Source organism: Flavobacterium selenitireducens (assembly GCF_014748335.1).
Lineage (GTDB): Bacteria > Bacteroidota > Bacteroidia > Flavobacteriales > Flavobacteriaceae > Flavobacterium > Flavobacterium selenitireducens.
On sequence record NZ_JAAVIY010000004.1, the window covers coordinates 1 to 57,671 of the forward strand.

The window sequence follows — 57,671 nt, forward strand, 5'->3', positions numbered from 1 at the left end:
GCGGCTCCGCTTCGCTGCGCCGCGATTGTTTTGCCGCGGATTGGCGGATTTTCACAGATTTTATTGCTGGACGTTTGGCGGCTCCGCTTCGCTTCGCCGCACTGTTTTGCCGCGGATTTGCTGATCTTCACGAATTTTACTGCTGGACGTTTTGCGGCTACGCTTCGCTGCGCCGCACTGTTTTGCCGCGAATTGGCGAATTTTCACGGATTTTACTGCTAGACGTTTGGCGGCTCCGCTTCGCTGCGCCGCTTCTTCCCACGAAAATCCTTGGCGCTCCTCGGTAGACTTCTCCGCAAATAAAAACGCTGTCCAAAAGAACAGCGTTGTTTATTTTCAGGAGTGCGACCTCTCAGTTCGACGCGACAGGCATTTCGGTTTTGAGCCGTTCGTCGTAAAGTTGTTTAAGGAGTTTTCCATACTTGGATTGCGCGACTTTCGGTGACATGGCGTCGATGATCTGTTTCATAAAGCCGAGACCGAGATTAGGCGTTTCGGCAATTACAAGATAGGGAGCGATCTCATGGTCTTTGTGCGTCAATGCGAAGTTGGCCGTATAGAGATAGCGTTTTTTAAGAATGTTCTCGTACTTGGCAATTTCGGTTTCAGGCAAGGTTATGTTGCGAATCGAAGCTTCCATATCCTTAACCTTGATTTCGAGTTCCTGGTTTACGTAACGCGATTTGACCTTGTTGTATTCCTCAAGAAATTTGTGGTTTTCAGATCCCGTGATCTTGGCTTTGGCGTAATAAGTTTCGAGGTCGGTATCGATCACCATCTTCCCGGGTTCGGCGAAGAACGGCAGGCTGTTGTCGACCGAAGCTGTTTTGCCTCTGTCAAGAAAAAGATAGAGCATTTCCGGTTCGGCAATATTCACGGCGGTTTTAAAATTGGAATCGCCGTCTATTGCGATGGTATCGATGTCGACCAACAGCGTATCTTGTAATTGCTTGAGGTAAAGCGTCCCTTTTTTAAGACCTTTTATGTTGCCCGATATCTCCAGATTTCCTTTTTTTTCTTCGTTGGCGCACGAGGCCAGCAATACTAAACCGGCCAAAGCCGCGAATGTCTTTTTCATTTTGTGTTTCGTTGGTGGGCAAAAATAAAAAAATCCGCGGAGCAGCGAGCCGTCCGCGGATCTATTTTAAAAGTTGGCGCTTAACCTTTGAGCCAGGCTTCGCGTAATTTGTCTTTGCTTTTGTCGGACGCCGTGTAACCGGTAGCGTCTTCATACGAGAGTTTTACCTTTCCTTTGGCAACCGCGTCTTTGCCGTCGCGCTTGTACTTTATGGTGATATCCTGGTCTTCTTTCCAAGCCTGGCTTCCCATGACGAGGTCGTAGATATTATCCAGGTTATAAGCTTTGCCGTCTACTTCAGTAATGATGTCGCCTCCTTTCAATCCGAGGTTCGTCCAAAACGCACCGAGTTCGATTTCCGGCATAACGATGATTTCCTTTGTATCGGGATTTACCGTTACGTAAGGCGTTTGTCCTTTGATGAAGACATTTCCGGGAACCTTGCGAGTCGTTTTGGTAACGCCTACCTTGGCAAAATATTCGTCGTAATTGATTGGCGTCGTGCCGCGAACGTGTTTGTTTAGGAAATCGCCGACTTCAGGATAGGTAAGCGAGACGATTTTCGGGAAAAGGTCGGCATCCTTGAACGATTTCTCCATTCCGTATTCTTTCGACAATTTTTTCATCAGGTCCAAAATGCCGCGTTGTCCGTTGCTTTTCTCGCGGATGATGATGTCGATGCACATCCCGATTAGCGTTCCCTTTTCATAAACGTTCAGATATTGCGCTTTGTACGGCTCGTTGAGTACGTTGGCGCTCATTTCGGTAAATGACATCGTGTCGTTCATTCGCGCTGCGTTGCTGATTTTTCCGCCGATGCGGTTAAAGAACTCCTCTTCGGTAATCAAACCTTGGTTGACCTGGAAAAGGTTGGCGAAATATTCCGTGACGCCTTCATACATCCAAAGATGTTCGGACATTTTCGGATCCGCATAATCAAAATACTGGATTTGGTCGGCGTGTATCGTAAGCGGCGTCACGATATGGAAAAATTCGTGGGAAACTGTATCCACCAAAGCCGGAATCAGCTGCTCTTTTGGCATTTGCTCGGGGAAAACGACAGTCGTCGATGTATTGTGCTCCAAAGCGCCAAAACCTTGTGCGTCGGGCTTCATCATGTCCGACATGTACAAAAGAATCGCGTATTTTTTCGTCGAATTGACCTCGCCAAGGAAACGCTTTTGCGCCTGCATCATCTTTTCCATTTCAGGCGAAATCTCTTTCGCATCGATAAGGCCGTTTGCGGAATAAACGGCGAAAATGATATCCATGTCGCCTACCTTGAACGTAGTGTAATTTGGTTTGGCGTACATGATAGGATGATCGCTCACTTCAAAATAGCGCTTGTACTCGAAAATGTCTTTCGTATCTGACGCATCGGTATCGGTCAGTGAGCTGGCGCCCCAAAGTTCAGCCGGATGCGTGATCGAAATCTGGTAAGGCAATTGCCCTTTATCGTGAAAATAACCTACGAAACCGTGCATGTTGAGCATAAAATTCTTGCCCGCTTCAATATTGGTTCCCGCAGGCGAAAATACGTCGTGCTGGTCTTCGATATCGTACGTATCGTTGACCCAATAGGTCACTTTCGCCAGCTTTTTCGCTCCGGTTATCTCCCAGGAATTGTCGTCTTTTTTGGCAACGGCAAGTTCTTTTCCTTTAGAATCGAACGCTTTGAAATCGTCTACGTATTTCCCATAGTTGTCGGTAGAATACGTTCCAGGAACCGTTTTTGGAATATGGTAGGTCGTCTTGTCGGACGATATCGACGGCGCCATAACGGTCACCGGGACCTTGTCGTCCTTAACGCCGTTGAGATCGATGGCGACCTTGATGGAAGTTTGTTTAGCCGATTTCTGGGCAGCGGCCTCGAAACTCCACAAAGAAGAGACGAAAGCCAGCGCGAGCGCTATTTTTTTCATTAGTTACGATTTAGTTTCTGCGTTAGTGCGCGAAGGTATAGAAAAGTTACACCCTCAAATGGTTTTTATGAATTGATTAACTGCGGTTGTAAGCGTTTCGGAAACAGGTAAATCCGGGTTGTTGTAAGCCGCGGCGTTTTCGGTTTCATCTCCCGCTATCACCTTTAAAACATGATTCATATTCTCGATGATCACGATTTTGGAATCGGGTTTCGCGGCTTTCAGCAATTGGGCTTCCGAATCGGGAACCTGGAGGTCTTTCGTGCCGTTTACGATCAGCACCGGCACTTTTAGTTTGGCAATCTCGACGACCGGATCGTATTTGATCCAGGAAATGAGATAAGGTTGGGCGCTTTCGCGGAAGAGGGACGACAGCATCGGGTTTTCGAGTTTGAACGTTTTTCCGCTTTTCAACACCGCGAAGTTTTGCTCGATTTCGTCTTTCATCATGGGCGCCTGCCTGACGACCTGATCGGTTATGATTTTGTCGATGGAACGTCCGCCGCCAGAAATCGAAATAAAGCCGTCCGCATTTCCGTTGGCCGCTACCATTCCGATAAGTGAGCCTTCACTATGCCCGCCGACAACGATTTTCGAGTAACTCTTTTTGAGCTTAAAGAAACTGATGGTTTGTTTCGCATCGTCGATGAAATCTTCAAACGACAAATTTTTCTCGTCGAGCGTCCCATTCTTCATTTGCGCGAGGATGCGCTTGTCGTACGAAAAAACCGCAATTCCGGATTTCGCCGCGCTTTCAGCTATCATTTTCAGGCTGTTGTTGTGCACTCCGGGCTGGTTTCCGTTGCGATCGGTTGGGCCGGATCCAGCCAAAAGGATCAGCAGCGGAGGCTTTTTGGCGTTCTGGGGAGAATAGAGTGTTCCTGCGACAAGTTCGTTTACTTTTACTTCCTCGGTTCTGAAATCAGCGTGTTGCGCCATTGCCAACAACGGCAAAAAGAATAGGCAGATAATTTTTTTCATCCCGAAATATAATAAAAAACCCGCTTTTGGCGGGCTGGAGTGGGTAGTTAAAACTTGTTTTTGATGTAATATTTTCCGTCGAGGTCTTCGTCGAAGTCGTCGATCTTGGGTGGCTTGGGTTTAGGTTTGGCCGCTATCGCCTTTTTTTTCCAAAGCTCGAACTTGTCTGGTTTGAGGCGTGATCTCATAATTTCCTGGACCTGCGACTCGCTGAAGCCGAATTCCTTTTTTATGGTTTCGAAAGGATTGCGGTCTTCAAGCGCCAGAGCGGTCAGCCGTTCGAGTTGCTCCCGTGTAAGTTCGGGGCGTTTGTTCTTTTTCATTTCCGGTTCAAAAGAAAGTTGTATTGTTACTCACATTATCAGATCAATATTAGTAAAAAATCCAATCGCTTTGTCAGAATGCAAAAAAATTATTCTCAAGCTTTACCGCTGGCACTTCGCGGTTTGGCGAATGGAATTTTGAGCAGGCTTTTGAGGCGATCGTGATCTTCGGGATCCATGTGGGTATCGACGCCGTACACGATTTTCGCGCGCGAAAGTTTGCGGAACGTTCCGAACATCCTGTCCCAGATCGCGAAAATGTTGCCGTAGTTCGAATCTGTATACGGAAGCACGTAATGATGGTGCACCTTGTGCATATCGGGCGAAACGATAAAGTAGCTGATCAGGTTGTCGAGCTTCGGCGGAAGCGAAACGTTTGCGTGATTGAACTGGCTGAACACCACGGAAAGCGATTGATAGAGAAAAACTAACCACATCGGGCTACCCGCAACAAGAACCGCAAAAGTGGTAAATACAAACCGGATCACACTTTCCCCGGGATGGTGACGATTGGCGGAGGTCGTGTCGATCCAGTTGTCGGTATGGTGGATCAGGTGGAAACGCCACAGCATTTTGGTCTTGTGTTGTACGAAATGCGCGAGCCACGCCCCGATGAAGTCCAAAATCAGCAATCCGACAAGCGCATAAAGCCACGAATTCATCTGCGGAAGCCAATTTAATACGCCGAACCCGCTGCGATGGACGTAATCGGCCGCTGCGAGCAAAACGAACGCAAGCACGAAGTTGACGACAATGGTCGTAAGGGTAAAAAAAATATTGATGCCCGCGTGTCTCCATTTCGGGTAATCGAACCGGAACAGCGGGAATGCGTTCTCGATCAGCCAAAAAAGTGCGATTCCGCCGGCCAGGATCATGGCGCGGTGAGAGGAAGGGATCGTCGCGAAATAGTCGGCAATGATTTCCATAGGATGGGTTGAGGGACTAATTTATCAAAAAATCACCGCTCCATCGGCCAATCAAGAAGTTTTTAACGCACATATTTTCCGAACCGCATCGCATAGCCGGGCCCATCGGGATTTCCGGTTAGCTTTAAATTTCATCGAAAATCGAAATGATGATCGCGATACTACGATTCACAGCGTCGGCTTCGACATCGTCTATGGTCAAAATCCTAAGTCTTATCTGAGAAGTAAAGGTCAATCGTTGAGACCAGTGTAGAGAAAAGCCCAAAGAATAAGTACGATCTGCAAGGGCAGGCGCGCCAATCGCATCCATTTTGGCAAGCCGAATGCCGCCTGCTCATTCGTGTACATGAAAATGTTGGCCGGAAAAACCGCCACGAGCAAGGCCACGATTCCAAATGCCGCGTATTTAGACAGGACGGGAACGCACAAACAGGCACCGAGCACGATTTCCGCTATGCCGCTCAACGCGTTCAACAGGTTTGGATTCGGTAAATACGGCGGAATTATTTTTCTGTAAAGGCGCGGTTTCCGGAAGTGGTTCAGGCCAGCCAGAATGTACAAACCCGCCATTACATACAAGTGCCAGGGCAATTCCATGATGGGACTTTTCCTAAAAGTACACAATTAGCCTTTTCCTTTTCGGAAATTAACGTTCATCATCACGATGGCAAAAAGGATCAACCCGATTCCGAACCATTGGATTGCGCTTACAACTTCGTGCAAAAGCAACCAGGCCATCGTAACCGATACGGGAAGTTCTAGAGCCGATACGATGCTTCCCAACCCGATGCCGGTTTTCGGAAAACCCATATTGAGCAAAATTGGCGGAATGATCGTTCCGAAGATCGCCACGAACAGTCCCCATTTGTAGAATATGTCGTAATTGAACGGCGTGTGCTGCGTCGCCAGCGCAAAGAATAAGATCACGACCGCGCCGCCCAACAACATGTAAAGGCTTCTCAGCGAAGAAGGCAGCCCCAAGGCAATCCGGTTAGACGTAAACATCGTAGTAGTGAACGACGCAGCTGCAAGCAAACCGAGCGCAATGCCTCTCCAGTCGAGCCCGTTTGCATTTTGTATCAGGTTGGTGGCCAGAGCCGTTCCGACGAGCACGATAAAAACGGCTGCCGTCTTAAGTGCCGAAGGGCGTTTTTTATCGAGCACCATTTCCAACAGGACGCCCATCCAAACCGTCTGCATCAGCAAAACGATGCCGATCGAAACCGGGATATACTTTACGGCCATGTAGTAAAATATGCTCGTCAATCCGGTGGATGTTCCGGTTATGAGCAATTGGGTGATGTCTTTGCGCGAGGCCGGTAACGCGTTCGGCTTTTTTTTGCGCAATGCGTTTATGAGCAGCAAAACTGCGATTCCGATTATGAATTGGGACGAGATCACCTCGGCCGGCGTGAACGGCAATCCAGTGATGCCCGTGTCGTGATACGCAAGCTTTACGAACGTGGCGAGCATGCCGTAACTCGTCGCTCCGAATCCGACCAAAATGACGCCTTTGAGCACCTTGTTGTTTGACATATTGAAATTAAAAAAGCGGGCAAAGATACGAAAGACGCGGGCTTGTTGGCGTATCTTCAGGATTTATTTGAGGTTCCAACCCAGAGCGACGAGTTTGCGTTTACAGTTGGGGCAAAACGCTTTTTCTTCGTCTTTCCTGTTTTTTCCTTCGGCATCGCGCATAAAACAAGATTTTTCCGGACAATGCGGCAAACCTTCCGTATGTCCCAATTCGTGGATGGCAACCTTAAATAACTGTTCTGCACGATTTTTCTTATCAAGTCTGTACGTCGAGGCGATACAGGATTTTCCGGGACAAAAACCAAGGCCCATGACGCCCCAATTCTTGAATTTGCCTTTAGTGGTGCTAATATCTTTGTTGGTAAGCCCGATCGTCAACTGGTGTTTCAGCGTGCGTCTGTCGAGAAAGTGAATTAGGGAATCTGCACGATGGCGCGTCCCGGCGGCGTTGAGGCTATTTTTCGGGAAATCGATAGGAGGAAGTATCCTGACATTCTTATAAACTTTCTGAATCTGGAATTGGACTTTTCGGGTATCGTTGTGTGAGAAATCCGGGAACGGCTGGAGGCAAATCGTACGCGGTTGAGTTCGGTCGCACGCCATCATCGCAATCAAAAAGCCGATTCCGGTCAAAAACCGCATTGTGCGGCTCGAGAAGGAGATTTTAAAGTTCGATATCCAATCCATAATTGTACAAAAGTCCGGGAAGGCCCTCGAGCGCAAACTTCGCGCCACGAACGTAATTTTTTTCGGGATCGATAGTGAAATGGCGGGCCGAACGCAAATCGGCTTTTTCGAGAATTGTGTTGTCGAAGATCGCCTGAGAAAGGTCACAATCGTCAAACGTTGCCTGCGCGAGATCGCTCTCCGAAAAATCCACCTCGCGCATGGAGCAGCCGGAAAACGTTTGTTTGCGAATCTTAAGCCTGTAAAAAGACGCCAGGTCAAGTTGGCAATTCGAAAACTGAGCCGAAAACATCACGACATTGCACTGGTCGAACCGAAAGCCCAAAAGTTTGCAACCTGTAAACGTTACGTCCTGAAATGTTGTTTTCGACACGGTCGCCATGCTGAAATTGCAGTCGCGGAAACTACAGTCGACAAAGCCGGAGCCGCTAAGGTCTCTATCGGAAAAATCGCAATTTTCAAATACGCAATTGTCGTATTCGCCCGTTTTAAAAACAAAAGTCCTGTCAAAAGTTTGATCGGCGGTGAAATTCATGTTCCAAAAATACCGATTTCACGCGAGCCCGATCTACAGGTTTGTAATTTTGACGATCCGGCCGCTTATCAATTGTCCACATTAAGCCTGGTTTGGAAAATGTCGGCGAAAAGTTCGTAGGAGCGTTTTCGGTCTTCCCAACTTTCCGCAGGCGTTGCGATAATAATTTCGTCACACTCGTAACGATCGGCGATTTTGAGCAGTTCGGACTTCACAAAATCTGGCGTTCCTGCGACAAAACGACCGCGGTTGTAGGCCATACGCGCTTTTTGCTGAAGCGAAAAATTCATTGTTCTGATCTCGTCGAGCGAAGGCAAATCGCCTTGGCCGCCCATTTCAATGTAAAGCATGCGATATTGGAAATCCGTGATCCAGTCTTCGACCTTTTGCTCGTCTTCTGAGCAGAACGCGAATATGCCGACGTTTACTTTAGGTTTCTGGAGTTCGGCTGATGGCTTGAAATTGTGGCGGTAGAATTCCGCGGTGTCGGGCCCGCCTTCAGGATTTATGAATTGTGCGAACGACAGCGCCATCCCGAAGTGGGCCGCAAACTGGGCGCTTCCTCCGCTAGAGGTCAACATCCAGAGCGCGGGTAATTGCTCGGGTTTTGGATACGATTGGACTTTTTCCTGAACCGACCCAACTTCGCTTTCTCCTCTGAAAAAGGCCTGTAAGTCTATAAGTTGCTGGAAAAAATCTTTTTCGCTGAAATTGTTAGACGGATTCAGCAGATAAGCAGAAACCCTGTCACCTCCTGGCGCACGCCCGATTCCGAGGTCGATGCGGTTCGGATAGAGCGTTTCAAGCAGCCCGAAGTTCTCGGCCACCTTGAGCGTGCTGTGGTTTGGGAGCATAATGCCGCCGGAGCCGACGCGAATCCTCGATGTCCTGGAAGCCAGATGTGGAATCAGGACTTCCGGAGCCGTTCCTGCGACGAGTTTAAAATTGTGGTGTTCGGAAACCCAAAAGCGTTCGTAGCCAAGCGTTTCGGCCAATTGCACGAGATTGGTGGATTCCTCGAGTGCTTCTCCTGCGTTGGAGCCGCGTCGTATTTGGGATTGGTCAAGGACCGAAAGTTTGAGTTTTGACATCCGCCAAAGGTAGCGGGCTATTGGTGCAAATGAGCGTCAATTAACAATGCTTTGCACACAGTTGCTTTCAATGAGATAGCTGCTGTTTGTTGGGAAGTTTCGCGATGTGCTGAATCGCGGCTGTTAAAATACATTCATATCGGATTCTCACGTCTATGATTCGACACCTTCAGATTAAGAAACCCTGGAAACGCATTACGCCGGAACCGAAGAAGTGGATTGAAAATCGTTGGTTTCCGCAACGTGATGATCCTTTTCAGGGCAGTTCCAGAGCAATCCCAGATAAAGCAATCCGGCGCTGGCAACCACTATTCCCAAAAGAAGCATGTTTGGAGTGTTAAAGATTCTTTTCATGATGATCGATTGATGTTGAACTGATAGACGCATCCTTCCTGGAAATGTTACAGAAATCATAAAATTTTTTTCCGACACTTTCAAAATTTGTACCAACTTCCGGAAAGGATGCGACTTTATCTTACTTCAATTCGGCTCTTAACGTTTTCTCAATTCGGAACGCGTGACTGGATCCCATTGTGACAAACACCTTTTTACCATCGTTGACCAGTTCTGAAATTATCGAACACATATGGACGTCGCGAATATCGTTCGAATAGGAAGCGATTTCCGACAGGTAACCGTCCGGCCAACCGTATTCGTCACTTGTGTCGCGCCAATCCTTAAGGGAAGGAAAATCTCGTTTCCAGAGGCTGTCGATCTGGGCGACGGTACGGATTTCGCCTCTCAGCCCATCGATGTCGGTGCGGCTGTCGATGTTAGCTTGCAACGATGCATCTGGATCGCTGGGTTTTCCGAACCGGAAATTGCTTACATAAGGGCGAAGCGAATAAAACGCTGCCACGCGTTTTGCGGGGAATTTCGCGAGCACGATCTTGATTTCCTCTTCTTTTTTGGGTTCCCATGTAAATAGCGGAACACCTCTTTTTTTCGACAACGCCGCCGTCATACCGCCTTCGCCGTGGGAAGCGACGGGATTTTGAAATCCTTCGAACAAAAAGCCCAATCGACCTTCCACGAGCGCCGCATCGGGTTGGAAAGTAGCCCATTTTTGTTCGATGAGCTTGATTTGTGGGTCATCAGGGTTTTTGGTGTGTTCGATCCCCAGGACGCAAACGCTGCCCTTTCGTGTTTTGATCTCGTAGCAATAGGGTCGCGCATGGTCGCCACCTAGCGTGTCGTAAGCCGCCATATCCATTATAGGGACGGCGAAATCTTTTACCTGTTTGACGTCGTAAAATTTGGGTGATCGCCAGATGATCCCCGTGGCCAGCAGTAGGCCGAATGTCGCGGCCAGGGCAAGCACGCCCAAACCGAGAGCCTTGAAAACTCTTTTCATTTTGATTGTTGATTAATGATTGATGATGATGACTTTTCGCGATATTTTAAATTTATTTATCGCATTGATTACCCATTTGTAGGCAAAAAGCCCAAAACGTTACGCCAGGCAAAATAAAATTTCCGGATTCTAAGTTCTAAGGAAAACCTGACTAACATGAAACTGACGTTTTTGCTGGGCATCCTGCCCTTTATTTGCTGTAATTCTGCCGATACCTGGATTGTGGAAAAAAAGTCCGGGAACGACTATTCGTCGAGAAACCTCGAAGCATTGGATTTTTGTCGCAAAAGCGGATTCAACGACAGCTATTATTTCCTCGTCGACCTTAGCGAACACTCCGGGAAAAACCGGTTTTTCATTTACGATTTCACCCAGAAGAAAATTGTCGAGCAAAAGCTGGTCACGCACGGAAGCTGCGACGTCCCCGAACAATATGCCGACCGGTGGCAGAAAGCCCGTTTCAGCAACACCGCGGACAGTCATTGTTCTGCTTTGGGAAAGTACAAAGTGGGCGCGCGCGACAAAAGCGGCTGGGGCATAAAAGTCAAATACTGGCTGCACGGACTCGAACGAACGAATGACAATGCCCAAACGCGCCTGATCGTGCTCCACTCATGGGAAGCCGTGGCGGACAAGGAAATATTTCCGGACTACAGCCCGTTGAGTTGGGGATGTCCGGCAGTGTCCGATGCGTTCATGGAAAGATTGGACGCGCGGCTGCAAACGTCTAAAAAACCGGTGCTGCTTTGGATTATCGCCTAAATCTTGACGTGATCCAGCCCCGATGGGAGCAGACAGCCTTTTAAAAAAAGCGACATCATTTGCCGATAAAACAAAGCGACCAACGGAAGCTCTTGCTTTGAGTCGCAAATGCGGCGATTTTGAGAAAGTTGTTGCGGACAGCGGGATGAGCTGCAACTTTATTCGCGAAGGTCATCATCGGAAAAATCGGTTTTGCGCAACAGGCATTTGTAGATAATGCCGCCTGTCGCTCCTCCTAAAATGGGTGCCAATAGGAACAGCCACAACTGCTCGAGTGCCCAACCCTGGACGAAAACGGCCTGGCTGATGCTGCGCGCCGGGTTGACCGATGTGTTCGTGACCGGAATGCTGATGAGGTGGATCAAGGTCAGCGCCAGTCCGATGGCGATTCCGGCGAAGCCTTCCCGCTGCCGGTCTTTCTCGGTAGCACCAAAAATGATGATGATGAAAAACATGGTCAGGATGAACTCAATCGCAAATGCCGAAATCATGTTATAGCCTCCCGGGGAATGTTCGCCGAACCCATTGGCCGCGAAGTTTCCGATGTCCTGGCCGTTTCCTATCGCGATGGCGAACAGCAGACCGGCCCCGGCTGTCGCGCCGAAGATCTGTGCGATGATGTAGGGCAAGACGGTGGAGGTCTGGACGCGCCCGCCCGCCCAAAGCCCAATTGTCACCGCCGGATTGAGATGGGCGCCCGAAATGCGTCCCAGTGAATATGCGATCGTAAGGACCGTGAGTCCGAAGGCGAGGGAAACGCCTAAAAGCCCGATTCCGATAAAAGGTTCCGATTTGAAATTGGCTGCCAGGACAGCGCTTCCGCAACCGCCGAGAACAAGCCATAGTGTTCCGAGGAACTCTGAAGCAAGTTTTTTCATGTTTAGTGTCGTTTGGTTGGAAATTCAGACAGGGGCGGTGCGTGGTTCCTTAAAGGTAGTCTATCCATGCGAACTTTGAGTTTTATTCCACGAAAAAATATACTGAAAATCAAAAAGTTAGGTGACAGGTCAAGACCTTAGAGGCTTTTTAAACCTTTGAGGTGTGTAAGAAGCAAAAAAAAAGCCCGTGATTTCTCACAAGCTTAATTCGATAATTCGCGGTAAGGTTATTTGATCAACCCGAAACTTCGCTTGACGAAAGCCGTCAATTCCTCGCCTTTGAGCAGGTTTTGCGACAGTTTTGCCAGGTCAAGGGCTTGTTTGACGAGGCTTTCCTGGGCTGTTTTGTCTTCGGTATTCAGGATGGTCGCGGCCAACTCGGAATTCGAATTCACGACGAGATTGTACATATCCGGGAAATTCCCCATGCCAAACATCCCGCCGCCGCCGCTTTGACTCATTTCTTTCATGCGGCGCATAAACTCCGGCTGGGTGATGATGAACGGGGCGGCCTCGCTGTCGAGCGCTTCCAACTGCACGGTATAGGTGGTAGACGGCACGATTTCCTGTACGGTAGTCTTGAGTTTTTCCTGCTCGTCTTCAGATAATTTGGAAATCGCGTTTTCGTCTTTCTTTATCAGGTTGTCGATGTGATCGGAATCCACACGGGTGAACGTGAGGTTTTCGTTGTCGCCTTCCAGTTTTTGGATTAAGTGGGAAACGATAGGGGAATCGAGCAACAAGACTTCGTAGCCCTTTGCCTTTGCCGAATCGATATAACTGTGCTGGGCATCCTTGTTTTGGGCGTACAGCACGACGAGTTTTCCATCTTTGTCGGTTTGGTTGTCCTTGAGCGAATCTTTCAGTTCGTCAAGCGTGAAAAATTTGTCGTCGACTGTCGGATAAAGCGCGAACGCACCCGCTTTTTCGTAAAATTTATCTTCAGACAACATTCCATATTCAAGTACGATCTTAATATCGTTCCATTTCTGTTCGAAATCCTCGCGATTCTCGTTGAAAAGCGATTTTAACTTATCGGCGACTTTGCGCGTGATGTAGTTCGAAATCTTTTTGACGTTGCCGTCGGCTTGCAGGTACGAACGCGACACGTTCAACGGAATGTCCGGCGAATCGATGACGCCTCTCAACATCGTCAGGAATTCCGGCACGATGCCTTCTACGTTATCGGTCACAAAAACCTGGTTTTGGTAAAGCTGGATTTTGTCCTTTTGGATCTGAAGGTCTTTCGAAAGTTTCGGAAAGTATAAGATTCCCGTGAGGTTGAACGGATGGTCGACGTTGAGGTGGATGTTGAACAACGGCTCTTCGAACTGCATCGGATACAACTCGCGATAAAAACTTTGATAGTCCTCTTTGGAAAGGTCCGATGGCTGTTTTGTCCAGGCCGGATTTGGGTTATTGATGATGTTGTCGACTTCGACTTCTTCCATTTTTTCATCTTCGCCGACGCCAAAAGGTTTTTTCTCGGTCCTGGTCCCGAACTTGATCGGAACCGGCATGAATTTGTTGTATTTGGCCAACAGACCGCCAATTCGCGACTCTTCAAGAAATTCGGTTGAGTCTTCTGAGATGTGGAGGATGATTTCTGTTCCTCTTTCCTGTTTGTCCGATGGTTCGAGAGTGAATTCAGGACTCCCGTCGCACGTCCAATGCGCCGCCGGCTCGTCCTTGAACGACTTGGTAGTGATTTCCACTTTGTCGGCCACCATGAACGCGGAATAAAACCCTAAACCGAAATGCCCGATTATTCCGGTGTCTTTAGCGGAATCCTTGTATTTGTCCAAAAATTCTTCGGCTCCGGAAAACGCGACCTGGTTGATGTATTTCTCCACTTCTTCGGCCGTCATACCGATTCCCTGGTCGATGATGTGCAGCTTTTTGCCTTCTTTGTCGATCCTGACCTCAATGACAGGATTGCCATATTCAACGTTTGCTTCGCCAATGCTCGTGAGGTGTTTGAGTTTCAAAGTGGCATCGGTGGCATTCGAGATGAGTTCGCGAAGGAAAATCTCGTGGTCGCTGTAAAGGAATTTCTTGATTAGCGGGAAAATGTTTTCTACCGAAACATTGATTTTTCCTGTTGTCATATCGTTTTGTTTAAAATGGGTTCGTTAATTCGAGGCGGCTTTTTTCAAAAAAAATACCAGTTGGAGATTGGCTGACAAAATGTCCGCCTTTGTTAATCTTTCGATAAAACTAGCTTTTAAATTTAACATTTGCGCACCTACGATTGTATCTTTATGTGTATAAATAACCTAAAAATCTAAATATACCACAAAATGAAACAGTTACTAATGATCGGTCTTTTTGCGCTGCTTGCCGTTAGTTGCAAATCGACATCTGCCACGACTACCAAACTCGATCGCACGTCTCAGTCGGCCATTAAAGGAAATTGGATGATTACCTCCGTGTCCTATCCGGGACAGAGCGCCATTGCGGTAAATTCATTCGGGATTGCCGACTCCCAGTGCTTCGTAAACAGCAACTGGAAATTCGTTTCCAACAATAACAAGGGCAATATGGAACTGACCAAGGCCGGTTGTGCGGCTTTCGCTTCACCCATCACATGGTTCATCAATAAAGACGGTCAATTCGTGCTCAAAGTGTTGAGTGCGGGAGAAAAAGCCAAACGCGTTCGCGATGGTTACGTATTGGGCGTGGCCAACCAATCCGAGACATCGTTCCAACTGATCGACAAAATTGATGTCGGCGGTAAAATGACAGATGTCGTCTACCAATTCCAAAAAGTAAACTAACCTATAAAAACGAAGAAAATGAAAAAGTTGTCTATCATAGCCCTGGCACTTGCCACGACCTTTTCCGTGTCGCTCACAAGCTGCGAGGCCATACAGAATACGAACCAAACGCAAAGAGGTGCAGCCGTTGGTGCTGCCAGCGGTGCGGTTATCGGAGGCGTTCTCGGGAATAACGTCGGGAAAGGCGGCAGGGGCGCGCTCGGAGCCATTGCCGGTGGTATCATCGGAGGTGTTGCCGGAGGCGTCATCGGAAACCGAATGGACAAACAAGCCCGCGAAATCGACAATGCCGTTCCCGGTGCAGAAGTGGAACGCGTAGGGGAGGGAATCAAACTCACGCTGAAAGAAAATGCGGTGCGCTTCAACATCGACAAATCTACGTTGACGCCGACCGCCCAGGCTAATCTCGACAAACTGATTCCGGTTTTTAAAGAATATCCGGATACCAACATCCACATTTTTGGATATACCGACAACACGGGCACCGTCGATCACAACCTGAAACTATCCGAGCAACGTGCCGCTTCCGTGAGAAGTTATCTTTCCGGAAAGGGAATTTCCGCAAGCCGTTTCACCACGACCGGATTCGGTATCGCCGACCCTATCGCGACAAACGAGACCGTAGATGGACGCGCCCAGAACAGAAGGGTCGAATTTGCGATCGTCGCCAACCAAAAGATGATCAACGATGCTCAGAGCGGACAATAATCCGACAAAAACAGTTAACGAAGAGCCGCTACTTGCGGCTTTTTTTGTGGGATCAAGTCAAAGGTTTAATCCCTATTTTTGTCGGATGGCAAACAAAAGCTGCCAAGTCCGTACTTAAAACCAATTGCTTCAACAAAAATGGCGTACTGTTCTTACATCGATGGCATGGAGCCCGAATCGCGAAAATCGCTGCACAAAAACTACCACGATAATTACTATGGTTTCCCGATCCACGACGACAACGAACTTTTTGGGCGTCTGATAATGGAAATCAACCAGGCAGGATTGAGCTGGGAGACCATTCTCAAAAAGGAGGAAACCTTCCGAAAGGCATACGACGGATTCAACATTGCCAAAGTGGCGGGCTATACCGAAGAAGACAGGTTGCGACTATTGTCCGATCCGGGAATCATCCGAAATAAACTGAAGGTCAACGCGGCAATCGAGAACGCGAAAACCATCCTCACGCTTCAAAACGAATTCGGATCGTTTGAAAAGTGGCTCGCGCACCATCATCCGAAAACAAAAGAGGAATGGGTAAAATTGTTCAAGAAGACTTTTCGGTTTACGGGAGGCGAGATCGTCAATGAATTCCTGATGAGCATCGGATACCTGAAAGGCGCTCACATTGAAAGTTGTCCGATATACGCAAAGGCGCTCAAGGCCGATCCGATGTGGGCGAAACAATCATGATTTCCTAGGGCGCGATTCTTTCAAAATTATTGAAAAACAATTAACAACTTTTTGCAAATCAGCCAACTCCCAGCCGGTTATCTTTGAAATATTAAAGATCAATGACATGGCAACCGCTAAGAAAAATCCGCCTCAAAAAGAGTTTGTGACCGAGGACAAGATCATCGAATTGTATATGAACGACGTGCTCACACACAATGGGCAGGCCGCGAACGTCTACTTGTTTTGCAAGCGCAACGCGATCGAAGAGACGCAGTTTTACCAGTTTTTTAATTCGTTTGGCTCGATACGACAGGAAATCTGGGTTAAGTTTTTTGAAAATGCCGAAACGATAATGGCGCAGTCGCCCGATTATCGCAGCTATTCGGAAAAAGATCGCCTGCTTGCACTTTACTACACGATTTTTGAAATCCTGACACTGAACCGGACATATGTCTCCTGGTCGTTGCGCGATAACAGACAAGGCCTCAGGAATCTTGCAGATCTTAAACTCTTCCGCACGAGATTCCGGGATTTTGTCGAGCAACTGTTGAAACAACAGGATCCTGAAAAATTTCGCAAAGTAAGGGATGTGACCGAACCTGTACTGTCGGAAGGGGCGTGGGTGCAATTCCTTTTCATCCTCAAATATTGGCTTGACGACAATTCCAGAGGATTTGAAAAAACCGATCTTATCATAGAAAAATCGGTAAATACCGTAGTTAGCCTGTTGGACACGAAGCCGCTCGAAAATTTGATCGACCTGGGTAAATTCCTTTGGAAAAACTGATGGGGACTGGCGAATTAGCGAATTAGCAAATTAGCGAATTAGCGAATTATCTAATTATCTCCATCATCTCATCATCTAATTATCTCATCATGAAAACCTTAGATACAATCCCCACAACCAAAATTTCGCGCGCCTCTGAACTTGTCAAGACCGGTTTTAAGATTGGCGGAAATTACCTTGCTTATTACGGCGAGAAAATGGTCAATCCAAAACTTACGAAAGACAAACTCAACGAAAACAACGCCGAAGACATTTACGACGGGCTCAAAAACCTCAAAGGCAGCGCCCTTAAAGTCGCCCAGATGTTGAGCATGGACAAAAGCATCATGCCCCAGGCTTACGTTGAGAAGTTTTCGCTTTCGCAGTTTTCGGTTCCGCCTTTGAGCGCGCCGTTGGTAAAAAAGACGTTCAAAAAATATTTCGGGCAATATCCGGAAGCATTTTTCGACACGTTTACGCCCGATTCCGTCAACGCGGCGAGCATCGGTCAGGTTCACAGGGCGACGAAAGGCGGTAAAGAGCTTGCCGTCAAAATACAGTATCCCGGCGTGGCGGACAGCATTTCATCTGACCTCGCAATTGTCAAGCCCGTCGCGATTAGGATGTTCAACATCAAGGGCAAGGATTCCGAAAAATACTTTAAGGAAGTCGAGGACAAACTCATGGAAGAGACCGACTACGTCAACGAACTCAAGCAAGGAAAGGAAATTGCCGACGCGTGCTCCCAAATTCCGAACCTTAGGTTTCCCGAATATTATCCGGAATGGTCTACCGATAAAATCCTGACGATGGATTGGATGCAAGGCGAGCACATATCGGAATTCGCCGCCAAAAACAACGATCAGTCGAAAGCTGACAAGCTCGGCCAGGCGATGTGGGACTTTTATATGTTCCAGATGCACGGCTTGAAAGCGGTCCACGCCGATCCGCATCCCGGGAATTTTCTCGTTGATTCGGATTCCAACCTGATCGCGATCGACTTTGGATGTGTCAAACAAGTTCCTGAAGATTTTTATGATCCCTACTTCGAATTGATCAGTCCTGAGGTTTTCGACGATGCGGCGCGTTTCGAGGAAAAATTGTTCGAACTCGAAATTTTGCGCAAGGATGACAAGCCTCAGGAAAAGGCTTATCTGATAAAATTATTCCGCGAATTGCTTTCCGTCTCGACGATGCCTTACCGATATGATTCGTTCGATTTCGCCAATGAGGATTTTTTCGGGCGATTGTCTGCCATGGGTGAAGAATTTTCGAAAGACACCCAGCTTCGCAAAATGAATGGAAATCGAGGATCGAAGCATTTTTTATATGTGAACCGGACGTTTTTTGGACTGTACAGTTTGTTGCACGACTTGAAGGCGAAGGTGAATACCGTTCAATACAAACGATATATTGAGGAGGGGCGTTAATAACTGATTCGGCATTGGATTGCAATGACCAGGCATGAGATAAATAGGCAGAGGAAATAATAGCTGAAGCTGCGACAATACTGATCGTTCCGAAGTTTTCAATGCTTCAGAAAGAAGAATTAAAAAGTAGAAAATTGACGTGTTTTTGAAAACGTTTGAAATTCGGCAAAACCGTCATTATTTTGTTCAAAATCGAAAGTGTTAATGAAAATTTTGCATTCGATTTAACAGATGTTTGAATTTTCTTTACATTATCCCCACCTATCTTTGTGATGTGAATATGGAATGCCTCTCGCTTGAGAGTTTACTTTAGACACAAGAACATTAGTTTGTTTATTTATTGGTTAGGTTGGCAAGAGCGTTCTCGACTAGATTACGCTCTTGCTTTTTTTATGCATTTCCCAAATGTATTAGTATTATTTTTGCGCTATGCTTGAAGTTCGCAACATCTCTTTTTCATACGATTCCAAAAAAACGATCAGCAATGTCAGTTTTAAGTTGGAGAGCGGGAAGCAACTGGCGCTGATTGGCGAAAGCGGTTGTGGGAAAAGCACACTCCTGAAATTACTTTACGGCCACTACGACCTTCATTCGGGAGAGATCGTCTACAATGAAAAACCGGTCCTCGGCCCAAAATTCAACCTGATTCCGGGTGATGACCGCTTTAAGTATCTCGCCCAGGATTTCGGCCTTATGCCGTTTACGAGCGTTGCGGAAAACGTCGGGAATTACCTTTCGAATATCCACAAAGAAAAAAAACAACAGCGCATAGCCGAGCTTCTGGAAATGGTCGAAATGACCGAATACGCTCACGTAAAGGCAAAGTTTTTGAGCGGTGGCCAGCAACAACGCGTCGCCCTTGCGAAAGCATTAGCCGTTGAACCGGAACTTTTGCTGCTGGACGAGCCGTTCAGCCAGATCGACGCATTCCGGTCGTCGACGCTCAAGCGCAACCTGTTCCGGTATTTTCGCGAGAAAGGCATATCGTGTATCGTTGCGACCCACGACGGAAGCGACGTACTTTCATTTGCCGATGAAGTCATCGTGATGAAAGAAGGCGAAATCTTCGAGAACGATCGTCCCAAAGCCATTTACGCGAATCCCGGCTCGCTTTACGTCGCGCGTATGTTTGGGGAAGTAAGCGAAATCCCGTTGCGTCTTTTAAAACCGGTAATATCGGACGAGACTATTTTCGTTTACGCACATCAACTCAAGATTTCCGGTTCGGGATTGCGCGTGACCGTGCGACAGTCTTATTTCCTCGGAAGCCATTACCTGATAGAAGCCACTTGCGAAAGCGGAACCGTATATTTCGAAAACCGCGTCCCTATCCTCAAGGGTGAAGGCGTGTTCTTGTCGCTGGCCCAATAAAAAAAGCAGCCCGAAGACTGCCTTTTCCTGATTGAAACTCTGATTTGACTTAATTTTTTACCGTCCTGTCATCGTTTGTTTTGAGATGCTTCTCTAGGAACCGATCCTGTTCCCAAAGCAGATGAAGGATGTTTTCCTTAGCCGCGTAACCATGGGATTCCTTTGGCAGGATCACCATGCGGGCCGGACCACCGAGACCTTTTATCGCCTGGAAATAGCGCTCGGTTTGCAACGTGAACGTACCGGGATTGTTGTCGGCTTCACCGTGAACCAAAAGCATAGGCGTTTTCATCTTATCGGCGTTCATGAAGGGCGACATGCCGTCGTAAATGTTCGGAACCTCCCAATAATTGCGCTGCTCGCTCTGGAACCCGAAAGGCGTCAGCGTGCGGTTGTAAGCGCCTGAACGTGCGATGCCACAAGCAAATAAGTTGGAATGCGTCAACAGGTTGGCCGTCATGAAAGCGCCATAGGAATGCCCGCCGACGGCAACTTTCCTTCGGTCGATGTAGCCCATTTTGTCTACGGCGTCGATCGCAGCGGCGGCATCGTCGACTAATTGCTGAATGAACGTATCGTTAGGTTCGACTTCTCCTTCTCCAATGATTGGGAACGAAGCGTCGTCGAGAACCGCGTAACCGCGCGTAGCCCAGTAAACGAACGATCCGTAATACGGAAACGTGAATTCGTTAGGGTTTTTATTGCTTTGCCCGGCGCTTGCCTTGTCCTTAAACTCTTCCGGATACGCCCAGATCAGCAACGGCAATTTTTCCTTCTTTTTGGTGTCGTAGCCTTTCGGCAGATAAAGCGTCCCCGACAAATCGACGCCGTCCTTGCGCTTGTATTTGATGACTTCCTTTTGAACGCCCGCTATACTTTCAAACGGATTTTTGAACGTTGTGAGCTGGGTAATTTTCTTCTTTTTGATATCGCGAAGGAAATAGTTTGGATAATCGGTTTTGGATTGCAACTGCGTCAGCACGATGCCGTTCCTGAAATCCTCCATAGAGTACAAATCCTCTTTTTTATCGGTATAAGCCGATTGGTAAAGACGTTTTTTCTTGAGCGTCCTGAGGTTGAATTCATCCACGAACGGAAACTGTCCCTTTTCGGTAAAACCTTCGCCCAAAAGGAAGGCGTTTCCGTTGTCCATCGCCAGCACGTAACGCGCGTACTGGTTTTTGATCGTCTCGAAATTTCCGGGATCGGAATAAATGTCCTGTGAATTCCTGTCGGAAATCTTGACGGCCGCTTTCCCTGGGTTGGACGGATCGATCACAAATGTCTTCGTATTTCGCGTGTCGTACCAATCTTCGGTCACGACGGCGGTGTGCTCGTCTCCCCAAATCAGGTTGGAAAATCGCTGTCCCGTTTTCATGATCGAGACAGGATCGGAATTGAAAGGCGCATCCCAAACAAAGATTTCATCTCGAAAGTCCACCTTATTCGCCGGATTTCCTTCATCCAAAGCCACGACGTAATAAAGCGAAGCCGGCTTGTCGTTCCTCCAACCCATGTTGCGCTTGCCTTTGCGCACGGCCATGAAACCTTTCGGCATGATCTCGTTGAGCGGAATTTCGTTGACTGTTTTAATTTCCTTGCCGGACAAATCGTACACCACGGTTTTCATCGGGAAACGCCCTAGTGGCACGATGTAAGAGAACGGTTTTTCGATCGTCGTGAGCATGAGCAGGCTTCCGTCAGGCGAAAAACTTTCGTAGGCGTAAATGTCTTTAGGCTTGTAAAGCGTCGCCTTAGCGTTGAGATCAACCGTGTAAAGTTCCGACGTCACGATCGTCTCAAAATTCTTTTCGTCCATCGGATTCTTGAGCAAATCCTGATACGTGCGGTTTTGGGAAACCTGACCGTCGGTTTGGGAAACGATAGGGCCGGTCGGCAAATCTTTTTTGGAATCGATGAGTTTCGGGCGGTCTTTCGGCAACAATTTCACCAGCAATCGCTTGCTGTCGCCGTACCAGCTGAACGGACTTCCGAGGACGGCATTCACGTTGGCATCGGTCAATTTCGTGGCTTTCGCCGATGCGATTTCGAGCATCCAAAGTTCCACGCCGGTCGCGGTGGTGTTGGCGAACGCAATATGCTTCTCATCGGGCGCCCAATAAACGTTGCTGATTTTCGGATTCGCCGGAAGCCCGGAAACCTGAGTTTCGTTTTTGTCCTTGACCTTTCGGACTTTGAGGTTCGTGATAAAGGTCACCGTACTCGAAATGCTCGTCACCGGATTGATGCGCAGTCCCGCAAGCCGCAATTCATCCTGGTTGAGGTCGTCGAGCGTTTTATAAGTCGGGCGATACGAAAGCAGCATGTACTGCATCTTGGAATCCATCTGTACGGATGGCGGGCGATCGTAATCGGCAAGGTCGAGGATTTCCTTAGGCGGTTTCTGGTACGTCAGGTTTTCCTGCGCGATCATCCCGAAGCCGGCAAATAACAGGAAAGCGAAACAGAGGTTCTTCATATTTGTTTGTTTTAAGATTGCGTAAGTTACGGATTTCGACACTGTCGTTTCGTCGCGATAAGTACGCAAATTGGAACGAATGTTACCGATTCCCCAAAAATTTCCCCGATGTCGCCAAAACTAGTATCTTGTACGCTAAAATTGAGGATTGCTCAAAATTGCATATCCGATTTTACCAAAACGACAAAATATGTACAATTCCAAAATAGCCGGCCTCGGGTTCTATGTTCCTGAAAACGTGGTCACCAACGACGACCTTTCCAAAATAATGGACACCAATGATGCCTGGATACAGGAGCGAACCGGCATACAGCAGCGCCGCCACATCATAAAAGGCCAAGACACGACGACATCGATGGGCGTAAAAGCCGCGAAGATCGCGATGGAACGCGCCAAAGTCGGCCCGGACGAGATCGACTTTGTTATTTTCGCCACGTTGAGCCCTGACTATTATTTCCCGGGACCTGGCGTCCTGGTACAAAAAGAGCTTGGGTTGCGCACCGTTGGAGCACTCGATGTAAGAAACCAATGTTCCGGTTTCGTGTACGCGGTTTCGATCGCCGATCAATACATCAAGACCGGAATGTATAAAAACGTGCTCGTCATTGGGTCCGAAGTGCATTCGCTGGGTCTCGACATGACCGATCGCGGCCGCGCCGTATCGGTGATTTTCGGAGATGGGGCGGGAGCGGCCGTGATGTCGCGGGAGGAAGATCTTACGAAGGGAATCCTTTCCACGCATTTGCATTCCGAAGGCGAACACGCACTCGAACTTGCCGTGAAAGCGCCGGGAATGGGAGGTCGATGGGTGACTGACATCATCGCCGACAACAACCCTGAAGACGACAGCTACCTTCCGCACATGAACGGCCAATTCGTGTTCAAGAATGCCGTCGTGCGCTTTTCGGAAGTCATCATGGAAGGTTTGCAAAAGAATAATCTGCAGGTTTCGGACATCGATATGCTGATCCCGCATCAGGCCAATTTACGCATCTCCCAATTCATCCAGCAAAAGTTCCAGCTTGCCGACGACAAAGTGTTCAACAACATCCAGAAATACGGGAACACCACGGCGGCTTCGGTCCCGATCGCGCTCACGGAGGCTTGGGAAGGCGGCAAGATCAACGAAGGCGATTTGGTCGTTTTGGCTGCATTCGGATCAGGGTTTACCTGGGCAAGCGCCGTTATTCGCTGGTAAATGTTCGCGGCAGTGTTTCGGACGCTGGATGTTATCGGATACTGTTTCCGAAGCGAAAAGCCGTTGCCCGAAAATTCCAAAATAGATTTGGTTGTCGTCGTGAAATCCAGGCGGATCATGCAGGTTTTTGAAAACGGGAATTTGCGCAAGACGTATCGGATCGCGTTGGGAAAAAATCCTGTCGGGCACAAGCAATTTGAAGGAGATTTCAGGACGCCTGAAGGTTGTTACGAGATCGACGGTCGCAATCCGAACAGTAAGTTCCACAAAAACCTCAGCATTTCCTATCCGAATGTCAATGATCTAGAAACAGCGCAAAGGTCGGGAAAACAGCCCGGTGGCGACATCAAAATCCACGGGTTGCGAAACGGACGCGGCTATCGCTCAAAATTACACCTGCTCAGGGATTGGACTGCCGGCTGTATCGCGGTGACGAATCGCGAAATCGACGAACTCTTCACCGCGGTGATGGACGGGGCCGAAATTCGCATCGAGCCGTAATCAAACGAACTTCCGGATGTCACGCAAAACACAACGCAATAAAGGCAAAACCTCGCGCGAGCGCAATGAACGCAGGCAAATGCGGATTTGGGCTTGTGGCCGTCTGCTATCTTTTATACCACATTTTTTTTTCACCTCATTTTATCGGAGGCGATTCAAGGGTGGAATTGTACTGCACGGTGTATCCGATCCTTTTCGGAACGGTTGTTTACGGCATTTTTTTTCCGGAAAACCATTGCAGAATATTTCACCAGAAAAGTAGCGTTATCGTTATTACCTGGAGCTTGTCGTCCGAAAAAGTCATTTCGGGAGTTGTCTGCCCGAAAGTTGGGAAGTAAAACGCAACGACGATAACTGACACATCCGGCATAGGCACACGTCCATCATAAAAAAATCCCGGACTGTTACGCCCGGGATTTTATTGACCAAAATAATTTTTCTGTAACCTATTTCCGGATTTAGGTTCGACCTCGATCAGAACATGCCGCCGCCCTGTTTAGTATTGTCTTCTCTCTGTTTTCTCTCCATGGCCCGATTTTTTCCGGCTCCGAATGCGTAGTTCATTCCTACGTAAACCGATTGGCTTTCCCAGGCGAACTGCCCCGTTTGCGGATACGGGTTGTCACTCGTGAACCGGAAGCGTTGGGTATGGAACATGTCGTTCCAGCGCACGCTTACCGTCAGTTTGTTGTCGAGCATGGAATAGCGGGCGCCCATATCGGCTTTCCACATCGAACGCGGATTCATCTGGATGCCTTCGGTTCCGCTTCGGTAAAACCCGAAAAGCAGGAAGCTCAATTGTTTGGTCGCCTTAAAATTGCTGTTCATCCGGGCGTTGAGCGCGGCAAACGTAACTTTTCTTGTATAAAGTTCGAATTCGTCCGTTTCACCAATCCGACGCGAAACCAAACCCTGTTGGTTGATACTCGAAAAATCTACCGCCGGTTGGACGTCCCACCAACTGGTTATTTTGTAATTGGCCGAAATCTCGAAACCAAAAGCGGTGTTGTTGTCGAAATTGTCGTACGTCATGATTTGCTTATTCGGATTTTCGGGATCCGGATACAAAATACGGTTGATCTCATCCTGAATATTGCGCACGAAGACGCCCGTCGAAAGCGAACCTTTCTCTAGTTTTCTCGTGTAATTGAGTTCCACTGAATTCGTAAATTGAGGATCGAGCTCAGGATTTCCGATTCCTGTCACAAGCGGCGTGGCAAATTCCCTGATAGGGCTTGTCTGGTCGAGTCCCGGGCGGTCGACACGTCGGCTGTAACTCAACTGGAACATGTCTTTTTCGTTAGGGGAATACGTAGCCGATGCGGACGGATACAACGTGATATAATCGTCCTCATACGCCTTTTCGCGGTTCAGGATCGCCTCGACCTTATAGCTCTCGAAACGCGCTCCCAATTGATAGCTGAATTTTCCCAAACGCTGGCCGAACGTCGCGTAAGCCGAGTAAATATCGAAGTTGTAATAATAATAGGCACTGCTGAGGAAATTTGATTTGTAATCGTTCTGAGAACGGTTGAAACGAGCTTCGGCACCGAGTTCGAGCGTCGATTTTTCGCCTATAGGATTCACGAAATCCACGTTGACGGTCGTAAGCTGTCGGTGGTTGAGCGTCGCATCCTTGAATTGGAAATCGGGAATTTCTTCAGCATCATATTCTGTGTAGTAATCGGCATCCTGATCGCCTTTGGCCGCGTTGTGGTTCAATTCGATGTCAAGCGTACGGCCTTCTTTGTCAAACAGCTTTTTGTAGGCGATGTTATACGCGCCTTCGTGGTTTTTGTCCCGGTAATCGGCTTGCTGAACCTGGGCTTCGAGCGCGTTGAACGAACTGATGTCGGTAACGATGGACGTTCCGCCGTTGTAAAAGTTCTGGTTGGTGTAAACCGAGATCGTGTTCTTATCGTTGAGGTAATAGTCGATCCCGAATTTCGCCAGGTTCGATCCGTTGCGGTTCTTTACCTCGAGTTGTTGGCGCGTGCCGTTGTCGAGCCTCCTGATGTCGCCCGTATTGGCATAATTCCCGAAGTGGTTCCCATAAGTTCCGAAGAAATTCACTTTCCCGGTGCGGTAATTCCAGTTCATCGAATTGTTGATCTTTGGCGTCCGGGCTACGGTCACGCCGGAATTGAGGCTGGCGTTGAATCCGTCGTTCGCGTTCTTGTGCAGCACGATGTTGATGATACCGGACATTCCTTCCGGATTGTATTTGGCCGATGGGTTCGTGATGAGTTCGATCTTCTTGATCGATGTAGACGGAATTTGCTTGAGAAGCGTTGCGGCATCTGTATTCGTTGGGCGTCCGTCTACGAGAATTCTCACGTTTTCATTTCCCCTGAGCGATATTTTACCGTCCTGATCGACATTTACCGACGGAATGTTGTTCATGATTTCAGACGCCGTCGCTCCGGCCGTCGTAAGGTCTTTGCCTACGTTGATGACTTTGCGGTCGATTTTTTGTTCGATCGTCGAGCGTTCGGCCACAATGTTGACCTCCTTGAGCTGTACGGCATCTTCAGAAAGTGAGATCGTGCCCAGTGCGACCTTCTGTCCGGCCGGTGGCGATACTTCCTGAGAGTGGGTTTTGTAGCCCATGAACTGCACTTCAAGTTGGTAGGTTTTGGGCTCGAGCTTCGGAATGTCGAAGTTTCCGGAATCGTCGGTAATGGCTCCGGTAGCGACTTTCCCGTCGAATTTCACGCTTACTGACACATAAGAAAGAGGCGCGCCCGTAGCCTTGTCGACTACTTTTCCGGTAATTCCGGCCGAATTTTGGGCGTGCGCGGAAAACAGGGTTGCTAAAAAGCAGACCAGTAACAGTTTGATTTTCATGATTCGTTTTGATTTGTACGGTGGCTTTTCGATAATTCGGATTCGCCTCCGGATGATTGATTGATTGATGATGCAAATGTAAACAGTAATCGAAATAGTTTGTATTACATAGTACCTTTTTTTACAAAGTTTAACATTTGTTTTGTTTTTTAGCCTTAGCCGCCGATAAGACTGACGAGGCCGCGCGTTGTTACAGGGCAAAGCAAAAAAAAAGAGGCTTCTGCTCAAGAAGCCTCTCCAATCCAATATGAGAAATTTTGTTTATCGTTTCATCGCAAAATGCGCGCGGAACTCTTTTTCCTGGCCGCCTTCGGTATAATTTACTGTAAACCAGTAATCTGTTGACGGCATAAGTTTGCCTTGGTACATTCCATCCCAACCCTGGCCGTTAGGCGTAATCTGGGTGATGAGTTTTCCGTAGCGGTCGAAAATGCTGATTTTGGAAGTCAGTTGGTCTTTGAGGTCTCTGATATTCCAGGTTTCATTATATCCGTCACCGTTAGGAGTAAAGAAATGCGGATAGTTCACGATCAACGCTTCTGTGCTGGCCGATCCGCAATCGTTTTTATCGCGAACGGTAATGGTATGGGTTCCCGACGTTACGTTCTGGAAGACATTGCTGTCCTGCCATGAGCCTCCGTCAAGCGAGTATTCGTAATCCCCGGTTCCGACCGCCGTAACCGTAATGGTCATATTGTCGCTGAAATCGGGACTCGTCTGATACGTCACTACCGCCGGTTCTGAGCCTCTGACGGTCACGGTAACCGGCATCGAAACGCAACCCGTGAAGTTGTTGATCGCGATCACGGTATAATCGCCTGGTTTTACAGCCGTGTAATTGCTTGTCGTGGCGATGACCTCACCCAAGTCGTTAAGCCATTGGAAACTGTGTTGCGAAGCGTTCAATCCGCTGTGGATCACATAAGGTCTGAGCATTGTCTCGGTTTCGGAATCGTAACACATGACGCCTCCCACCGGCGTTGGTTCCGGCAATTTGTTTACGTGCAATGCTATCGAACGCGTGTCGAAACAGTTTGGTGCGAGGGCGTTGACCACCCTGGCGAAAACAGTCGTCATTTGAGATGTCGTGACGGCGTTGGCTCCCGTTGTGGCGTCGGCCAGGTTTTCGTGATACGTAACCGAAAATTCCGTTCCCGTCTGGCTTCCCAATACTGTTGCGGTCAACGTGCCCAAATCGAAAGCGGTAATGCCGTCGTTCGTTCCGTCTTCATCGCACGTCACGGCTTGTCCGGCCGGAACAGCATGTGCGACAGGTTCCGGAACGATGGTCACATCAAACGAACTTTCGTCGGTACAGCTCGGATTGAACGGAGCATGGGCGAATACATAAATCGTCCCGGATTGGGAGACGCTCGTTCCGGCGTTCAAAAGCGTGCCCGTTCCGTTAGGTCCGGTGTAATAGCGTCCGACCGCAAGCGCAGGCAAAACGTAGTTCTGGCAAGACGTCACATCGGCAGGCTCGTCCACGTTGAAGATCGTCACGTTGAACGAAGTCTCGTTCCAGCAGTTCGGAGCCGTTCCTGTCTCCGAGTAAACATATAGCGTTTGGTTGGCAGTCAGGACGTCACCTGCATTCAAATGATCGCCCGTTTTTTGAGGCCCGGTGTAATAATCACCAAGTGCCAGCGCAGGTAATTCATAGGAATTACAAGTAAAAACGCTCGCGATCGGCGTCAATTGAGGCGTGTTGTTTATCGTGATCTGGAAAGTATTCTCATCGGTACAATTGATGCGTTCCCCTGATTCCGTATAGATATAAAGCGTGGTCGAAGCCGAAATCACGTTGCCTGCGAAAAGCGCGTTCCCTTCCGGATTATTAGCCGGGCCGCCGGGATTCCTGAAATAGTTTCCGACGGTAAGCGCCGGCAGTACAAAATTGTCGCAAGCCGTTACAGGAGCCGGAGCGTCGGCCTCGATCGAGAAAATGTTGATGTCGAAGCTGTTCTCTGCAGCACAAAACGGTGCCTGGGTGCTTTGCGCATAAATGTAAATGGTCTGGGAGGTCGTGATGATCGTTCCCGCAGCAAGCATGTTCCCTGTTCCGCCTGGCCCGGTGTAATAATTTCCGACGCCCAAGGCGGTAAGTTCATAAGCGTTGCACACATCGATTTCCGAGCGGGAGTCGATTGGAGGCGCAGCACTGATCGTCACCGTGAAACTGTTCTGGTTGGTGCAGCTTGCGTTAAGTCGCTTGAAGATGTAGATGGTTTGCGTTGTAGAAATATAGTCTCCGGCGTGCAATTGCGTTCCCGAGCCGTTGTGGCCGGTAAAGTATTCGCCGTTTACCAATTGCGGCAACGTAAAGCCTCCGCATACGACCTGATTCGGTACAGAATCGATCTCCGGCTGGGAAATATCGAGGTGGAACGAGCGGTTCGGATCGCAGTCGCTTCCGCCCGGTACATAGATATAAACCGTTTGCGGCGTCCCGATAACGGTTCCGGCGGCCAATAAAGTGCCGGTTCCGCCGGGTCCTGTATAATAATTTCCGATAGCCAAAGGAGGCAGCGCATAGCCCGCACATTGGTTTACATCGGCAGGAGTATCGATCCCTATATGGACGGTAAAGCTATCTTCAGATGTACAGCTGAATTCAGAATTTCCGTTGAGGGCAAAAACATAAAACGTCGTCGTCGTCGTCACTTGCGTACCGGCGGCAACAGGCGTTCCCTGTCCACCTGGTTGCGTGTAATAATTTCCAACGGCAAGCGCAGGAAGCGTATACGAGGTGCAGTTGAACACGTTGCTGAAGTTCCCGACACTAGGCGCATCGATGATCGTCACGTCAAAATCGGTGTCGATGACGCAAAATGGCGCCACATCGGTCTGGAAAAAATAGTAAAGCGTTTGAGATGCCGTAATGTGCGTGCCCGCCGGGATGGGATTTCCCTGACCTCCAGGCTGGGAGAAAAACGCTCCGTATTCCGGTGTTCCAACAGTAAAGCTGCCGCAATAGGTACCATCGCTTGGTGACATCGTCAAAGGATCGACGATCGTCACTTTAAAACTCGATCCCGAGCTGCAATTTGGCGGCCCGCCTGGCTGGCTGAAGATATAAACGACCTGTGTTTCGGTGATGACATCCCCGGCGAACATTGGCGTTCCACCTCCATTTGGCTGGGTAAAGTAATTGCCGTTTTGGAGTGTCGGCAGTACATACGATTCACAAACGATCACGTTCTGCATCTGATCTACAGGCGGAAGCGGGTTCACAAAAACCGTAAACGATGTGGTAGCGAAGCAATTCGCATCGGACACGTTCTGGACGCGAACGTAGATCACCGTTCCGTTTGTAGCGGTTGCGTTCACACCGAACGGATTCGTTCCGGCGTTGGCGTCGGCTTGTGTCGGATGGTACGTGACCAGGTTCAGCGCAGGCGACTGGCCGTTGAGGATGCCCGCCGTTTGGTTGTTCACGTTGATGATAGCCGAATGTTGGGTAAACGAACGCTCGCAAGCCGTAATGTCCTGGGGCTGGGCGATGATAGGCCCGTTCGTGATCGACAACTGGAACGATTTTACCGTAAAGCATCCGGTAACAGGATTGTTGATTCGGACAAAAACCGTTTGGTTGCCCGGACTGGCGTAATTGGCTGCAAGTGGGCTTACGTTATTGTTCGCGTTGGCTTCCGAAGCAAAATAAGCAACCGTCGTTCCGGCCGGCAAACCAGCGGTAACGATAGGCGTGTTGAGCGCCAGGTTGTAGGTGTAGCTCCCCGATCCGTTATCGCATTTGTAAAGAGCGGTAGGGTTTGGCGTGATGAATTGCGGATAGAACTCAATATTGATGGAGTCCGAAGTGGCCTGGCAAGCGTTGTCTACCGGAGAATACGTAACGGTATAGTTTCCGGGCCCGGTAACGTTGATCGACGGCCCGGTCTCGCCTGAGAGCGCCTGGTTCCCTTTTTTCCAGGTAAACGTGTATTCCGCCGGATTCAATCCTGAACTTAGCGTATAGGTCTGACCAAAACAGACAGCGGTGTGATTGGCCACGGTTAGGTCAAGGCCAAGCACCTGCTGTCCGATATTGAAACTGTCAGATGCGATGAAAATTGCCGAATCCGATTCGTTGTCGGTGCGGTCTGCAATTACGAGTTTAATGTGGTAAGGCGTGTTCGGGATCAACGTCGAGCTCGCGTTCATCAGGACGGTCTGTCCGTTGAAATTCGTGGCCGATGCCGCCGCAGCCGATCCTCCGTTGAATGAGCCAAAAAACTGGGCATTCGCCGACCCACAGGAAGAGTTGTACAAAAAGTCGCGAATCGTCACCACCGAAATCGGTACGTTGGTGTTGGGCACGACTGCGAGGTTCGTCGTAACTCCCGTGTTCATGTTCGTCAACAGGAAGGCGAACGCATCCGAGAATTGGCATTGGAAATTTCCGTACTCCTCTGAGGCGAATACGAAATCGAAATTGAACTGGGGCGAAATGGGCGTAAAGTCGAATTCAAGAACGGTAGCGTTGACGGAGCTCATGGCGATTCCGGCCTGGGCCAAAGTCGCTTCGAGATCGCTGTCTCCGGGCCAGTTCATGGCGCCGTCGTTGAGCATGGTCGTGTTCGGGCCCGCGGCGTTGAGCGCGTTACCCGTACTGAGTACGACTCCGGCCTGCATCGGGAAACCTGGATTGGCGTTTTGGAAGTAACCTATACCATTCGTGGATCCGAAGTTGGATCCCGTCTTCCAGGTAATATTGTTGGCCTCAACGCAAGGAGAGTTGATCAGCACATTATTGACCAATTGGGGCACGGTATGCGTGTTGGTATTCACCGAAATACTTTGGGCGAATACTGGCAAAGAAAATACAACAGTTAAACTGAGTAGGAATTTTTTCATAACATCAAGCTTTAGGGTCGCTTTTGAATGTTTTTATTTTTGTTTTATTTCGACAGGGCAAAGATGCGTTCGCATACCGATTAAAAGCAAAAAAACTCGATGAAATGCACTAAATTGTTATTTTAAGAGGAATAATTCTTACAAGATTATTGACCGTGAGTTGTTTTGGCGGGAAAATGGAAATGCCTGATTTCGTGCACATGACGCAAAATTCGAATTTTTGCGATTCGTCAGTTTATGAGCGAAAACCTTTTCGCTATTCCGAATCGGTCGATTTACACAATTTTTTGACGACTTTACAGGAATCCCATGCGGCAAAATCGACCACGGGGCGGTTCGTCGGACCGGATCTCATAAAAGTGTAATATGTCGGGTGTTGGGCTGTTTTTATTCAGAATCCGATCGAATATTTAGCTATCTTTGCACGCCTAAAAAAACGAGTAACAATGACACTACACGAAATCCTTTTGCCCGCCGTACAAAAAGCCGTCAGTACGCTTTATGGAGCCGCCGTCGAACAGTTTGAGTTCCAGGCGACGCGACGCGATTTCGAAGGTGACATTACGCTCGTGATCTTTCCGTTGCTGAAGCAGGTCAAGGGCAACCCGGTACAAATCGGGAACGCGATCGGCGAATATCTCGCAACCAACGTCGCGGAGGTCAAAGCATTCAATGTGGTGGCCGGCTTTCTCAACATCGTCATCGCCGACGATTTCTACCTCGATTTTTTCGCATCGGCAAAAGACGACGCTAAATATGGTTTCGTACCCGCGAAAGAAGACGGAAAAGCCGTCATGGTCGAATATTCGTCCCCAAACACGAACAAGCCGCTTCACCTGGGCCACGTCCGGAACAACCTTTTGGGCTATTCGGTTGCGGAGATCCTGAAAGCAGCCGGAAACAAGGTTTATAAAACGCAGATCATCAACGATCGCGGCATCCACATCTGTAAATCGATGATAGCCTGGCAAAAGTTCGGAAACGGTGAAACGCCCGAAACATCCGGTTTGAAAGGCGATAAGTTGGTCGGGAAATACTATGTCGAATTCGACAAAGAATACAAAAAGCAGATAGAGACGTTGGTGTCGGACGGGAAAATCGAAGAAGAAGCCAAGAAGCAAGCGCCCATTCTCATCGAAGCCCAGGAAATGCTACGCGACTGGGAAGCCGGAAAATTGGAGGTCATCGCGCTTTGGGAAAAGATGAACCAATGGGTTTACGACGGTTTTGGCCAGACGTATGAGAAGTTGGGCGTCGATTTCGACAAATATTATTATGAATCCGATACGTACCTTCTCGGAAAGGAAGTCGTGCAATTGGGGCTTGAAAAAGGCATTTTCGAACAAGATCCCGATGGTTCGGTCTGGATCGATCTAACCGAAGACGGACTCGACCGCAAAATCGTGCTGCGTTCTGACGGAACGGCGGTTTATATGACGCAGGACATCGGCACGGCAATCCAGCGTGTCAAGGATTTTCCTGATGTAGGCGGAATGGTTTACACCGTCGGGAACGAACAGGACTACCATTTCAAAGTGTTGTTCCTCATCCTGAAAAAACTTGGTTTCGACTGGACGGACAACCTGTTTCACTTGTCGTACGGAATGGTCGATTTGCCTTCCGGAAAGATGAAAAGCCGCGAAGGAACGGTCGTCGATGCGGACGATCTCATGGATGACATGACCGAAACGGCTCAAAAGATTTCTGAGGAACTCGGCAAGCTCGACGGCTATTCCGACGAGGAAAAACAAAAATTGTACACGACCATCGGTCTTGGCGCACTTAAATATTACATTCTCAAAGTCGATCCGAAGAAACGCATTTTGTTCAATCCGGAGGAATCGGTCGATTTCGCAGGAAATACCGGGCCGTTCATCCAATATACATACGCGCGGATCCGCTCGATTCTCAGAAAGGCGGACTTCGATTTTTCGTCCGATGTCAACGGGTATGCGCTTCATGAAAAAGAAAAAGGATTGCTGAAACTGATCGCGACATTTCCAAACGTGATCCAGGAAGCGGCGAAGAATCACAGCCCGGCTTTGGTTGCCAATTTCACTTACGAACTGGTCAAGGAATACAATTCGTTTTACCAGTCCGTGCCGATTTTGGGCGCTGAAAACCAGACCGAAAAGATCTTCCGGACACAATTGTCAAAAAAAGTGGCGGACATCATCGAATCATCATTTTCCTTGTTAGGGATAGACGTTCCCGAAAGGATGTAAAAGAAAGTTCGCGAATTTTGGGCTAACATTTCGGCTGTGAATTCGCGAATTATGGAATGACTGAAAGTAGAACGTCAGGAGAATTTTTTGGCGACAAATGGAATTTTAAAGTTTGCCGGGTTTGTTATAATTAGATAGAATAAGTGGAAGCACCAAAATCGTACTTTTTTTCTTCGTTCCTGATCGTACTGCTGTCAGCGATATTCTTTTTGGGCATAAAAAGAGTGCTTCCCGATAAGATTTTTTCCGACAAGGCCGGGACTACCAAGAACGTCCTGATCGATTCGATGCTGATCGATGCGTTCGAGGAAGAGAAAAAGCAAGCCAGTCGCGATTCTGCCGATGGTAGTCAACCCAATGCGCAACCAGGCGAAGGAATGGCCAACCAACCGGTAGTGTATTATCCGACGGACGGCATACAATTTCCAGAAGAAACCTTCGACAATTACAAAGGCGACCAGTATTTGATCGCGTTCTACGAAAAGTTGTACCAACTCGAGACGACCGGCAAAGGCAACGTCCGTATCGCGTATTTTGGCGATTCGATGACGGACGGCGACATGATCGTACAGGATTTCAGGACGAATTTACAGGAACAGTTTGGTGGACGCGGTGTCGGTTTTGTGCCGATCACGTCGGAATCTGCGGCGTCGCGAAATTCGATCAAACACGAATATTCAGGCAACTGGAAATCCCAATCGTACCTGAACGTAAAATGGCCAAAGCGCTCGTTCGGCGTCAACGGCCATGTGTTTTTCGCCAACGATACCTTGCGTACCGAATGGGTAAAATTCAAGACAGGAAAAGGGAAATTCAACCAGGAACTAGACAATCCGACGGTGTTCTACGGAAGTTCGGGCAATAAAAAAGGCGTGGTTTCCTACACTTCCGGCAAGGATACGGTCCGAAAGAAAATGGGGACCGCTAACACCTTGAATACGGTTACGCTGGCAAATGGCGCGCTGAAAGGCATCAAGGTCGATTTCCATCACGCCGATTCGATCCCGATTTACGGCTTTAATTTCGACGACGGAAAAGGCGTCCACGTAGACAATTTCTCCCAACGCGGCAATTCGGGAATCCCGATTTCGAAATTCAACCCGACGTTGATGAAAGCCTTCCAGGAAAAACTCGGGTACGACCTGATCGTGTTGCATTACGGAACGAACGTGCTTAATTACGGCACGCTCGACTACAAATGGTACGAACGTGCGATGACCAAAACCGTCAACCGCATACACGAGTGCTTTCCCGGAGCCGCCGTGCTGATCGTCTCAACTGCAGACAAATCGACGAAATACAACATGGAAATGAAGACCGATTCGGCCGTAGTTCCGTTGACCAAGGCGCAAAAACGATATGCGCTGACCACAAAATCAGGATTCGTCAACCTATTTCAGCTCATGGGCGGACGCGAATCTATGGTAAAATGGGTTGAAGAAGAGCCTGCGATGGCCGGAAAGGATTACACCCATCCGAACTTTAAAGGCGCCAAACGTTTCGCGAGCCTGATATACGGTCAACTCAACCAGGGTTATGCCCAATTCAAGAAACTTCGGGCGAACAGGAAGACGACGTCGGTGTCGGTGGACAGCCTCAAACGCAAAAGCGATTCACTCGATGCGAATTAGATTTATTTTCATATTGTCGCTATTGAGCGCATGGGCGTCGGCACAGGAAAAAGACGCTACTGCCGTAGTTTCTGATTCCGTCGTCGAACTCGATACGACCGAGGTCGCGATCCCTGACAATCGCTTCCAGAACACGAATGCGATCGCGAATTTTTACAAAAAACTGTCGGAACTCGAATCGAGTAAAAATCGCAAAGTTAACATCGTCCAGATTGGGGATTCCCACATCCAGGCCGATCTTTTTTCACATCGGACGCGACTTGACCTGCAAGCAAAATTCGGCAATGGCGGCCGTGGTTTCGCATTTCCGCATCGCTTGGCTGGGACGAACGGCTCATCCGACTACAAATTTTCATCGAACGCGAAATGGAGCGGCTGGCGCAACATCAATTCCGTTAATCCCGACTATCCGGTTGGTTTGAGCGGTATTGCGCTGATCACGTCCGCAAGTGATTTTGCGATTGAATTCGACGCGAAAGTCTCCGATAACGAGTTTAACCTGATCCGGGTCATCACGCCTCAAAACCGTCCGCTGTTCGACATCGCTACGGCGAAGAAACGCATCGAAATGGAATCACAGGTTCCGAAGAAAATTACGCATAAGATCAAAAACGGTGAAGTGTTGGGCTCCATAGCCGACAAATATAACCTTTCGATTTCGGCTCTCAAAAAAGCCAATGGGTTGAAATCCGACCGCATCTGCGCAGGAAAGACTTTGAAAATTCCGACGAATGAAAAGCAGACCAGGAAAATCTACCGGTCTGAATTCGTCCCTTTGCAAATGCAGGAAAACGAGGTTTCCCATTTTTACCGTTCGCAAACGCCGCTGGACGAAATTTACCTGATTCCGGCTCAAGGCGCGTTCGACGTCGCACTCAACGGGATCGTCTTGGAGAACAACCTTCCGGGCGTGATTTACCATTCAATTGGCGTCAACGGTGCGAAATTTTCCGATTTCAACAAATATCCGTCGTTCTTTTCCGAATTGAAAGCATTGAATCCGGATTTGATAATCCTGTCGTTGGGCACAAACGAGTCGTTCGACAAAATGAGTGGGGACGCTTACGTTTCGCAGATGGATCAGTTTATCGCAAGCGTCAGAAAGGAAAATCCGGAAGCGGAAATTTTGGTGCTCACGCCTCCGCCATCGCTGTTCCGACGCCGTTATCCGAACACATTCGCCGCAGACTACGCCCAACGGATTCTCGACGGGGCCGATAAGAAAAACTACGCCGCCTGGGATTTGTATTCCCAACTCGGCGGTTTGTACGGCGTGGGTCGAAATGCCAAAAAAGGGATCATTGGCGGCGACCGCGTGCACTACACACACGAAGGTTACGCCAAAATGGGAACGTTGTTATCCGAAGCGATTTTGAAAGCATATCAAGACTTTAAGGCAGCAGGCAAATGATGGAATTGCACGATATTCAAGCCTGGTTCCTGGCGAATTACGAAAGTTGGTTCATTTTTGACAAAAAAGAGCCGATCTTGTTCAACACGCCTTTGTTCCTGGGCATGTTCCTGATTTTTTACCCGATTTACATCTTCACGCTCAAATCGAAGACGCACGCGATGCGCAACCTTTACGTGTTCGCGTTTTCGTTGTTCTTCTACTACAAATCGAGTGGAATCTATTTTTGCCTTTTGCTGATATCCGGCGTGACCGATTACAATCTGGCCAAGTTGCTGCACAACGAAAAAGAGCAGGCGTACCGCAAGTTTTATCTCGTTTTGTCAGTAATCTTGAATTTGTGCTTCCTCGGCTATTTTAAGTATACCAACTTCCTGATTGACAATTACAACGGGATTTTCAGCGGCAACATAGCGTTCCACGACATCATTTTACCTGTCGGGATTTCGTTTTATACGTTCCAGTCGATGAGCTACATCATCGATATCTACAGACGCGAACTCCAGCCGACGAAGAACATTCTCGACTATATGTTTTTCGTGTCGTTTTTCCCTCAATTGGTGGCCGGCCCGATCGTCCGCGCAAGCGAATTCCTGCCGCAGATTTACAAAAAGATCACGCTCACGCGGGAAGAGGTCAATTATGCATTGTTCCTGATCATAGGCGGATTGCTCAAGAAAACCGTGATTTCCGACTATATTTCGATCAATTTCGTCGATCGCGTCTTTGACCAACCGAATTTGTACACGCCGTTTGAAAACCTCATGGCGTCTTACGGTTATACGATACAGATCTATTGCGATTTTTCGGGTTATTCGGATATGGCCATCGGGATTGCGATGCTTATGGGTTTCCGACTTTCGACGAACTTCCGTACGCCTTACAAATCGGCATCGGTAACGGAATTCTGGCGCCGCTGGCATATTTCGCTCTCCACATGGCTGCGCGACTACCTCTACATTTCGCTCGGCGGAAACCGAAAAGGCAAATTCCGCACTTACGTCAACCTTTTCCTGACGATGCTGCTCGGCGGACTCTGGCATGGCGCTTCGTGGAAATTCGTGATGTGGGGCTGTTTGCACGGATTGGCGCTCGTCGTAGAACGTCTGTTCAAGGGAAAGCTCAACTTACCGAAGAACCTTTTCGTCAAGTCGATCCAAATTATCCTGACGTTCCATTTCGTGGTTTTTTGCTGGATTTTCTTCCGCGCCAAAGATTTTACGACGGCGTTCGAGGTCATCCGGAATATTGGCCTGATCGATTTCAAACCGGCTGAATGGCTGACGATCCTGTCCGGTTACCGAAATGTTTTCATCGTGATGGCGATTGGTTACCTGTGGCATTTCCTCCCGGCGAAATGGATCGATTTCCTGAAATCGGCTTTCGACAAAATGCCGATACCGGCAAAAGCACTTACGCTGGCCCTGACGTATTGGGTCGTTTACGCAACGGCGACTAGCGGACCGCAACCGTTTATTTATTTCCAGTTCTGATCGATTCTGATCGCAATTTACACCAGGACTTCGGCGCCTCGGCACTTGGGTATTTCAGTGATCCGAAATCAAAAACTTTTCTTAAAACCGCACCGCGGCCATACTTTTCGCGTTGTCCCGCCCGTTGTCTTATCAGGATTAACCTAAAACAACACACAATGAGAAAAGGAATTTTTTGGATGCTTGCGGCCACTGCCACATTCGCAAGTTGCTCGGACGACGACAACGGAAACAACAACAATGGGAACATTACCGAACAGGAACTCGAAAACACCGTAAAGAACGGAACTTGGCGCGTGACGAATTTCCAGGATAACGGAATCGACAAAACCGCTGACTTTACCGGCTACAATTTTACCTTCAACGACGACAATACCGTGACCGCCTCCAACGGCACGAATTCGTACAGCGGCGTTTGGACGGTAGATGCCGACGACAGCGACGACGACAACAACCCAAACAACAATCCGGATTTCAACCTGACCTTCGGGGCGCCGGCGACGTTTGCCGAATTGTCTGAAGACTGGGATCCGATCGAGCGCACCGGGAACAAGATCCGTCTTCAGGACGACGATGACGACGGAACCGATTACCTTACGTTTGAACGCAATACCAATTGATTTTGGGATCTCTCTGAACGAAAAACCAGTCTTTGAAAGGCTGGTTTTTTATTTTACCGAATTTATAATCAGAGCGGTGGAACCAAATTAACAGTTAATTCTTATAATTTTCTTAATCGGTTTTGACCCGCGGCCTCAAAGTCGGATATTTGGATCAGTTAGTTAAGTAAATTTCAAAATCAGGAGGCCTTTCGGAAACGGAGGGCTTTTTTAGTTAAATGAGTTCACTAGCCGAGTACTATTCGCCGGATGATCCAAATGACAAACTCCGCTTTTAGAACATTACCTTCAAACTTAAATTCACGGTTCGGCCCAACGCATAAGTATTGACGCGCTCAATTGAATTCTCATCGTTGAGGCGGTAATAGCGATTGATCACGTTGCGGTTGTCGAGCAAGTTCATGACAGAAAAACCGGCGGCCATGCTCGATTTTCCGATTCTAATTTGGTAAGAACACGAGACGTTCGACTGGAAGTAGTCGTCAAGATTGGAACTGTTCGGGTCTGCATAAGCGATTTGCCCGAAATTCGGAATGGTCTGCCCCGCCAACGGTTGGGTTTGCGGCTTTCCCGTGTACCAACGTCCGCCAACGGAAGCCTTAAATCGCTTGGCTTCGTAGCTCAAAGCACCGGTAAGCGCGTGCACGATCTCGAAATTGTTGGCAAAGTTCGGAGGCGTAAATCCATCGAAAGTATATTCGTTGCGATTAAAGCTGTAGGCGATCCAAGTGCGGAAATGCGCTGCGAACGTTTTCTGTACAAGTGCCTCGAATCCCCAGATTTTGTAATCGCCGTTGATGCGCATGAACTCGAGCTGGTTCTGGAACGATTGGCTTGCACTCGGGATCCCGTCGACATTTTTGTAAAACAAATCCACGTTCAGCAGCCAGTTTTCGCATTCATAAACTGCGCCCAAAGACGATTGGAAACTGCGCTGGATCGGAACATCATCATCGTCCGAAGCTACCCAACGCCGCTTTTCCAAGCCAAGAAAATCCTGTTGGAGGTCGATGATCTGTGAAGCGGTCTGGCTTTTGAATTCCGCAAGTGCCTCAATCCTAAATGCGTCCGTGATACGATAGTACGATCGCAATCGCGGCTCAAGACGGAATTTCCCGAAACGGTCGTAATAGTTGAACCGCAAACCCGGCGTAAGTGAGAAGTTGCCGTCTGCGCTTCGGTAGTCCAGTTGGGTCGATAGCCCATGGTTGCGCAATACGGTTTTGGTGCGGCGGCCATACTCGGGTTCGTTCACAAGATCCGTATTTAAAATCCCGGTTTCATTGTATTGATAAGCATTTTCAAACGTCAGGTTGTCCGAAATTCGAAAGACGTGGCGTATCCCCAAACCCGTGTCCAGCACCTCGTTTTCCTGGTCGACTTGCTGGTTGTTTTCGACCGACCTGTTGGTCGCGCTCAAATCGTAATTAGAAAAATAGGCGGTTGCCGTAGTAATATTCCTGTGATTCCAACGCGTCGTCCATTCCAGCGATGACCCTAAGTTGCGCTGGTCAAGCCGACTTTTCCTCGATTGTGCCTCAAGCGAATCGAATTTGGTTTGTGTGATGTCCAATCCGTTGAAGATTCCGATCCCGGCTATCGAAAAACGGCTTTTTTTACCGACTGCCTGGACGTATTGGACGGAGAAATCGTAAAAATGGAAATCGCTGTCGACTGCATAATCGATATTTTCAAATCGCTCAAGATCAGTGACCTTGGTGTTCTGGAAAATGCGATCGGAATAGGAGCGGTAAGTAGGAGAGTCCGTCCAATCGGTAAGCGAGCGCCGTGCCGAGACGCTGAGGCCGGCCGTTTTCCCGATCCTGAACTGGGCAAATGCCTCGGCGCTGATCATGTTGGCCGCCAATCCGATCCTTGTCGAATCAACCGCTCTTGTGGCGATGCTGACCGTGCTCGAAACACCTTCCCCGAAAACCGAAGGCGTACCGTTCTTGTACACGTCGATACGTTGGGGCAGTTGTGGGCTGAACGCCGAAACGAGCCCAAAGAAATGACCCGTCTGGAACATTCTTATGCCGTTCCACAAAAACAGGTTTTGGTCGTGCGTCCCGCCGCGAACGTTGATGTTCGAGATGGTTTCGTCCACGCTCAGGATCCCCGGAATCTGCTGCATGGTCTGCAATACGTCCGCCTCGATAAGGCCGGGGAGCAGGCCGAAATTCTGGGGCGAAATGCGAAGCGAAGCATCGGAGTTCTTGGTGATGCCTTTCGCGAGATAGTGATGCACCACGACTTCCTTGAGTTGCCCGGTCAAAGTGTCCGACAGGGTTTGGGCGTCAGCATCCGGTTTTGTCACCACGATGCGCGAACTTCCTGAAAATGCAAAAGCCAGCCCGGTGAGCTGACTGATATGATCGAGTTTTTGTTGAAGCGATCCATCTGGCGGAGGCGTGATCTCGAAACGCTCCACATCGGAATCCAAAAACGCAAAACGCACTTCATGTTGTTGTTCGAGACGCTGTAACACGGCGCGTAACGGCTCAGGCTTTGCCGTTTGGGCAAAAAGTCCGAAAGAAAAAAACAGCAGGAAAAGCGCGGTAAAAATTTTATTCATAGGCAGATAAAATCACCACGTCATTGCTGGTCGTGGCGTTGAGTTTATACAGTGTGCAAATCGTTGCCATCGTCTCTTGGAAGTCGGTTCCTGAAAATGTCGCGCTAACCGTTTTGTCGATTTTGGTTTTGAGCTCGATTCTGACGTCGAAGCGGCGCTCCATTTCGGCTATGACCTCCTCGAGCGGAGCGGACGTAAACTGCATTTCTCCCTGAGTCCATGCCGGTTGGGTGTTGTCCAGGACGGGAACGCCTTTCGGATTTCCATCGTCAAACACGACCCAGGTTCCCGGAGTAAGCAACGTTTTGTGGTTTCCAACCGTCACGTTGACCTTTCCTTCGTAACACTCCACTTCCAGTCGCGATCCTCTCGCTTTTACGTTGAATTGCGTCCCAACGACGGTGACTTTGCCCAAATCGGTGTTGACCTCGAACGTTTTGCCCTTGGCGACCTTAAAATAAGCTTCTCCTTTTAGCGCCAGCTCCCGCTTTTGGTTCCAGGCAGATTCGTCAAACGTAATTTCCGAACCTGAATTGAGTTCCACATGTGATGCATCGGGCAACACTAACGAGGCCGTTTTCCCGAACGCCGTATGCTCGGTCGTCATCGGATTTGGCTTTAAAATAAAAAACAAACCGGCTGAGAGAATCAAAACCGCTGCTGCGCGAAACAGGTTCGAGCGATAGAACGGGATCACTTTTGGTATTTTCGGACGCGGTTTGCCCGCCATTACCCGCGCCAGCATCTTATCCTGATCGAAAGCTTCGGTACGAAAATCCCGACTAGCATTGGCAATCCATTCATAAGTCTCAAATTCAGGAGCGTTGCGAAACGCCTTGAGTTCGTCATCGTTCATTTCGCCGGCCATCCATTTGGCAAGATCGTATTTTTCGTCTGTTTCCATATCGTCCATTTTCATATTCTCCCAATTTCGCGTCTCAAGGAAACCAGTGCCCCACTGATGCGCTTTTCTACCGCCTTGACTGAAATTTCAAGTAGTTCGGCGATCTCGTGATATTTTTTTCCGTCGATGCGGTTCATCAAAAAAGCAGTGCGTTGGGCGTCGCTCAAATTCCCTATGGCGTGATGTAAACGCGTCCGGAATTCTTCCTCTTCATACACGAATTCAGGACTTTCGGTCGTGACTGCACTCGCCGTCGTGTTCTGCGCATAAGCCAACACCACTTTTTTATGCGCAATTTTATTCAAGGCTGCGTTATTGGCGACCGTGTAGAGGTAGGATTTCGCTTTTTCCTCGGGGACGTCGGCACAATTTTCCCAAAGTTTGGCGAACGCGTCCTGGGTCAGGTCGTTCGCTTTTTCGGAATCCCCGAACTTGTACACGAGATAATTGCGCAACGAACGGGCTTGTTGTGTAAAGATCCGTGAAAAGAGACCTTCTTCACAGACGCCTCCCATCGTACAATTTTCCATACGCATTAGAAATTTCAAGGGTAAAACAGATGAAAATGGAATTACCCTACCTTTAGACAGAAACTTTTCGGCGCACTAAATTTAAGCGATTTAAAGTAGGGTTTTTAGCAAGACGGCTGTTTTTACGCTAACCAAGTAAAAAATGACATGAAAAATTTCATCCGATTTTCACTCCTGTTTTCCGTGATCGCGCTCGGCACGCTGTTTTCGTGCCAGGACGAAGAACGGGTCAACAATCCCGGCACGGCCAGTCTCGATAAAAATGCGCTGCTAACCCAAAAATTGCAGAGCGTCACCGCAAACAATACAAGTATCGACAACGTCATCGACAGCACGGACTGTTTTACCGTAAAACTTCCCGTACAGGTTTTGGTAAATGGGCAAACCGTCACGGTCGCTTCCGCAGATGAATACGCGGTCGTCGAGGAAATTCTCGAGAGCACGTCCACGGGAGGTACGGTCGATTTCGTATATCCGATCACACTCATCACGGCATCTTACGAAGAAATCCCGATTGCGAACGAAAGCCAGTTCGTTGGCGCGGTCTCAGATTGTGCAGGCTTCGAAGCAATATCGTGCATCGCGTTCGACTTCCCGGTAACGCTCAGCATTTACGACACAGGATCCCAAAATCCTTTTACGGTCGCCATCGACAGTAACCAGGAATTCTATCTTACGCTGATGAACTTGCAGGAAGCCGAAGTGTACCAGATCCAATATCCGGTGACGGCGAACAACGGCCTTGTCGTGATCAATGACAATACTGACCTTGACAACGCCATTTCGTCGGCGATCGCAGATTGCGCCTGCGAAGGCGAAACTATCCTTTCCGACGGCCTCATCCTATACCTGACCTTTGCCAACGAAGTGAAAGATCTGACCGAAATCGCCAACTCCCAGCCGATAGGCGAAATTCAATTCACGACAGACCGTAGCGACAATGCCAATGGCGCGATTTCGTTCCTGTCGGGATCGGCAGATAACCAGGTTGTCACGCCGGGAAATCCCAATAACGATATGTTGCAGGACGGAGCGTTCACGGTGAGCATTTGGTTCAATCGCCAAACACCGAATTTCGACGGCCCTGCCGAGGTTTTGTTCCGTACGAATCTTCTCGATATCGTGCTCGAAGGCCCGAATCCCGAAATTCGCAGTCCCAAAGTCCTCGCCGCCGACCAAATCGAGCTCGTCGACCAGGATTGGATAGAGGGCCAGCTTTTCGGGCAAATCGGCGTCTGGCACCATCTGGTAGTGGTTTACGACGGAAGCGTGCTTTCGCTTTATCGCGACGGTGAGCTGCGGGCAGAACAGCAAATGGAGTTTCCCCAAAGCATGATGTCGCCCAATTTCGTCGGAGGCGATTTCCGCGGATTCATCGATGACGTTCGCGTCTACAAACGCGCGCTTGAAATACAGGAAATCTTACAATTATATGGGCTCGACGGAGACGTGAACACTTGCCTCGACTAAAAATGTTTGTCGGTAATTTTGTTAGGGCGCGACGGTTTTACTCCATTGTCTTATAAACGCAATCCTGTTCAAAACCGTCAGGCTGTCCGCTTCAAGCTTCCCCAAAAAATAAGGTTTTACTGCAAAAAGCGTCGGCTTCCGTTGGTCGCCGCGTTTTTTGTGTAAAACCATTATTTTTTTAGTGAAAGGCTTTTCGCTTCCATCCTTCGCGCAAACTGGTCGGGCAACTTAGCGCGTCGTCGTAGATGGGATTTTGCCGTTTCCGTTCGTCGCTCCGTTGGTTCCGCTGCGGTCTGCGGCCGAACCTCGGTATTGGGTTCCGCAGGCTACCATCAGCGCCGTAGACGCGACAATGACCATTGCTCTGATTGCATGTATCGTTTTCATGACAGATCGGGTTTTATGTTCGAATCTAAATTAAGTTGATAATCAAAAGGTTGTCGTACATTTTTACCTTGTAATTTTGTAGGATTCGAATTTGCGGCAGGGATGGAAGCGACAGCCCGCAGCCGTTTTTCGTTGTTTTTGCAGCCGCTGGCGGCGACCAACGGAAGCCAGGCTGGGGCAATGCAAAACACGAAAAGCGGGGAGGATTAAAGCGGACAGCCCGGCGCCGGCCAGCCGGCAGTTCCCGTCACACCAAGCGATCCGGACGGCGGTCGCCCAAATCCCCAACAACCGTAATCCATTACTTAATCAATCAATCAATCTCTAATCAGGTAATCATCTAACCATCCAATTATCTAATTATCTAATTATCTAATTATCTAATTACCTCATTTGCTAATTCGCTAATTATCCCATTCGCTAATTCGCTAATTACCTCATTCGCTAATTCGCTAATTACCTCATTCGCTAATTCGCTAATTGCCCCATTCGCTAATTAGCGTTATATTTGCGACTTCATTCCAAAAGATTATGTTCGACAATTTATCAGATAAGCTCGACAAGGCTTTCCATATACTCAAAGGCCACGGCAAAATCACCGAGATCAACGTTGCCGAAACGCTTAAAGAAGTCAGGCGCGCGCTGCTTGATGCCGACGTCAACTTCAAGATTGCCAAGGATTTTACCACTCGGGTCAAAGACAAGGCGATCGGTGAAAACGTATTGACGACGCTTCAACCGGGCCAATTGATGGTAAAACTCGTCAAGGACGAACTGACCGAATTGATGGGCGGGGACGTTGCGGGAATCAACCTTTCCGGCAATCCAACGGTCATTTTGATGTCTGGATTACAAGGTTCGGGTAAGACGACATTTTCGGGCAAGCTCGCCAATTTCCTCAAAACCAAGAAAAACAAAAAGCCGCTTTTGGTAGCGGCGGATATTTACCGTCCTGCGGCGATCGACCAGTTGCACGTAGTCGGTGGCCAGATTGGCGTCGAAGTTTTCTCCGAAAGGGAAAATAAAAACGCGGTCGACATCGCCCTGAACGCGATCAAACATGCAAAAGCAAACGGCTTCAACGTCGTCATTATCGATACGGCGGGTCGTTTGGCCGTCGATGAGGAAATGATGAACGAGATCGCGAACGTCCACAAAGCGGTGAATCCTCAGGAAACGTTGTTCGTTGTGGATTCCATGACGGGTCAGGATGCGGTCAATACGGCCAAGGCATTCAACGACAGATTGAATTTTGACGGTGTGATCCTTACCAAACTCGACGGCGATACTCGAGGCGGTGCGGCTTTGTCGATCAAATCAGTCGTCAACAAGCCGATTAAATTCATCGGTACGGGCGAGAAAATGGAAGCCATCGATGTCTTTTATCCGGATCGTATGGCCGATCGTATTCTCGGAATGGGGGACGTGGTTTCCCTTGTCGAAAGAGCACAGGAGCAATTCGACGAAGAAGAAGCGCGCAAATTGCAAAAGAAGATCGCCAAGAATGAGTTTGGGTTCGACGATTTTCTCCAGCAGATCCAGCAGGTCAAGAAAATGGGTAACATGAAAGACCTGATTGGGATGATTCCGGGTGCGTCCAAAGCGATGAAAGATGTCGAAATCGAGGACGACGCCTTCAAGCATATCGAAGCGATCATCCAATCGATGACGCCAAAGGAGCGAAAAAAACCTTCCATCATAGACGTCAAACGCAAGAATCGCATCGCAAAAGGTTCGGGCACGAAACTCGAGCAGGTCAACCAACTCATGAAGCAGTTCGACCAGATGAGCAAGATGATGAAGATGATGCAAGGCCCGGGCGGAAAGCAAATGATGAAAATGATGGGCGGCGGGATGCCGGGGATGCGATAGTTAGCGAATGAATAAATTAGCGAATTAGCGAATGTGCTGGTTCGCTAATTTGTTTAATAGAAACGACCTAATTTTTCTACACTAACTTTTCGAGTTCGTTAGCCCATTGCAATTACATTTCGCAATTCGATCGCTGACCCTGACTGTTGGTGTCATAATACTATTCATTCGCTAATTCGCTAATTGACTAATTATCTAATTAATAATAAAATGCAACTCTTAGACGGAAAGAAAGTTTCGGAAGATATCAAAGTTGAAATCGCGGCTGAGGTCGCCCAAATGAGAGCCAACGGTGAGAAAGTGCCTCATCTCGCGGCGGTCATAGTAGGTAATGACGGGGCGAGTTTGACGTATGTCGGAAGCAAGGTGAAAGCCTGTGAGCGTGTTGGTTTTGAATCGACGTTGGTCAAGATGCCGAGTACGACTTCTGAAGTGGAACTTCTCAAAAAAATCAAGCAGCTCAACGAAGACGACAACATAGACGGGTTCATCGTGCAATTGCCGTTACCTCCGCAAATCGACACCCAGAAAGTGCTCATGGCGATCGATCCGACGAAAGACGTGGACGGTTTCCATCCCGAAAACTTCGGTAAAATGGCGCTCGACATGAGCACGTTTATTCCTGCGACGCCATTCGGTATCCTTGAGCTTTTGGAACGTTACGGCGTGGAAACCCAGGGAAAACACACGGTAGTCATCGGTCGTAGCCATATCGTGGGACGTCCGATGAGCATTTTGATGGGAAGAAAGGGCTTCCCAGGGAACTCGACCGTAACCCTTACCCATAGTTACACGAAAAACATAGCGCAAATCACGACACAGGCAGACATTGTCATTTCGGCTCTTGGCGTACCGAATTACCTCAAAGCCGAAATGGTCAAGGACGATGCCGTGATCATCGACGTAGGGATCACGCGCGTCATGGACGAGACCAGCGAAAAAGGCTATGTGATCACAGGCGATGTCGACTTTGAGAACGTTTCCAAGAAGGCGTCGTTCATAACGCCCGTTCCTGGAGGCGTTGGCCCGATGACGATCGCAATGTTGCTCAAGAATACGCTGTTGGCGCGCGAACGCAGACGCGATAACGAGTAAATATTTCATTTGTCGCGGATTCATGGGTTGAAACGGACATTCCGTGCAGAAGTCCGCGAATCTGCGGCAATTCTTTTCAGGTAACTTACGGTAAATTAAATTCCGCATTTATGCTAACCGAAAGACTACTCCGACAAGTCGCGTTCATAAAAGAAATCGACAAGGTCAAATACATCCTGCGCAAGACCAAGTTGCTCCACAGTGACAGATGCGAGAATGACGCCGAACACAGCTGGCATCTCGCCATGATGACGATAGTGCTGGCTGAGCACTCCAACCATCCGATAGATGTATTCAAGGTACTTAAAATGGTGCTGATCCACGATATCGTCGAGATCGATGCGGGCGACACGTTTATTTATGATGCTGCGAAAAGTCACACGAACACAAACGAGGAACTGATCGCTGCGAAAAGAATCTTCGGACTTTTGCCGCCTGAACAAGCTGAGGAATTCATCGAAATCTGGAAAGAGTTTGAAGACGGCTTTACGAACGAGGCTAAGTTTGCAAGAGCGATGGATCGGTTCGAACCGCTGCTGCAAAACACCTCGAACAACGGCGGCACATGGGTAGAATTCGACGTTCCTTATCACAAAGTGCATGAGAAGAAAAGCGCGATAGGATTGGGCTCAGCCACGATCTGGGATTATGCGGAACGGCTGATTGACGAGAGTGTTGAAAAGGGAATTTTGAGAAAAGATAGCTGAAATCTTACATTTTGATTCGTGAAAAAAGCCGCCACCACCCACCCGTAAAAATAACCGACTTCTGCATCCACACAATACAGAAAAACTGTAAAAAACCTTAAATCTTCGAACCTCGAATCGTCAACCTTCCCACCTTTTCAATAATTATTGAATCCACCTATCAGCACGATATTTCGACGCTTCCAAACACCATTTTCCTTCTCGCAATAATAGTAATTGTTGAGCACGACGCCATGCGCGCTCAAATACCAGACATACACCAAAGCCTTTTTGCGGGCGGCGTCGAAAAGCGGAAGCGAATACAAATAAACGCCTGTACGGTTATGGGAAGCATAAAACTTATCAATGTTGAGGTTGTGATAGCTCACATATTCTTTCGCCTTGACGCGCGGCTCCCACGTCTCGATATACAGCAAGCTCTTTTTCCAGGCCACCGGATTTCCACCGATGTATTTTGATATGGAATCGACCCTCTTTTGAAAATTTTTCGTGCCAGCCTCATCTTCCGGTTTGGGCTCGGCAAGGAAGTCGCCCCAGAAATGGTTGACCTCGCGGCACATATAAATCGCAGCCCTGTTTTCGGCAGCGTTGAGGTCGTTTACGAGTTGAAACGACTCGGTAACCGACGCAGGCTCCTTTTGTGAGGCGGCAGACGTAAAAGCAAACAACAAAAGGTAGAGAATTCTCATAAGCACACTATTCGTTCAGGTAATGTAAATCGACCCAAAGCCGGCCCGATTTGGTGTCGAGTAACATTTGATAAGCAGTCGTCGGTGTCTGGCCCTGGCGCAGGTAAAGTGTCGACCGTGAAGCGCCGGATACGCCCCTGGCATCGAATTCCGCAAAATTGGCCGGAGCGGCTGCCACCTGCTTAAAATCAAATTTGCGAATATATTCCCCTAAGTCGACCGTTTGCTTGTCGAGATCGAAAATCGTCGTATTGCGTTTTTTCAGTTCGTCGTAATTGCAGTTTACCGTCTTATTCGATGGAATGTCCACGGCGGCTCTCATCTCGATGTGATCGAGGTTGAACATGCCGCAGTCGTTGTTCGATGCAATGTTTTCTACAACGTTTTTGACCGCAAAAAAGGCAAGCGACAGGATCGCGACGATGATGGCCGCAGTAAGCAGCAGGATTTTTTTAGTGTTCATAGTATTGGTTGGTTATGAAATCCGAACGCTAAAAAAAATAAAAAATTGTTAAGCGTCGCCTTCTTTCCGGTATCGCGGATCGTCCTTTTTGATGATTTCGATATTGCGCTTCGGAGCAGGCCGGAAGCTGTCCGGTTTTTTGAAATCGTCGTCGCGTCGCGGTTTCTCACGGGAATCATAATTTCGCTCTCCATCGGTTTTTGGGCGAAAATCAGCTGATTTGAAGTCCTTTTTGGAAAAGTCGCGCTTGCGTTCCGGATTTTGGTCAGAATCCCCGCGCCGAAAATCGTTGTTTTGGAAATCGCGTTTTTGGAAATCCCGTTGCGGGGCATCACCAGTTCGCGCCTCGCGTTCACCGCGGCTGAAATCGCGTTTTTGGAAATCTTTTTTCTGGAAATCCTTCTTTGCAAAGTCGCGTTTCGGCTTTTCGCCTTTGAACTCTTCCTTCGAAAAACTCGCCTCTTCGGTCTTGCTCGACGGTTCGATCAAAAGGTTGAGTTGGTCGATCTCATCTTTCGAAAGTTCGCGATGGCGCCCGAGCGGCAAATCGAGTTTGATGTTGATGATGCGGGTTCGCTTGAGTTTCACCACTTCGTAACCCAAATATTCGCACATACGGCGAATCTGGCGGTTCAAGCCTTGCGTCAAAATGATCGTAAAGGTAAATTTCCCAGTGGCTTCCACGAAACATTCGCGCGTGACGGTGTCGAGAATAGGGACGCCTTTGCTCATCTTTTCGATGAAACGCTCCGAAACAGGTTGGTCAACCGTGACTTCGTATTCTTTCTCGTGATTGTTGCGCGCACGCAGGATCTTGTTGACGATCTCTCCGTCATCGGTAAGGAAAATCAAGCCTTCGCTGGCTTTGTCGAGGCGCCCGATCGGGAAAATCCGCTTGGGATAATTCAGGAAATCGATGATGTTGTCCTTTACGTCGGTATTGGTCGTACACTCGATTCCCGGAGGTTTGTTGAGTGCGAGATAGACAAATTCTCCCGTTTTTTCAACGATGAGTTTTCCGTCGATGCGGACTTCGTCTTCGAAAGAGACTTTCATGCCGAGCTCGGCCGGCTTTCCGTTAACGGTCACACGTCCGGCTTCGATTATCGTATCGGCTTCGCGCCTGGAGCAATGTCCCGTTTCCCCAATGAATTTATTGAGGCGCTTAAGGTTGTTTTCCATGATGCAAAGGTAAGGGTTCGCGTCCAATCCCAAATCCGGCATTTCATAATGTTTGCTGAATTTTGCTATATTTATGGTACAACCTACCGCTGATGAACAGGATTTTTACGATTTTTTTCGCTCTTTTTTTCGCTTTCGGATTTGCCCAGGATCGCAAGAACCAGTTCAGGTTGCGCGATCCAATGGCGAAGCACGAATTGTTCGTGGCGTTTTCCGATGCCGGTTTCGATGTTTCCCGACTTGCATCCGAATATGGATTCACGCTCGAAAAGTGGCAGGCAATCCCAGGTGATAAACTAGACAATCTCGCGCGCAACGCAGCCGATGGCGGGAAATCTGCCAATGCGTTGCGGCTGCTTTACAAAGTACGGTTGCCGAATGCTGACAACCCGCGTTTGCTTGAATTGGCGAAATCGCTGGAAAGCTTGGCGTCTGTGCGATATTGTATCGTTAAAAGTGAAAGCCCGATTCCTCCACCTAACGACATTCCGCCAACCACACCGAATTACGTTTCCCAGCAAACCTACATACAATCGAATCCCGGCGTGAACATGCAGGTGGCGTGGAATATGGGGCTGACCGGAAGCGGAATCAAGGTGCGCGATGTCGAATACGGATTCAACAAAAATCACGAGGAATTCAATTCCAATCCCAACATTTTCATGCAAGCGGGCGCCGTACTGAACGAAGGCGTTTCCGAAGCCTATTCCGAGCACGGAACCGCAGTGGTCGGTATTCTCGCAGGCGATGACGGCGCATATGGCGTGACGGGAATGGTGCACGGTATTTCCGAATTGGTGCAATATCCGGAATGGACGACGGAAGGATTCAATCCGTCCCAAGCCGTGGCTTCGGCCTTGGCAGATTCGTCTCAAGGCGATGTGATTATTCTCGAAATGCAGGAATATGGCATCAACGACCAATTTGTTCCCGCCGAATACGACAACCTGATCTGGGACTTGACCCAGGCGGCTATACAATCCGGAATATTGGTCGTGGCGGCGGCAGGCAACGGCAACGTCAACCTGAACGCGCAAGGGTATGAGCCTTATATGCAGCGCGGCGACAGCGGTGCGATCCTCGTGGGTGCCGGAACCGCAGATATAAATCACGACAAGATTTCGTACAGCACCTACGGCAGCCGGATCAACCTTCAGGCTTGGGGAACCAACATCAGGACGACGGGTTATGGGAATTTCGCCCAAATCGGAGGCGATTTCAACCAACGGTATACGACATTTTCTGGGACAAGCGCGGCTACACCTGTCGTCGCATCCTGTGCAATCGCGCTGCAATCCTATTACCACGAACTTACGGGCACTTACCTCAGTCCGCTGCAAGTGCGACAGATTTTGACCGAAACCGGAATTGCCCAGGGAGTTGGAGGCCACATCGGACCTATCCCGAATATGGAAGCGGCACTCGCAGCGGTTGCACAATTGAGTACGGACAAGGTCAAAGGCCTGGCTTTCGCACCGTATCCGAATCCTGCGCGAACAACGCTTTCCGTTTCAGGCCAGCTTTCGGATAACGCGAAAATCGAGATCGTCGATACCGTTGGGAAACTCGTTTTGGTTTCGAGCCAAAAAACGATGGATGTTTCGGCACTGGCGTCCGGGATTTATTTTGTGAAGATTTCGGACGATGGGAAATCCGGCGTAAAGCGTTTCGTAAAAATATAGCAGCTCACTAATCCTCGAACAGAAATGCCGCCACTTCGCGGTATACGACGTCCCCGTGCATACTGTGGCCGAGCCCCGATGTCGTGACCAGACGCGCATTCGGCCAGGATGAAACGATTTTTTCGGACTCTGCCACCAACACGACATCGTCTTCTGTATCGTGCACGATCAAGCCGTGAAGCCCGAGGTTTTTGCCAAATACACGAGGATTGTAATCGTTGGGATGGAAGTTGAAATTGTCGACGAAATAATCACAAAGAAAGTTGCGCGATCGCGCGTTCAGGCTCAACAGTTTTCGGTAGTTGTCAATGATCGGGTTCAGTTCCGCGGGAGAGCCCAACAACACCAGTTTCCGTAATTTCGGGTTTTGGTAGACGTGTTGGAAATACAAGCTCGCCGATCCGCCCAGCGAATGCCCGATAAGGTAATCGGGTTGAAATTTTTCCGCGGCAGCGTTGATGAAAGCCGCGTATTTGGGCAAGCTGAAACTTCCGGCTGACAAACCGTGGTCGGGAGCGTCCAATGCCACGATCGTACATCCCGATGCCTGTAAATAAGGCAATAGTCTTTCCCATCGCCACGAGTTGCTGTCCCAGCCGTGCGCCAGCAAAACCACGGCTCCATTTCCTTTCCAGGTGTAGGTTTGTATGGTGTCGCCGTTCAGCGAAAGCGTTTCCCTATGTGTCTTTTGCAACAGCTCGGGCAACGCGTTATGTCGCAATTTCCCGTCGCGGGGCTTGCTAAAGAAATAATAAACTGTGGCTTTTGCCCTTTTCGGATGCAAAAAGCTCAGCAGGTTGATGTAGAGCCCGATCGATTTGGTAAGTAAGTAGTATCGAAGTTTTCGCATAAAAAAAAAGCCCCAATCAAGGGGCTTATATTTAGTGTTTGAACTCAGAGAAAAGTTGGTCCATTTTTTCGCGCTCCTCGACGGCAAGGACATTGTCGATAAGGATTCTCCCGGAATGCTCGTCGGTGATGATTTTCTTACGGGCCGCAATTTCCACCTGTGTTTGAGGCGGAATCGTGAAATAAGAACCTGCCGAAGCGCCGCGTTCTATCGATACGACAGCCAAGCCGTTGCGCACGCTGGTGCGGATGCGATCGTAGGCTACAAGCAAACGGTCCTCGATCTGGCTTCTGTATTCTGCAGATTTGTCGGCAAGGAAGTTCTCTTCTTTCGCAGTCTCGGCCATGATGTCCTCAAGTTCCGATTTTTTGTGCTTAAGATGGGAAGACTTGGTCTCCAGTCGCTCTTTCGATTGGGAAATCACTTCTTTCTTGTGCTCGATGGAAGCTTTCATTTCCTTGATTTGCTTCTCGGCCAACTGGATTTCCAATTCCTGGAATTCCACTTCTTTTGTCAAAGCATTGAACTCGCGGTTGTTGCGAACCGTTTCCTGCTGCTTTGTGTATTTTTTGATGGCTTCTTTGTGGTCTTCGATCGCTGTCTTACGGCTCTTGATGCTGTCCTCGATGACTTCGAGTTCGCTCTTGAGTTTGTCAAGGCGCGTGCTCAAACCGGCCACTTCATCCTCGAGGTCTTCCACTTCGAGAGGCAATTCGCCGCGCACGTTGCGGATTTCGTCGATACGGGTATCGATGAGCTGCAAATCGTACAACGCTCTCAACTTGTCTTCAACACTCAATTCTTTAACGGATGTCGCCATATTTAAAAGTACTTAACTGGATTGGTATTAACTTCGGATAAAATGATTGCAAAATTAGGGATTTTTTCCTTAAGAAAATCAACCATGTAATTTTTTGTAAAACGCTCGCTTTCAAAGTGGCCGATGTCGAGCAAAAGCAGTTCGTTTTCGGCCTCGTAAAATTGGTGGTATTTGAGGTCGGATGTCACGAAAGCGTCTGCACCTGCGCGTTTTGCGGCCGAGATGGCAAAGCTTCCCGAACCGCCGAGCACCGCCACTTTTTTCACGGGTCTATCGCGGTATTGCGAATGCCGGATGCCTTCCGCCTGCATCGCATCCTTGACCAATTGCAGGAAATCACGCTCCGTCCTGGCCGTTTTGAGCTCGCCTATCATGCCCAAACCGATGTTTTTAAGCTCATTGCGCAAGTCGTAAATTTCATACGCAACTTCCTCATAAGGATGCGAAACGAAAAGCGCGTCGAGGATTTTTTTGCTCAGGTACGACTCGAACGTCACTTCAATCTTCGTTTCATCGGCTTTCACGAATTCGTGCTTTTGTCCCACGACGGGATTGCTGTCCGAATTCCCCTGATACGTGCCGATTCCTTCAGAATTAAAGCTGCAATTTTCGTAATTCCCGATTTTCCCGGCTCCGGCCGCAAATAGCGCATTTCGCACTGCGTCGGCATTTTCGACAGGGGCGAACGTGACGAGTTTGCGGATGAAGTCCTTTTTCGGAACCAAAATTTTGGTATTCACCAATCCGAGCGCATCGCAAAAAATCTTGTTCACTCCGTTTTTGTGATTGTCCAAGGCGGTGTGCACGGCGTAGATCGCAATGTCGTTTTTGATCGCTTTGAGGATCGAGCGCTCGACATAATTGGCGCCCGTAATCTTTTTCAGGCCGGAAAATAAAATAGGGTGAAAGCAAACCACAAGGTTGCAGTTGTTGCGGATCGCCTCGTCGATGACTTGCTCCAAAGCATCGTGACACACCAGGACGCCCTTAGCCTCGGCATTGCGGTCGCCCACGAGCAATCCGACGTTGTCGAAATCTTCGGCATAGGCCAGAGGCGCCATTTCGTCGAGAACGGCGATGATATCTTTTATCTTCATTAGGTTGACCAGGAATTTAGGTGCTCTTTGATAATCCAGCCGGATGCCGTCTTGTGCATCAGCAACACGCTGCCGTTGTTGTGCTCGATACTGCGGTAAAACGTGACCTTGACGAGTGCTTTTTCGCCGTTTTCGAACAACACGGGCTTGCTCACGATCATCAAGCGTTGGTTGTTCAGGTTGAGCTTGGCGCGCCTTTCCTGGTATTGTTCAACGGAAAGACAATCGTTTATTTTTTGCCGGATTTTAGTCTCGTCGCCCTCGTAGACCGCTTCGAGTTCGGTCTGCCAATTTGCAGGCTGAGTGTCGGTATTGACCTGCTGGCGGATCTGCTTTACCGATTGTGCAGGTAATTTCAGGTTTTGGACAGCTTCGAAAATCTCCTCGTTGTTGTTCGCTTTTTCACAATAAAGGAAAAGCAGTTGTTGGCGGCCTTTTACGACGACTTTCTCGTTCTTGTAATAATGCTTGACGATAGTCGCCAGAATTCCTGCCGATGGAGATTGGGCGAAGACGGACGCCGTAAAAACAAGCGCGGCAAGCGTAAATAGCGTTCTCAACTTCATTTCGGGAGGTGATTTTATACGGTTACCAAAGATAAAAATTATATTTGCGTACATGATGCTGATCCGCAAAATACTGTTCCCTTTCGCCGCGATTTACAGTTTAGTCACCGGTTTGCGCAATTATTTTTACGACAAGGGCATTTTCAAATCGACCTCGTTCGACATTCCCGTGATCGCCGTCGGAAACCTTAGTGTAGGCGGAACGGGGAAATCGCCACAGATCGAATATTTGCTGCGGTTGCTCTCGCATGATTTCAAAGTAGCGACGCTGAGCCGCGGCTATAAGCGAAAATCAAGTGGTTTCGTTTTGGCGGATGCGAATTCGGATGCGGAAATTTTGGGAGACGAGCCTTATCAGTTCCATCGTAAATTCCCGGAAGTTTCCGTAGCCGTCGACGCCGACCGGACAAACGGCATAAAGCAACTCATCGCACTTAAAAATCCCGATGTCGTATTGCTCGACGACGCGTTCCAGCACCGCAAGGTCAAAGCGGGATTTTATATTTTACTGACGACGTTCAACGAGCTTTACACGGACGATTTCCTGCTTCCGACGGGAAATTTGCGCGAAAGCAGACGCGGCGCCAAACGTGCCGACACCATCGTCGTGACCAAATGCCCGAAAAATTTGTCGCCTCAGATGCAAAATGCCGTTCGCCTGAAACTGCGTTTAAAGCCGCATCAGCAACTGTTTTTTAGTTTTGTCGATTATGACGGTTTTGTTTTTTCCGACAAGGAAAAGTTTCCCGTAGACCAGATGCGTAGCCATCAGAAGCTGCTGATCGCCGGGATCGCCAAGCCAAAGCCGTTTTTTGCCCATCTCGAAAACGAAAACGACGATGTCATGGAATTTCCGGACCACCATCATTTTTCGGATGCGGATATCGCTAAAATCAATGAAAAGGCTGGAGGGCGCCCAATCGTCACGACCGAAAAAGATTATGTGCGGTTGCACGACAAAACAATCAAAAATCTTTATTACTTACCGATAAAGTCGACGTTGCTGGCCGAAGCCGACCGATTCGATCAAACCATTCTTAATTATGTGGGAAAACGTACAGCAGACTGTTGAGTTCATCAAAAGCAAAATAGACATCAACCCGGAATACGGTGTCATCCTGGGTTCCGGCCTCGGCGGGTTTACCGACGATATCGAAATCGAATACACATTGCCGTACCGCAAGATCCCGAATTTTCCGACCTCTACCGTCGAGGGCCACAAAGGCGCTTTGGTATTTGGTTCGATAGGCGGGAAAAAGGTGGTGGCCATGGCCGGCCGTTTCCATTTTTACGAAGGCTATGCGATGCAGGACGTGACGTTCCCCGTTCGCGTGATGAAGCATTTGGGCGTGAAAACCTTGATCGTGTCGAATGCGTCGGGAGGTGTCAATGAAAATTACAAAGTGGGCGATATCGTGATCATCTACGATCATATCAACATGATGCCCGAGCACCCGTTAAGAGGCAAAAACGACGAACGTTTCGGGCCGCGTTTCGTCAATATGGGCGAGCCGTATTCGCGCAAACTCATCGCCAAAGGCAAAACAGTCGCCGCAGATTTAGGCATCGAAGTCAAAGACGGCATTTACTTAGGCCTTCAAGGCCCGACGTTCGAAACGCTCGCCGAATACCGCATGGTAAAAATTCTTGGCGCGGATTGCGTCGGGATGTCGACGGTTCCGGAAGTCATCGTGGCACGGCACATGGAAATGGACGTTTT

General features: G+C 48.8%; 50 protein-coding genes and 1 pseudogene (1 of these 51 running past the window's edge). 23 read left to right on the forward strand and 28 right to left on the reverse strand.

What is annotated here, in order from left to right:
• A partial coding sequence (locus HC229_RS16600) for a hypothetical protein (RefSeq protein ID WP_223845558.1) occupies positions 1-287 on the forward strand: 287 nt, incomplete at its 5' end.
• Between the two features lie 65 nt (positions 288-352).
• On the opposite strand, the gene HC229_RS07795 is transcribed toward HC229_RS16600, so the two are convergent.
• The 12 genes from HC229_RS07795 to HC229_RS07850 form a co-directional block, all read right to left on the reverse strand.
• The gene (locus HC229_RS07795; protein WP_191019919.1) at positions 353-1,078 is read right to left on the reverse strand and encodes a DUF4369 domain-containing protein; all 726 of its coding nucleotides are present in this window, start codon (positions 1,076-1,078) and stop codon (positions 353-355) included.
• Between the two features lie 80 nt (positions 1,079-1,158).
• Positions 1,159-3,000 carry a M61 family metallopeptidase gene (locus HC229_RS07800; protein ID WP_191019920.1) on the reverse strand — a complete coding sequence of 614 codons (1,842 nt, stop codon included), beginning with the start codon at positions 2,998-3,000 and terminating at the stop codon, positions 1,159-1,161.
• Positions 3,001-3,054: 54 nt separating this feature from the next.
• The gene (locus HC229_RS07805; protein ID WP_191019921.1) at positions 3,055-3,981 is read right to left on the reverse strand and encodes an alpha/beta hydrolase; all 927 of its coding nucleotides are present in this window, start codon (positions 3,979-3,981) and stop codon (positions 3,055-3,057) included.
• Between the two features lie 47 nt (positions 3,982-4,028).
• A complete protein-coding gene (locus HC229_RS07810; protein ID WP_191019922.1) occupies positions 4,029-4,304 on the reverse strand; it encodes a DUF2805 domain-containing protein in 276 nt (91 codons plus the stop codon).
• A 95-nt stretch (positions 4,305-4,399) separates the two neighbouring features.
• Positions 4,400-5,230, reverse strand: coding sequence for a sterol desaturase family protein (locus HC229_RS07815; protein ID WP_191019923.1), 831 nt, complete (start codon positions 5,228-5,230; stop codon positions 4,400-4,402).
• A gap of 231 nt (positions 5,231-5,461) precedes the next feature.
• Positions 5,462-5,827, reverse strand: a complete 366-nt coding sequence (locus HC229_RS07820) for a DoxX family protein (RefSeq protein ID WP_191019924.1) — start codon at positions 5,825-5,827, stop codon at positions 5,462-5,464.
• 27 nt (positions 5,828-5,854) lie between these two features.
• The gene (locus HC229_RS07825; protein WP_191019925.1) at positions 5,855-6,766 is read right to left on the reverse strand and encodes an EamA family transporter; all 912 of its coding nucleotides are present in this window, start codon (positions 6,764-6,766) and stop codon (positions 5,855-5,857) included.
• A gap of 63 nt (positions 6,767-6,829) precedes the next feature.
• Positions 6,830-7,399: a matrixin family metalloprotease gene (locus tag HC229_RS07830; protein WP_191019926.1), complete on the reverse strand. Its 570-nt coding sequence runs from the start codon at positions 7,397-7,399 to the stop codon at positions 6,830-6,832.
• Between the two features lie 31 nt (positions 7,400-7,430).
• The gene (locus HC229_RS07835) at positions 7,431-7,988 is read right to left on the reverse strand and encodes a pentapeptide repeat-containing protein (RefSeq protein WP_191019927.1); all 558 of its coding nucleotides are present in this window, start codon (positions 7,986-7,988) and stop codon (positions 7,431-7,433) included.
• A 68-nt stretch (positions 7,989-8,056) separates the two neighbouring features.
• Positions 8,057-9,079 (reverse strand): LLM class flavin-dependent oxidoreductase, encoded by a 1,023-nt coding sequence (locus HC229_RS07840; protein WP_191019928.1) that lies wholly within the window; start codon positions 9,077-9,079, stop codon positions 8,057-8,059.
• Positions 9,080-9,274: 195 nt separating this feature from the next.
• The gene (locus tag HC229_RS07845) at positions 9,275-9,433 is read right to left on the reverse strand and encodes a hypothetical protein (RefSeq protein WP_191019929.1); all 159 of its coding nucleotides are present in this window, start codon (positions 9,431-9,433) and stop codon (positions 9,275-9,277) included.
• A 121-nt stretch (positions 9,434-9,554) separates the two neighbouring features.
• Positions 9,555-10,433 carry a hypothetical protein gene (locus tag HC229_RS07850; RefSeq protein WP_191019930.1) on the reverse strand — a complete coding sequence of 293 codons (879 nt, stop codon included), beginning with the start codon at positions 10,431-10,433 and terminating at the stop codon, positions 9,555-9,557.
• Positions 10,434-10,589: 156 nt separating this feature from the next.
• Between HC229_RS07850 and HC229_RS07855 the strand changes: the two genes are divergently transcribed.
• Positions 10,590-11,195 (forward strand): murein L,D-transpeptidase catalytic domain-containing protein, encoded by a 606-nt coding sequence (locus HC229_RS07855; protein WP_191019931.1) that lies wholly within the window; start codon positions 10,590-10,592, stop codon positions 11,193-11,195.
• A 158-nt stretch (positions 11,196-11,353) separates the two neighbouring features.
• Here HC229_RS07855 and aqpZ read toward each other — a convergent pair whose 3' ends face one another.
• The gene (aqpZ, locus tag HC229_RS07860) at positions 11,354-12,073 is read right to left on the reverse strand and encodes an aquaporin Z (protein WP_191019932.1); all 720 of its coding nucleotides are present in this window, start codon (positions 12,071-12,073) and stop codon (positions 11,354-11,356) included.
• Positions 12,074-12,300: 227 nt separating this feature from the next.
• On the reverse strand, positions 12,301-14,181 hold the full coding sequence (gene htpG, locus HC229_RS07865) for a molecular chaperone HtpG (protein WP_191019933.1): 1,881 nt from the start codon (positions 14,179-14,181) through the stop codon (positions 12,301-12,303).
• Positions 14,182-14,373: 192 nt separating this feature from the next.
• Here htpG and HC229_RS07870 point away from each other — a divergent pair, with 192 nt between their 5' ends.
• From HC229_RS07870 to HC229_RS07895, 6 genes are all read left to right on the forward strand, one after another.
• Positions 14,374-14,850, forward strand: coding sequence for a lipocalin family protein (locus tag HC229_RS07870; RefSeq protein WP_191019934.1), 477 nt, complete (start codon positions 14,374-14,376; stop codon positions 14,848-14,850).
• Between the two features lie 18 nt (positions 14,851-14,868).
• Positions 14,869-15,558, forward strand: coding sequence for an OmpA family protein (locus tag HC229_RS07875; RefSeq protein ID WP_191019935.1), 690 nt, complete (start codon positions 14,869-14,871; stop codon positions 15,556-15,558).
• A 138-nt stretch (positions 15,559-15,696) separates the two neighbouring features.
• On the forward strand, positions 15,697-16,251 hold the full coding sequence (locus tag HC229_RS07880) for a DNA-3-methyladenine glycosylase I (RefSeq protein ID WP_191019936.1): 555 nt from the start codon (positions 15,697-15,699) through the stop codon (positions 16,249-16,251).
• A 106-nt stretch (positions 16,252-16,357) separates the two neighbouring features.
• Positions 16,358-17,020: a TetR family transcriptional regulator C-terminal domain-containing protein gene (locus tag HC229_RS07885; RefSeq protein ID WP_191019937.1), complete on the forward strand. Its 663-nt coding sequence runs from the start codon at positions 16,358-16,360 to the stop codon at positions 17,018-17,020.
• Positions 17,021-17,109: 89 nt separating this feature from the next.
• Positions 17,110-18,429, forward strand: a complete 1,320-nt coding sequence (locus HC229_RS07890; RefSeq protein WP_191019938.1) for an ABC1 kinase family protein — start codon at positions 17,110-17,112, stop codon at positions 18,427-18,429.
• A 429-nt stretch (positions 18,430-18,858) separates the two neighbouring features.
• Positions 18,859-19,800, forward strand: a complete 942-nt coding sequence (locus HC229_RS07895; protein ID WP_191019939.1) for an ABC transporter ATP-binding protein — start codon at positions 18,859-18,861, stop codon at positions 19,798-19,800.
• A gap of 49 nt (positions 19,801-19,849) precedes the next feature.
• On the opposite strand, the gene HC229_RS07900 is transcribed toward HC229_RS07895, so the two are convergent.
• On the reverse strand, positions 19,850-22,279 hold the full coding sequence (locus tag HC229_RS07900; protein WP_191019940.1) for a S9 family peptidase: 2,430 nt from the start codon (positions 22,277-22,279) through the stop codon (positions 19,850-19,852).
• 190 nt (positions 22,280-22,469) lie between these two features.
• Between HC229_RS07900 and HC229_RS07905 the strand changes: the two genes are divergently transcribed.
• The 3 genes from HC229_RS07905 to HC229_RS07915 all read left to right on the forward strand — a co-directional run bounded on the left by HC229_RS07905 (position 22,470) and on the right by HC229_RS07915 (position 24,316).
• On the forward strand, positions 22,470-23,477 hold the full coding sequence (locus HC229_RS07905; protein WP_191019941.1) for a 3-oxoacyl-ACP synthase III family protein: 1,008 nt from the start codon (positions 22,470-22,472) through the stop codon (positions 23,475-23,477).
• Positions 23,478-23,978, forward strand: coding sequence for a L,D-transpeptidase family protein (locus HC229_RS07910; RefSeq protein WP_191019942.1), 501 nt, complete (start codon positions 23,478-23,480; stop codon positions 23,976-23,978).
• 65 nt (positions 23,979-24,043) lie between these two features.
• Positions 24,044-24,316, forward strand: coding sequence for a hypothetical protein (locus tag HC229_RS07915; RefSeq protein WP_191019943.1), 273 nt, complete (start codon positions 24,044-24,046; stop codon positions 24,314-24,316).
• Between the two features lie 136 nt (positions 24,317-24,452).
• On the opposite strand, the gene HC229_RS07920 is transcribed toward HC229_RS07915, so the two are convergent.
• The gene (locus tag HC229_RS07920; RefSeq protein WP_191019944.1) at positions 24,453-26,825 is read right to left on the reverse strand and encodes a TonB-dependent receptor domain-containing protein; all 2,373 of its coding nucleotides are present in this window, start codon (positions 26,823-26,825) and stop codon (positions 24,453-24,455) included.
• A 261-nt stretch (positions 26,826-27,086) separates the two neighbouring features.
• Positions 27,087-31,682, reverse strand: a complete 4,596-nt coding sequence (locus HC229_RS07925) for a T9SS type B sorting domain-containing protein (protein WP_191019945.1) — start codon at positions 31,680-31,682, stop codon at positions 27,087-27,089.
• Positions 31,683-32,128: 446 nt separating this feature from the next.
• Here HC229_RS07925 and argS point away from each other — a divergent pair, with 446 nt between their 5' ends.
• The 5 genes from argS (at position 32,129) to HC229_RS07950 (ending at position 39,062) form a co-directional block, all read left to right on the forward strand.
• Positions 32,129-33,907, forward strand: a complete 1,779-nt coding sequence (gene argS / locus HC229_RS07930; protein ID WP_191019946.1) for an arginine--tRNA ligase — start codon at positions 32,129-32,131, stop codon at positions 33,905-33,907.
• 143 nt (positions 33,908-34,050) lie between these two features.
• Positions 34,051-35,538, forward strand: a complete 1,488-nt coding sequence (locus HC229_RS07935) for an SGNH/GDSL hydrolase family protein (protein WP_191019947.1) — start codon at positions 34,051-34,053, stop codon at positions 35,536-35,538.
• The gene (locus tag HC229_RS07940; protein WP_191019948.1) at positions 35,528-36,949 is read left to right on the forward strand and encodes a GDSL-type esterase/lipase family protein; all 1,422 of its coding nucleotides are present in this window, start codon (positions 35,528-35,530) and stop codon (positions 36,947-36,949) included. Before HC229_RS07935 ends, HC229_RS07940 begins: the two co-directional genes overlap by 11 nt.
• Positions 36,946-38,442, forward strand: coding sequence for an MBOAT family O-acyltransferase (locus HC229_RS07945; RefSeq protein WP_191019949.1), 1,497 nt, complete (start codon positions 36,946-36,948; stop codon positions 38,440-38,442). The genes HC229_RS07940 and HC229_RS07945 overlap by 4 nt, the downstream gene beginning before the upstream one ends.
• A 158-nt stretch (positions 38,443-38,600) precedes the next feature.
• Entirely contained in the window at positions 38,601-39,062 is a 462-nt protein-coding gene (locus tag HC229_RS07950; protein ID WP_191019950.1) for an META domain-containing protein, read from the forward strand.
• Positions 39,063-39,336: 274 nt separating this feature from the next.
• Here HC229_RS07950 and HC229_RS07955 read toward each other — a convergent pair whose 3' ends face one another.
• The 3 genes from HC229_RS07955 to HC229_RS07965 are packed head-to-tail and all read right to left on the reverse strand — an operon-like array spanning position 39,337 to position 43,071.
• Entirely contained in the window at positions 39,337-41,637 is a 2,301-nt protein-coding gene (locus HC229_RS07955; protein WP_191019951.1) for a TonB-dependent receptor plug domain-containing protein, read from the reverse strand.
• Positions 41,630-42,541 carry a FecR family protein gene (locus HC229_RS07960; RefSeq protein ID WP_191019952.1) on the reverse strand — a complete coding sequence of 304 codons (912 nt, stop codon included), beginning with the start codon at positions 42,539-42,541 and terminating at the stop codon, positions 41,630-41,632. Before HC229_RS07960 ends, HC229_RS07955 begins: the two co-directional genes overlap by 8 nt.
• 11 nt (positions 42,542-42,552) lie before the next feature.
• On the reverse strand, positions 42,553-43,071 hold the full coding sequence (locus HC229_RS07965; RefSeq protein WP_191019953.1) for an RNA polymerase sigma factor: 519 nt from the start codon (positions 43,069-43,071) through the stop codon (positions 42,553-42,555).
• 147 nt (positions 43,072-43,218) lie between these two features.
• Between HC229_RS07965 and HC229_RS07970 the strand changes: the two genes are divergently transcribed.
• Complete coding sequence (locus HC229_RS07970; protein ID WP_191019954.1) at positions 43,219-44,541, forward strand: LamG domain-containing protein; 1,323 nt, start codon at positions 43,219-43,221, stop codon at positions 44,539-44,541.
• 228 nt (positions 44,542-44,769) lie between these two features.
• On the opposite strand, the gene HC229_RS07975 is transcribed toward HC229_RS07970, so the two are convergent.
• The gene (locus HC229_RS07975; protein WP_191019955.1) at positions 44,770-44,928 is read right to left on the reverse strand and encodes a hypothetical protein; all 159 of its coding nucleotides are present in this window, start codon (positions 44,926-44,928) and stop codon (positions 44,770-44,772) included.
• Positions 44,929-45,459: 531 nt separating this feature from the next.
• On the opposite strand from HC229_RS07975, the gene ffh reads away from it, so the two are divergent.
• The 3 genes from ffh to HC229_RS07990 all read left to right on the forward strand — a co-directional run bounded on the left by ffh (position 45,460) and on the right by HC229_RS07990 (position 48,602).
• On the forward strand, positions 45,460-46,800 hold the full coding sequence (gene ffh, locus HC229_RS07980) for a signal recognition particle protein (RefSeq protein ID WP_191019956.1): 1,341 nt from the start codon (positions 45,460-45,462) through the stop codon (positions 46,798-46,800).
• A 210-nt stretch (positions 46,801-47,010) separates the two neighbouring features.
• Positions 47,011-47,895, forward strand: a complete 885-nt coding sequence (locus HC229_RS07985; protein WP_191019957.1) for a bifunctional 5,10-methylenetetrahydrofolate dehydrogenase/5,10-methenyltetrahydrofolate cyclohydrolase — start codon at positions 47,011-47,013, stop codon at positions 47,893-47,895.
• A 110-nt stretch (positions 47,896-48,005) separates the two neighbouring features.
• Positions 48,006-48,602: an HD domain-containing protein gene (locus tag HC229_RS07990; protein ID WP_191019958.1), complete on the forward strand. Its 597-nt coding sequence runs from the start codon at positions 48,006-48,008 to the stop codon at positions 48,600-48,602.
• Positions 48,603-48,739: 137 nt separating this feature from the next.
• Here HC229_RS07990 and HC229_RS07995 read toward each other — a convergent pair whose 3' ends face one another.
• From HC229_RS07995 to rluF, 3 genes and pseudogenes are all read right to left on the reverse strand, one after another.
• Positions 48,740-49,291 carry a hypothetical protein gene (locus tag HC229_RS07995; RefSeq protein ID WP_191019959.1) on the reverse strand — a complete coding sequence of 184 codons (552 nt, stop codon included), beginning with the start codon at positions 49,289-49,291 and terminating at the stop codon, positions 48,740-48,742.
• A gap of 7 nt (positions 49,292-49,298) precedes the next feature.
• On the reverse strand, positions 49,299-49,754 hold the full coding sequence (locus HC229_RS08000) for a hypothetical protein (RefSeq protein WP_191019960.1): 456 nt from the start codon (positions 49,752-49,754) through the stop codon (positions 49,299-49,301).
• 348 nt (positions 49,755-50,102) lie between these two features.
• Positions 50,103-50,936: pseudogene (gene rluF / locus HC229_RS08005) on the reverse strand (23S rRNA pseudouridine(2604) synthase RluF); the annotation flags it as partial.
• A 92-nt stretch (positions 50,937-51,028) separates the two neighbouring features.
• Between rluF and HC229_RS08010 the strand changes: the two are divergent.
• Positions 51,029-52,618, forward strand: a complete 1,590-nt coding sequence (locus HC229_RS08010) for a S8/S53 family peptidase (RefSeq protein ID WP_191019961.1) — start codon at positions 51,029-51,031, stop codon at positions 52,616-52,618.
• 7 nt (positions 52,619-52,625) lie between these two features.
• Here HC229_RS08010 and HC229_RS08015 read toward each other — a convergent pair whose 3' ends face one another.
• Genes HC229_RS08015 through HC229_RS08030 form a run of 4 tightly spaced genes read right to left on the reverse strand, consistent with a single transcriptional unit; the run spans position 52,626 to position 55,951 of the window.
• On the reverse strand, positions 52,626-53,468 hold the full coding sequence (locus tag HC229_RS08015) for an alpha/beta fold hydrolase (RefSeq protein ID WP_191019962.1): 843 nt from the start codon (positions 53,466-53,468) through the stop codon (positions 52,626-52,628).
• Positions 53,469-53,499: 31 nt separating this feature from the next.
• Positions 53,500-54,288 (reverse strand): zinc ribbon domain-containing protein, encoded by a 789-nt coding sequence (locus HC229_RS08020; protein ID WP_191019963.1) that lies wholly within the window; start codon positions 54,286-54,288, stop codon positions 53,500-53,502.
• 2 nt (positions 54,289-54,290) lie between these two features.
• Positions 54,291-55,385 (reverse strand): Nif3-like dinuclear metal center hexameric protein, encoded by a 1,095-nt coding sequence (locus HC229_RS08025; RefSeq protein WP_191019964.1) that lies wholly within the window; start codon positions 55,383-55,385, stop codon positions 54,291-54,293.
• Positions 55,385-55,951, reverse strand: coding sequence for a hypothetical protein (locus HC229_RS08030; RefSeq protein ID WP_191019965.1), 567 nt, complete (start codon positions 55,949-55,951; stop codon positions 55,385-55,387). The genes HC229_RS08025 and HC229_RS08030 overlap by 1 nt, the downstream gene beginning before the upstream one ends.
• Positions 55,952-56,003: 52 nt before the next feature.
• Between HC229_RS08030 and lpxK the strand changes: the two genes are divergently transcribed.
• Together lpxK and HC229_RS08040 are read left to right on the forward strand one after the other, a co-directional pair.
• Positions 56,004-57,023 (forward strand): tetraacyldisaccharide 4'-kinase, encoded by a 1,020-nt coding sequence (gene lpxK, locus HC229_RS08035; protein ID WP_191019966.1) that lies wholly within the window; start codon positions 56,004-56,006, stop codon positions 57,021-57,023.
• Positions 56,995-57,671 carry the 5' portion of a purine-nucleoside phosphorylase gene (locus tag HC229_RS08040; RefSeq protein ID WP_191019967.1) on the forward strand. Its footprint extends 133 nt past the window's final position, so only the first 677 of its 810 coding nucleotides appear in the window; its start codon is at positions 56,995-56,997; the stop codon falls past the right edge of the window. Before lpxK ends, HC229_RS08040 begins: the two co-directional genes overlap by 29 nt.

Excerpts from the sequence above, each read along its gene's own strand:
- HC229_RS07795 (WP_191019919.1), bottom strand. The coding sequence starts at position 1,078 with ATGAAAAAGACATTCGCGGCTTTGGCCGGTTTAGTATTGCTGGCCTCG.
- HC229_RS07800 (WP_191019920.1), bottom strand. The coding sequence starts at position 3,000 with ATGAAAAAAATAGCGCTCGCGCTGGCTTTCGTCTCTTCTTTGTGGAGT.
- HC229_RS07805 (WP_191019921.1), bottom strand. The coding sequence starts at position 3,981 with ATGAAAAAAATTATCTGCCTATTCTTTTTGCCGTTGTTGGCAATGGCG.
- HC229_RS07810 (WP_191019922.1), bottom strand. The coding sequence starts at position 4,304 with ATGAAAAAGAACAAACGCCCCGAACTTACACGGGAGCAACTCGAACGG.
- HC229_RS07815 (WP_191019923.1), bottom strand. The coding sequence starts at position 5,230 with ATGGAAATCATTGCCGACTATTTCGCGACGATCCCTTCCTCTCACCGC.
- HC229_RS07820 (WP_191019924.1), bottom strand. The coding sequence starts at position 5,827 with ATGGAATTGCCCTGGCACTTGTATGTAATGGCGGGTTTGTACATTCTG.
- HC229_RS07825 (WP_191019925.1), bottom strand. The coding sequence starts at position 6,766 with ATGTCAAACAACAAGGTGCTCAAAGGCGTCATTTTGGTCGGATTCGGA.
- HC229_RS07835 (WP_191019927.1), bottom strand. The coding sequence starts at position 7,988 with ATGAATTTCACCGCCGATCAAACTTTTGACAGGACTTTTGTTTTTAAA.
- HC229_RS07840 (WP_191019928.1), bottom strand. The coding sequence starts at position 9,079 with ATGTCAAAACTCAAACTTTCGGTCCTTGACCAATCCCAAATACGACGC.
- HC229_RS07845 (WP_191019929.1), bottom strand. The coding sequence starts at position 9,433 with ATGAAAAGAATCTTTAACACTCCAAACATGCTTCTTTTGGGAATAGTG.
- HC229_RS07850 (WP_191019930.1), bottom strand. The coding sequence starts at position 10,433 with ATGAAAAGAGTTTTCAAGGCTCTCGGTTTGGGCGTGCTTGCCCTGGCC.
- HC229_RS07855 (WP_191019931.1), top strand. The coding sequence starts at position 10,590 with ATGAAACTGACGTTTTTGCTGGGCATCCTGCCCTTTATTTGCTGTAAT.
- aqpZ (WP_191019932.1), bottom strand. The coding sequence starts at position 12,073 with ATGAAAAAACTTGCTTCAGAGTTCCTCGGAACACTATGGCTTGTTCTC.
- htpG (WP_191019933.1), bottom strand. The coding sequence starts at position 14,181 with ATGACAACAGGAAAAATCAATGTTTCGGTAGAAAACATTTTCCCGCTA.
- HC229_RS07870 (WP_191019934.1), top strand. The coding sequence starts at position 14,374 with ATGAAACAGTTACTAATGATCGGTCTTTTTGCGCTGCTTGCCGTTAGT.
- HC229_RS07875 (WP_191019935.1), top strand. The coding sequence starts at position 14,869 with ATGAAAAAGTTGTCTATCATAGCCCTGGCACTTGCCACGACCTTTTCC.
- HC229_RS07880 (WP_191019936.1), top strand. The coding sequence starts at position 15,697 with ATGGCGTACTGTTCTTACATCGATGGCATGGAGCCCGAATCGCGAAAA.
- HC229_RS07885 (WP_191019937.1), top strand. The coding sequence starts at position 16,358 with ATGGCAACCGCTAAGAAAAATCCGCCTCAAAAAGAGTTTGTGACCGAG.
- HC229_RS07890 (WP_191019938.1), top strand. The coding sequence starts at position 17,110 with ATGAAAACCTTAGATACAATCCCCACAACCAAAATTTCGCGCGCCTCT.
- HC229_RS07895 (WP_191019939.1), top strand. The coding sequence starts at position 18,859 with ATGCTTGAAGTTCGCAACATCTCTTTTTCATACGATTCCAAAAAAACG.
- HC229_RS07900 (WP_191019940.1), bottom strand. The coding sequence starts at position 22,279 with ATGAAGAACCTCTGTTTCGCTTTCCTGTTATTTGCCGGCTTCGGGATG.
- HC229_RS07905 (WP_191019941.1), top strand. The coding sequence starts at position 22,470 with ATGTACAATTCCAAAATAGCCGGCCTCGGGTTCTATGTTCCTGAAAAC.
- HC229_RS07910 (WP_191019942.1), top strand. The coding sequence starts at position 23,478 with ATGTTCGCGGCAGTGTTTCGGACGCTGGATGTTATCGGATACTGTTTC.
- HC229_RS07915 (WP_191019943.1), top strand. The coding sequence starts at position 24,044 with ATGAACGCAGGCAAATGCGGATTTGGGCTTGTGGCCGTCTGCTATCTT.
- HC229_RS07920 (WP_191019944.1), bottom strand. The coding sequence starts at position 26,825 with ATGAAAATCAAACTGTTACTGGTCTGCTTTTTAGCAACCCTGTTTTCC.
- HC229_RS07925 (WP_191019945.1), bottom strand. The coding sequence starts at position 31,682 with ATGAAAAAATTCCTACTCAGTTTAACTGTTGTATTTTCTTTGCCAGTA.
- argS (WP_191019946.1), top strand. The coding sequence starts at position 32,129 with ATGACACTACACGAAATCCTTTTGCCCGCCGTACAAAAAGCCGTCAGT.
- HC229_RS07940 (WP_191019948.1), top strand. The coding sequence starts at position 35,528 with ATGCGAATTAGATTTATTTTCATATTGTCGCTATTGAGCGCATGGGCG.
- HC229_RS07945 (WP_191019949.1), top strand. The coding sequence starts at position 36,946 with ATGATGGAATTGCACGATATTCAAGCCTGGTTCCTGGCGAATTACGAA.
- HC229_RS07950 (WP_191019950.1), top strand. The coding sequence starts at position 38,601 with ATGAGAAAAGGAATTTTTTGGATGCTTGCGGCCACTGCCACATTCGCA.
- HC229_RS07955 (WP_191019951.1), bottom strand. The coding sequence starts at position 41,637 with ATGAATAAAATTTTTACCGCGCTTTTCCTGCTGTTTTTTTCTTTCGGA.
- HC229_RS07960 (WP_191019952.1), bottom strand. The coding sequence starts at position 42,541 with ATGGAAACAGACGAAAAATACGATCTTGCCAAATGGATGGCCGGCGAA.
- HC229_RS07965 (WP_191019953.1), bottom strand. The coding sequence starts at position 43,071 with ATGGAAAATTGTACGATGGGAGGCGTCTGTGAAGAAGGTCTCTTTTCA.
- HC229_RS07970 (WP_191019954.1), top strand. The coding sequence starts at position 43,219 with ATGAAAAATTTCATCCGATTTTCACTCCTGTTTTCCGTGATCGCGCTC.
- HC229_RS07975 (WP_191019955.1), bottom strand. The coding sequence starts at position 44,928 with ATGAAAACGATACATGCAATCAGAGCAATGGTCATTGTCGCGTCTACG.
- ffh (WP_191019956.1), top strand. The coding sequence starts at position 45,460 with ATGTTCGACAATTTATCAGATAAGCTCGACAAGGCTTTCCATATACTC.
- HC229_RS07985 (WP_191019957.1), top strand. The coding sequence starts at position 47,011 with ATGCAACTCTTAGACGGAAAGAAAGTTTCGGAAGATATCAAAGTTGAA.
- HC229_RS07990 (WP_191019958.1), top strand. The coding sequence starts at position 48,006 with ATGCTAACCGAAAGACTACTCCGACAAGTCGCGTTCATAAAAGAAATC.
- HC229_RS07995 (WP_191019959.1), bottom strand. The coding sequence starts at position 49,291 with ATGAGAATTCTCTACCTTTTGTTGTTTGCTTTTACGTCTGCCGCCTCA.
- HC229_RS08000 (WP_191019960.1), bottom strand. The coding sequence starts at position 49,754 with ATGAACACTAAAAAAATCCTGCTGCTTACTGCGGCCATCATCGTCGCG.
- HC229_RS08010 (WP_191019961.1), top strand. The coding sequence starts at position 51,029 with ATGAACAGGATTTTTACGATTTTTTTCGCTCTTTTTTTCGCTTTCGGA.
- HC229_RS08015 (WP_191019962.1), bottom strand. The coding sequence starts at position 53,468 with ATGCGAAAACTTCGATACTACTTACTTACCAAATCGATCGGGCTCTAC.
- HC229_RS08020 (WP_191019963.1), bottom strand. The coding sequence starts at position 54,288 with ATGGCGACATCCGTTAAAGAATTGAGTGTTGAAGACAAGTTGAGAGCG.
- HC229_RS08025 (WP_191019964.1), bottom strand. The coding sequence starts at position 55,385 with ATGAAGATAAAAGATATCATCGCCGTTCTCGACGAAATGGCGCCTCTG.
- HC229_RS08030 (WP_191019965.1), bottom strand. The coding sequence starts at position 55,951 with ATGAAGTTGAGAACGCTATTTACGCTTGCCGCGCTTGTTTTTACGGCG.
- lpxK (WP_191019966.1), top strand. The coding sequence starts at position 56,004 with ATGATGCTGATCCGCAAAATACTGTTCCCTTTCGCCGCGATTTACAGT.